44 protein-coding genes (1 of these 44 only partly in view) are annotated in these 57671 nt (G+C 37.7%); 24 read left to right on the top strand and 20 right to left on the bottom strand.

Going from position 1 to position 57671, the window contains the following annotated elements; genetic code table 11:
- Both ACFIJJ_RS01915 and ACFIJJ_RS01910 read left to right on the top strand, forming a co-directional pair.
- Window positions 1-433, top strand: partial view of a YgfZ/GcvT domain-containing protein gene (locus tag ACFIJJ_RS01915; RefSeq protein WP_375622209.1) — the final stretch only. It extends 440 nt beyond the left edge of the window; only the last 433 of its 873 coding nucleotides appear in the window; the start codon falls outside the window, past its left edge; it ends in the stop codon at window positions 431-433.
- Window positions 426-1046: a YfbR-like 5'-deoxynucleotidase gene (locus ACFIJJ_RS01910; protein WP_375645768.1), complete on the top strand. Its 621-nt coding sequence runs from the start codon at window positions 426-428 to the stop codon at window positions 1044-1046. Before ACFIJJ_RS01915 ends, ACFIJJ_RS01910 begins: the two co-directional genes overlap by 8 nt.
- A 367-nt stretch (window positions 1047-1413) precedes the next feature.
- Here the strand turns inward: ACFIJJ_RS01910 and panB are convergent, their stop codons facing one another.
- From panB to rpoZ, 11 genes are all read right to left on the bottom strand, one after another.
- Window positions 1414-2229, bottom strand: coding sequence for a 3-methyl-2-oxobutanoate hydroxymethyltransferase (gene panB, locus ACFIJJ_RS01905; RefSeq protein ID WP_375645767.1), 816 nt, complete (start codon window positions 2227-2229; stop codon window positions 1414-1416).
- Window positions 2226-3086 carry a pantoate--beta-alanine ligase gene (panC, locus tag ACFIJJ_RS01900; RefSeq protein ID WP_375645766.1) on the bottom strand — a complete coding sequence of 287 codons (861 nt, stop codon included), beginning with the start codon at window positions 3084-3086 and terminating at the stop codon, window positions 2226-2228. Before panC ends, panB begins: the two co-directional genes overlap by 4 nt.
- A 28-nt stretch (window positions 3087-3114) precedes the next feature.
- Entirely contained in the window at window positions 3115-3861 is a 747-nt protein-coding gene (gene recO, locus ACFIJJ_RS01895) for a DNA repair protein RecO (RefSeq protein ID WP_375645764.1), read from the bottom strand.
- A gap of 26 nt (window positions 3862-3887) precedes the next feature.
- Window positions 3888-4793, bottom strand: coding sequence for a GTPase Era (era, locus tag ACFIJJ_RS01890; protein ID WP_375645763.1), 906 nt, complete (start codon window positions 4791-4793; stop codon window positions 3888-3890).
- On the bottom strand, window positions 4786-5493 hold the full coding sequence (gene rnc / locus ACFIJJ_RS01885) for a ribonuclease III (protein ID WP_375622215.1): 708 nt from the start codon (window positions 5491-5493) through the stop codon (window positions 4786-4788). The genes era and rnc overlap by 8 nt, the downstream gene beginning before the upstream one ends.
- A complete protein-coding gene (gene lepB, locus ACFIJJ_RS01880) occupies window positions 5474-6277 on the bottom strand; it encodes a signal peptidase I (RefSeq protein WP_375622216.1) in 804 nt (267 codons plus the stop codon). The genes rnc and lepB overlap by 20 nt, the downstream gene beginning before the upstream one ends.
- A gap of 81 nt (window positions 6278-6358) precedes the next feature.
- Window positions 6359-6760, bottom strand: coding sequence for a holo-ACP synthase (gene acpS, locus ACFIJJ_RS01875; RefSeq protein ID WP_375622217.1), 402 nt, complete (start codon window positions 6758-6760; stop codon window positions 6359-6361).
- A 62-nt stretch (window positions 6761-6822) separates the two neighbouring features.
- The gene (locus ACFIJJ_RS01870) at window positions 6823-7395 is read right to left on the bottom strand and encodes a DUF2062 domain-containing protein (RefSeq protein ID WP_375622218.1); all 573 of its coding nucleotides are present in this window, start codon (window positions 7393-7395) and stop codon (window positions 6823-6825) included.
- Window positions 7396-7489: 94 nt separating this feature from the next.
- Complete coding sequence (pyrE, locus tag ACFIJJ_RS01865) at window positions 7490-8068, bottom strand: orotate phosphoribosyltransferase (protein WP_375645802.1); 579 nt, start codon at window positions 8066-8068, stop codon at window positions 7490-7492.
- Between the two features lie 16 nt (window positions 8069-8084).
- Window positions 8085-10310 (bottom strand): RelA/SpoT family protein, encoded by a 2226-nt coding sequence (locus ACFIJJ_RS01860; protein WP_375622219.1) that lies wholly within the window; start codon window positions 10308-10310, stop codon window positions 8085-8087.
- Window positions 10311-10438: 128 nt separating this feature from the next.
- On the bottom strand, window positions 10439-10837 hold the full coding sequence (rpoZ, locus tag ACFIJJ_RS01855; RefSeq protein ID WP_273791104.1) for a DNA-directed RNA polymerase subunit omega: 399 nt from the start codon (window positions 10835-10837) through the stop codon (window positions 10439-10441).
- 568 nt (window positions 10838-11405) lie between these two features.
- Here rpoZ and ACFIJJ_RS01850 point away from each other — a divergent pair.
- Window positions 11406-12074, top strand: a complete 669-nt coding sequence (locus ACFIJJ_RS01850) for a uracil-DNA glycosylase (RefSeq protein WP_375622333.1) — start codon at window positions 11406-11408, stop codon at window positions 12072-12074.
- A 48-nt stretch (window positions 12075-12122) separates the two neighbouring features.
- Here ACFIJJ_RS01850 and smpB read toward each other — a convergent pair whose 3' ends face one another.
- Both smpB and dapA read right to left on the bottom strand, forming a co-directional pair.
- Window positions 12123-12599: an SsrA-binding protein SmpB gene (gene smpB, locus ACFIJJ_RS01845; RefSeq protein ID WP_375622220.1), complete on the bottom strand. Its 477-nt coding sequence runs from the start codon at window positions 12597-12599 to the stop codon at window positions 12123-12125.
- Window positions 12600-12617: 18 nt separating this feature from the next.
- Window positions 12618-13502, bottom strand: coding sequence for a 4-hydroxy-tetrahydrodipicolinate synthase (gene dapA / locus ACFIJJ_RS01840; protein WP_375622221.1), 885 nt, complete (start codon window positions 13500-13502; stop codon window positions 12618-12620).
- 250 nt (window positions 13503-13752) lie between these two features.
- Between dapA and ACFIJJ_RS01835 the strand changes: the two genes are divergently transcribed.
- Entirely contained in the window at window positions 13753-15843 is a 2091-nt protein-coding gene (locus tag ACFIJJ_RS01835) for a lytic transglycosylase domain-containing protein (protein WP_375622222.1), read from the top strand.
- A 1041-nt stretch (window positions 15844-16884) separates the two neighbouring features.
- On the opposite strand, the gene ACFIJJ_RS01830 is transcribed toward ACFIJJ_RS01835, so the two are convergent.
- Complete coding sequence (locus tag ACFIJJ_RS01830; protein ID WP_375622334.1) at window positions 16885-17655, bottom strand: cell envelope integrity protein TolA; 771 nt, start codon at window positions 17653-17655, stop codon at window positions 16885-16887.
- Window positions 17656-17900: 245 nt separating this feature from the next.
- Between ACFIJJ_RS01830 and ACFIJJ_RS01825 the strand changes: the two genes are divergently transcribed.
- The 5 genes from ACFIJJ_RS01825 to ACFIJJ_RS01805 all read left to right on the top strand — a co-directional run bounded on the left by ACFIJJ_RS01825 (window position 17901) and on the right by ACFIJJ_RS01805 (window position 24216).
- Window positions 17901-20081, top strand: a complete 2181-nt coding sequence (locus ACFIJJ_RS01825; RefSeq protein WP_375622223.1) for a TonB-dependent hemoglobin/transferrin/lactoferrin family receptor — start codon at window positions 17901-17903, stop codon at window positions 20079-20081.
- Between the two features lie 270 nt (window positions 20082-20351).
- Window positions 20352-21395, top strand: coding sequence for a hemin-degrading factor (locus tag ACFIJJ_RS01820; protein ID WP_375645762.1), 1044 nt, complete (start codon window positions 20352-20354; stop codon window positions 21393-21395).
- 18 nt (window positions 21396-21413) lie between these two features.
- Window positions 21414-22316: a hemin ABC transporter substrate-binding protein gene (locus ACFIJJ_RS01815; protein WP_375645760.1), complete on the top strand. Its 903-nt coding sequence runs from the start codon at window positions 21414-21416 to the stop codon at window positions 22314-22316.
- A 5-nt stretch (window positions 22317-22321) separates the two neighbouring features.
- Window positions 22322-23419 carry a FecCD family ABC transporter permease gene (locus tag ACFIJJ_RS01810; protein WP_375622226.1) on the top strand — a complete coding sequence of 366 codons (1098 nt, stop codon included), beginning with the start codon at window positions 22322-22324 and terminating at the stop codon, window positions 23417-23419.
- Window positions 23416-24216, top strand: a complete 801-nt coding sequence (locus ACFIJJ_RS01805) for a heme ABC transporter ATP-binding protein (RefSeq protein WP_375622227.1) — start codon at window positions 23416-23418, stop codon at window positions 24214-24216. Before ACFIJJ_RS01810 ends, ACFIJJ_RS01805 begins: the two co-directional genes overlap by 4 nt.
- Before the next feature lie 1124 nt (window positions 24217-25340).
- Here the strand turns inward: ACFIJJ_RS01805 and ACFIJJ_RS01800 are convergent.
- Window positions 25341-26315 carry a tail fiber protein gene (locus ACFIJJ_RS01800; protein WP_375645759.1) on the bottom strand — a complete coding sequence of 325 codons (975 nt, stop codon included), beginning with the start codon at window positions 26313-26315 and terminating at the stop codon, window positions 25341-25343.
- Between the two features lie 1840 nt (window positions 26316-28155).
- Between ACFIJJ_RS01800 and thiC the strand changes: the two genes are divergently transcribed.
- The 9 genes from thiC (at window position 28156) to ACFIJJ_RS01755 (ending at window position 39875) form a co-directional block, all read left to right on the top strand.
- A complete protein-coding gene (gene thiC / locus ACFIJJ_RS01795) occupies window positions 28156-29991 on the top strand; it encodes a phosphomethylpyrimidine synthase ThiC (RefSeq protein ID WP_375631687.1) in 1836 nt (611 codons plus the stop codon).
- Window positions 29988-30938 (top strand): FAD-dependent oxidoreductase, encoded by a 951-nt coding sequence (locus ACFIJJ_RS01790; protein ID WP_375622230.1) that lies wholly within the window; start codon window positions 29988-29990, stop codon window positions 30936-30938. Before thiC ends, ACFIJJ_RS01790 begins: the two co-directional genes overlap by 4 nt.
- Before the next feature lie 3 nt (window positions 30939-30941).
- The gene (thiS, locus tag ACFIJJ_RS01785; RefSeq protein WP_273791115.1) at window positions 30942-31139 is read left to right on the top strand and encodes a sulfur carrier protein ThiS; all 198 of its coding nucleotides are present in this window, start codon (window positions 30942-30944) and stop codon (window positions 31137-31139) included.
- A gap of 4 nt (window positions 31140-31143) precedes the next feature.
- Complete coding sequence (locus tag ACFIJJ_RS01780) at window positions 31144-31917, top strand: thiazole synthase (RefSeq protein ID WP_375622231.1); 774 nt, start codon at window positions 31144-31146, stop codon at window positions 31915-31917.
- Window positions 31914-32519 carry a thiamine phosphate synthase gene (locus ACFIJJ_RS01775; RefSeq protein WP_375622232.1) on the top strand — a complete coding sequence of 202 codons (606 nt, stop codon included), beginning with the start codon at window positions 31914-31916 and terminating at the stop codon, window positions 32517-32519. Before ACFIJJ_RS01780 ends, ACFIJJ_RS01775 begins: the two co-directional genes overlap by 4 nt.
- Complete coding sequence (locus tag ACFIJJ_RS01770; RefSeq protein WP_375622233.1) at window positions 32510-33268, top strand: hydroxymethylpyrimidine/phosphomethylpyrimidine kinase; 759 nt, start codon at window positions 32510-32512, stop codon at window positions 33266-33268. Before ACFIJJ_RS01775 ends, ACFIJJ_RS01770 begins: the two co-directional genes overlap by 10 nt.
- Before the next feature lie 458 nt (window positions 33269-33726).
- Window positions 33727-34566 carry a uracil-DNA glycosylase family protein gene (locus tag ACFIJJ_RS01765; protein WP_375622234.1) on the top strand — a complete coding sequence of 280 codons (840 nt, stop codon included), beginning with the start codon at window positions 33727-33729 and terminating at the stop codon, window positions 34564-34566.
- A 73-nt stretch (window positions 34567-34639) separates the two neighbouring features.
- Entirely contained in the window at window positions 34640-37267 is a 2628-nt protein-coding gene (gene pepN, locus ACFIJJ_RS01760) for an aminopeptidase N (protein ID WP_375645758.1), read from the top strand.
- Window positions 37268-37553: 286 nt separating this feature from the next.
- Window positions 37554-39875, top strand: a complete 2322-nt coding sequence (locus ACFIJJ_RS01755) for an ATP-binding protein (protein ID WP_375645757.1) — start codon at window positions 37554-37556, stop codon at window positions 39873-39875.
- Here the strand turns inward: ACFIJJ_RS01755 and ACFIJJ_RS01750 are convergent.
- Window positions 39872-40396 (bottom strand): methylated-DNA--[protein]-cysteine S-methyltransferase, encoded by a 525-nt coding sequence (locus tag ACFIJJ_RS01750; RefSeq protein ID WP_375645755.1) that lies wholly within the window; start codon window positions 40394-40396, stop codon window positions 39872-39874. The two genes, ACFIJJ_RS01755 and ACFIJJ_RS01750, sit on opposite strands and share 4 nt — an antisense overlap.
- Window positions 40397-41214: 818 nt before the next feature.
- On the opposite strand from ACFIJJ_RS01750, the gene carB reads away from it, so the two are divergent.
- From carB to ACFIJJ_RS01735, 3 genes are all read left to right on the top strand, one after another.
- Window positions 41215-44700, top strand: a complete 3486-nt coding sequence (carB, locus tag ACFIJJ_RS01745; protein WP_375645754.1) for a carbamoyl-phosphate synthase large subunit — start codon at window positions 41215-41217, stop codon at window positions 44698-44700.
- A 245-nt stretch (window positions 44701-44945) separates the two neighbouring features.
- Window positions 44946-45155 (top strand): cold-shock protein, encoded by a 210-nt coding sequence (locus ACFIJJ_RS01740; RefSeq protein ID WP_012754908.1) that lies wholly within the window; start codon window positions 44946-44948, stop codon window positions 45153-45155.
- 321 nt (window positions 45156-45476) lie between these two features.
- Window positions 45477-46679, top strand: coding sequence for a pyridoxal phosphate-dependent aminotransferase (locus tag ACFIJJ_RS01735; RefSeq protein WP_375645753.1), 1203 nt, complete (start codon window positions 45477-45479; stop codon window positions 46677-46679).
- 1137 nt (window positions 46680-47816) lie between these two features.
- Here the strand turns inward: ACFIJJ_RS01735 and ACFIJJ_RS01730 are convergent.
- On the bottom strand, window positions 47817-48722 hold the full coding sequence (locus ACFIJJ_RS01730; protein ID WP_375622240.1) for a LysR family transcriptional regulator: 906 nt from the start codon (window positions 48720-48722) through the stop codon (window positions 47817-47819).
- Between the two features lie 42 nt (window positions 48723-48764).
- Window positions 48765-49721, bottom strand: coding sequence for a thioredoxin-disulfide reductase (trxB, locus tag ACFIJJ_RS01725; RefSeq protein WP_375622241.1), 957 nt, complete (start codon window positions 49719-49721; stop codon window positions 48765-48767).
- A 310-nt stretch (window positions 49722-50031) separates the two neighbouring features.
- Between trxB and ACFIJJ_RS01720 the strand changes: the two genes are divergently transcribed.
- Entirely contained in the window at window positions 50032-51426 is a 1395-nt protein-coding gene (locus ACFIJJ_RS01720) for a TrkH family potassium uptake protein (RefSeq protein ID WP_375645751.1), read from the top strand.
- A 1211-nt stretch (window positions 51427-52637) separates the two neighbouring features.
- Here ACFIJJ_RS01720 and ACFIJJ_RS01715 read toward each other — a convergent pair.
- Together ACFIJJ_RS01715 and greA are read right to left on the bottom strand one after the other, a co-directional pair.
- Complete coding sequence (locus ACFIJJ_RS01715; protein WP_375622243.1) at window positions 52638-53696, bottom strand: glycosyltransferase family 4 protein; 1059 nt, start codon at window positions 53694-53696, stop codon at window positions 52638-52640.
- Window positions 53697-53713: 17 nt separating this feature from the next.
- On the bottom strand, window positions 53714-54187 hold the full coding sequence (gene greA, locus ACFIJJ_RS01710; RefSeq protein WP_007347010.1) for a transcription elongation factor GreA: 474 nt from the start codon (window positions 54185-54187) through the stop codon (window positions 53714-53716).
- 337 nt (window positions 54188-54524) lie between these two features.
- Here greA and ACFIJJ_RS01705 point away from each other — a divergent pair, with 337 nt between their 5' ends.
- Window positions 54525-54839, top strand: coding sequence for an SH3 domain-containing protein (locus tag ACFIJJ_RS01705; RefSeq protein ID WP_375622244.1), 315 nt, complete (start codon window positions 54525-54527; stop codon window positions 54837-54839).
- Between the two features lie 258 nt (window positions 54840-55097).
- Complete coding sequence (gene uvrB / locus ACFIJJ_RS01700) at window positions 55098-57407, top strand: excinuclease ABC subunit UvrB (protein WP_375645750.1); 2310 nt, start codon at window positions 55098-55100, stop codon at window positions 57405-57407.
- The last annotated feature ends 264 nt before the right edge of the window (window positions 57408-57671 follow it).

Here is a 57671-nt window from a genome sequence, read left to right as displayed (position 1 = left end):
CATATGGAATCAATTGCGTATCCGTTATGCAATTGCAGAAAGTGGTCAAGATTATGAAGTCGGCAAAGTCTTTCCTCATGATATTAATTACGATCAAATCAATGGACTTGCATTCAACAAGGGGTGTTATATTGGACAAGAAGTTGTTTCACGTATGCACCACCGCCGGGCAGCACGTCGCCGTATTTTGATTGTAAAAGGTCAGTGTAAATTAACTCCTCAATCTAGCATTGTAGCAGGAACAAAAGTGCTTGGATACTTGGGAACATGTGTAGAAAATGAGGCTCTTGCTTTAATGCGTATTGACCACGTTAAAGATGCTATGGATCATAACATCCCCTTTACTGTAAAAAACATTCCTATCACTATAAGTATTGCTGAAAATATGAATTTTACCTTTCCTGAAAATACCATAGAAAACGCTCATGGCTAAAGCTGAATTATTAAAAAGTGGAGAAGCACGCGCTTGGCAGAGAATGCTTTCTGGACGGCGACTTGATCTTCTTAATCCTTCTCCTTTTGATGTTGAAATTGAAGATATTGCCCATGGACTTGCCCGCATGGCACGTTGGAACGGTCAAACACGTGGAGAACACACTTATTCTGTTGCACAACATTCAATTGTGGTTGAACAAATATTTCAAAAACTTTTCCCGCAATCACAGTGCAACGAATGTCTTTATGCTCTTCTTCATGATGCACCGGAATATGTCATCGGCGATATGATTTCACCCTTTAAAGCTGTCATAGGAAAACAATATGAGCACACTGAAAAACGCATCCAAGATGCTATCCACATGCGTTTTTCTCTTCCTGTTGATCTTTCTCAAAAACTTTTAAAAAAAATCAAACAAGCCGACCGTATTGCTGCCTATTATGAAGCGATTACGCTTGCTGGATTTAATACAGAAGAAGCCCTTCGCTATTTTGGCTCTCCCAATAATATTCTACCCGATGATCTTAATTTATCCCCCTATTCCACACAACACATTGAAAGCGCATTTTTAACGCGCTTTAATGACTTGGATACCCAAAGATCATATTAAGATTCCTCGCATTATCTATTTCTTGTCATTACAATTGAATATAGAGCGGCTTTTCTCCATTCATGGCTCAAATATATTTATACAAAAATAAAGCCAGCGCCTTTTTTATTATTATTCTATGAAATTTGCACTTCTACAATTACTATTCTTACAACCTGTAACTTACAAAAATATTATCGATCCCAAAGATTTACTACAACATACTCTCAGCGGCAACCTCAAAAAATATGTATTTATGCGCTCATAACGTATAAAAGTAATGAAAAAAACAGCATTCAAATTACATACAAAAATATATGAAATCATGCACGTTTATTATCAAAACAACTCATATTTTCTTTTCAAATTTTTCATCTTAAACTGAAATTTATTTTAGTTTATAAACCTCATTATCTGCTGGGAAAGCACGAGATGTAACATCCTCTGCATAATTCTTGATTGCAGTTTCCATGGCTTGTTCAAGGTCTCCATAACGGCGTACAAATTTTGGTACATGGGCACCATAACCTAACATATCTTCCATAACCAATACTTGCCCATCACATTGATTGGACGCCCCTATACCGATCGTAGGGATAGAAAGCTTATCTGTCAGTTTCACCGCTAAAGGTTCAACCATTGCTTCTAAAACAACAGCAAAAGCACCTGCCTCTTCAATCGCTGCTCCATCTGCTTCAATTCTTTGCCAATCACTCTCCTTGCGTCCTTGTGTTTTGAAACCACCAAAACGATTCATTGCTTGGGGTGTGAGACCGATATGCCCCATCACTGGAATGCCACGTTTACACAAAAAATCTATTGTTTGGGCTATATAAACGCCCCCTTCAAGCTTAACTGCACCACACCCCGTTTGTGCAAGAATGCGCGATGCATTTAAAAAAGCTTGCTCTGGACTTTCCTCATAAGACCCAAAAGGCATATCGATAACAACAAGAGCTTTTTGAGACCCTCGCACCACAGCTTTCCCGTGTGAAATCATCATATCTAAATTAACAGGAAGCGTTGTCTCAAACCCATACACAACCATCCCAACGCTATCACCAACCAAAAGGATATCGCAATATGGATCAGCAATCCGCGCAGTATAAGCTTGATAAGCTGTTAAAGAAACAATTGGCTGTTGTCCCTTTCTTGCACGTATTTCGGAAGATGTTATACGCTTTACGGTTTTATGTACACTCATTTTCCACCCTTCTCTTGCAATATATATTGATCAATCAGCCTTACTTCACCAAAGCGGACAGTAAGGAGTAAAACCGCCGGTTTATTCAATGTTCCTTTAACCACGCATAAAGTTTTCATATCCCGTAAATCTATCGCTTCAATGATTGCACGCGTTTCTTGTTGTAAAATATCACGAACAGTTTTGCATAATTTATCAACCGACCGTTCACCTTCATGATAAAGCTTTTCAGCAGCTTTTCCACTTTCAGGAATAATTTTGGCAGCTTTACGATCTTCTAATGTTAAAAGCTGATTGCGTGAAGAACAAGCTACACCATCTGACTCCCGTAGAATAGGAACTCCAACGATTTCAATAGGAAAAGCCAAATCTTCAACCATACGCCGAATAATTAAAATTTGTTGAAAATCCTTTTCCCCAAAAAAAGCCTTATCTGGTTGGACAATGTTAAAAAGTTTAGCAACAACGCTTGTTACACCACAAAAATGCCCCGGACGTAATTTTCCCATCAAAATACGTGATAATTTTTTCACTTGTACAATTGTATCATTCCCCAGTGGCCACATTTCATCTACAGAAGGAGCAAAAACACATTCAACACCTGCTTCTTTTAACAAAGCACAATCGCCCTTCAAATCTCTTGGATATTGAGAAAAATCTTCATGAGGTCCAAATTGCTTTGGATTGACAAAAATAGAAACCACTACGCGATCACACTCTGCCCTTGCACACTGTACTAATGCAAGATGACCGTCATGTAACGCCCCCATTGTTGGAACAAAACCAATCGAAAGACCTAAACGTCGCGCCTCTGAAGTATATCGGCGAACTTCAGCAATTGTCTTTAAAATTTTCATTTTTCCATTCTATTCAATTATCATCAGATCAACCAATTAATGCCTGTACACCAAATTGGCGCTCAAACAATTGTATCATATTCATGCGCACTGACGGCTGCTTTATATCTCGTGGCTCCCAGACATGACGCATAAGAAAAAAACCTGTTAGTATAAAACCATTGATTATGTCACTAAAATCAGCAGGACGAGTCATTCTTTGTACAAGAAACTGTGGTAGAATGAGAAGCTTTTTTTTCCAAGGTTCTCCTGCTTCTTCACAGACAGCCCGACCAGATTTTGGTGATACGTAATGAAGCCTTTCCTGACGACCTGTTGCAGCACAACAAGATAAATCAAGACCAAAACCAAGTTCTTCAAGAAGCCGCATTTCAAAACGTACCAGCAATTCCGCATTTACAAATGGTTCATCAAAGTTCTGCATAAAAAGGTGTAAAATATCATATAAAATGGGGTGGGGATCACGCTCGGGAAGAAGCCGTAAATGAAAAGCTATCAATTGCAAAGCATAAAGTGCTTCTGGTAGACAGATTAATCGTGCCGCATGTAAATCAAGAGCTTCAAGCCGAAAAAGTCCCAAATGTTCATCTAAACGCGCCCACCATTCAGCCTCCACAAAATTTCCAGGTTGAAGAAGAGCTGCCATGCGACGCGAGCGGCCCCCTTTTACCACTCCCATATAACGACCGCGTTCACGTGTCATGATCTCAAGAATAACACTTGTTTCACCATATTGGCGTGTACCAAGAATAACGGCTTGTTCTTTCCACTTCATTTTACTTTAATTATTTTTTAAAAATCTTATTTTAAAAAATCCAATCCCATTTCACGATAACGTTCTGGATCGGTATCCCAATTATCGCGCACTTTCACAAAGAGAAAAAGATGCACCTTTTGATCCATAATTTCCATGAGTTCTTTACGTGCTGCTTGTCCAATCGCTTTAATTGTACCGCCTTTTGCTCCTAAAACAATTTTTTTCTGACTCTCACGCTCGACATAAATAACTTGATTAATTTTAACGGAACCATCTGAACGCTCTTCCCAGTTTTCTGTTTCAACCGTTGAGGAATAAGGAAGTTCATCATGAAGACGAAGAAAAAGTTTTTCACGCGTAATTTCAGCAGCAAGATGACGCATGGGCATATCAGAAATTTGATCTTCCGGATAATACCATGGCCCCTCCTGCATCATATTACTCAACGCATGAAGTAAATCCTTGCAACCAGAACCGTTTAGAGCAGAAATCATAAATGTTTGCGCAAACTTTACACGTTCATTTATTTTAGTGGTTAACGCTAGAAGAGATGATTTAACAACTGTATCAACCTTATTAAGAACAAGAACTTTTTCTTGTTTCAGATTGTTTACAATATCTAACATCATATCAACTTCATCCGAAAGACCATTTTGAGCGTCGATTAAAACGAGTAGAACATCAGCGCTCTTAGCCCCTCCCCAAGCAGCAGAGACCATGGCTCGTTCTAAGCGCTTATGGGGACGAAAAACACCCGGTGTATCGACCAACACAATTTGCACATCATCATGAATGACAATACCGCGGATTAAAGTGCGGGTTGTTTGTACCTTATGCGTTACAATTGAAACCTTTGTTCCAACCAATTGATTAACCAGTGTCGATTTACCGGCATTAGGCATCCCAATAAGCACAACAAACCCAGAACGCGTTTTCATAACGTCACTCATGATCATTTTTTCCCACTGTTTTCCATACACCCTCTCGTCGCAAAATTTTTTCAGCTGCCATTCTTTCGGCATATCTTTTGGAGCTTCCCTGCCCAATCTCTGAAGCAAACCCAGAAATACTGACCTCTACCATAAAAACAGGATCGTGATCTGGACCTGAACGTTTGATAACCTGATAATGTGGTTGTGCATTGCCTTGGATATGTGCCCATTCCTGTAATTCTGTCTTGGCATCACGTCGACCAGCATCCATTTTCTTTGCCCGACTTTGCCAATATTTTTGAATAAAAGGGCGAACGCTTTCCAAGCCTCCATCGAGATATATTACGGCAATCAAAGCTTCCACGACATCTGCATGCATATTGATGAGTCGACGCCCCTCAAAACTTTTCATCTCAAACCCGACATGGATCATATCAGGCAGCCTCATTTCGCGCGCAATATCAGCACATGTCTGCGCATTGACCAGATGATTCAAACGGACTGATAATTCACCTTCACTTGCCTGAGGAAAAAGTTGATACAGCATCTCTGCAATCAAAAGCCCTAAAACCCGATCACCTAGAAACTCTAATCGTTCATAATTCCCCTGTTCCGAATCTTGTACACTTGAATGTGTTAATGCCCTTTTTAATCTCTCTTCATCTTTAAAACGATGCCCTGTCAGCTTGAAAAGCTGATCAATCATGAGACGTTTCATCGTTGTTTCCTTGCTTGATAAGCGGCAAATCATGAACCGTATTTATGAAAGAAAACAAACGCTTCCAACGCACATCAAATGGCCAGCGCCAAATCTGCCAAGCACTTGAACCATTACTGATAGAAAAGAAAATCACGCTCGCGCGACCAATAAGATTTTCTTCTGGAACATAGCCTACATCTAAACGACTATCATCTGAATTGTCGCGGTTATCTCCCATCATAAAGTAATGTCCTTGAGGAACTTCAAAGACTTCTGTATCATCAACTTTTGGGATGAAAGCTAAATCAAGTGTATCATAACTAACACCGTTAGGCATTGTCTCACGATAAACCTCAACAGGATAGTTAACCTCTGTTATATCAGAATTATCAATCTCCCCTATAAAGTGACGTGAAACAGCCTCATCATTAATATAAAGGACACTTTGACGGACTTGTATACGATCACCTGGTAACCCAACAACGCGTTTTATATAATCAATCTTCGGATTACTTGGTAAGCGAAAAACGACCACATCTCCACGTTGAGGTTGAGATGCCCAAATACGTCCAGAAAAAAGGGGAGGAGAAAAGGGAAGGGAAAAATGAGAATACCCATATGCATACTTAGAAACAAACAGATAATCCCCCACAAGCAAAGTCGGACGCATTGAACCGGAAGGAATACTAAACGGCTGGAAAAAAAGTGTCCGAATAAACGCTGCTAAAAGCAGAGCCTGTATTAAAACAGAAATAAATTCACGAATCCCACCTTTTTTATGCACTTTATCTTTTTCGATCATCACCAACTGCCTTCTCATCACCAGATATAACTTTTTTTCATCATAATATTCAAATAACAAAAGCACAATCTCTCACACCGTCTATCCACGTGGAAGTGCTTCAATAATAATAAATGCCTGTGCCCAAGGAAAATCATCTGTTATACTAAGATGAATAACTGCCTCATGATGAGGAGGTAATAATTTTTGAAGTTGCACTTGCGCACGATTTGTTAATTGCATTGTTGGTTTACCAGATGGCAAATTAACTACCCCCATGTCTTTCCAATTGATACCACAAGCGATTCCTGTTCCTAAGGCTTTAGCACATGCTTCTTTAGCAGCAAATCTTTTTGCATAGGAAGAGGAGCTTTTTTTGAGATTTTCAGATCTATTTTTTTCAATATCCGTAAAAATACGTTGGATAAAACGCTCACCATAACGAACCAACATTTTCTCAATACGTCGTATATCAACCAGATCATTTCCAAGACCAACAATCATAAGATATTACCCGATCTTTCTTAAATTTATTTCTGTTTTAATACAGGCGATGAATGCTTCTTTTAACGCCTTTTTTTTATAATCTTTTGATATCGCTTTTGTTTAAAACGAACCGTTGCTCTGTAAACACCTATATAAGATAAACCACCAAAAATAATACCTAAAAGAGTTCCACCTAAAATCATAGGACTCATAATTGTGTCCCATGCGCCTTTAAAGAGGAGAGAGAGATTTGACAATGTCAAACCATTAAATAGAGCACGAATTTGCGAAAGAGAAATCTCTTTGACATCGCTAAAAAGTGATAAACAAAAATACCCTACTTTATAATCAGCCATGATAATCAATAAAAATGTGAGTGGATTAGAAAAAATCGTCCCAATGATTGCGGCAGCAAAGTTTGCACGCAAAAGCCAAGAAAAAAATATTGCCAAAATAATATGCAGCCCAAAGAAAGGGGAACAAGCTAAAAAAATGCCAACAGCAACCCCTAATGCTACTTCATGCGGTGTTGCTGATATACGCAAAATACGTTTATATATGTAGCAAAATGAGCGAGAAAATGAACGACGTGGCCATAACCAAAGTCGAATACGCGTTACAAAATCTATTGGTTCTCGACGACGAAAAAGCATATGACTCTCAATATACATCTTTTGATAATGAAATAACCTATATTATCCAAATTAATCTTTTTAAGCTTTTGCACAAAAAAAAATAGAACAACAATTAAATATTTCGACTACCTGGCTTAATCGCTGGAAGAATAGAAAGCTCTGCAGGAAGAGCATCACTAGCATAAGAGGTTATCTCGTATTCAGCAAGCGCAATCAATGGAACTCCAACATTGACCTTACCACCAGAACGATCAAGAATACATGCACTGGCCAATACCTCTGCTCCTGCTGCAACAAGCGCTTCAACAGTCTCACGAATGGAAAGACCCGTTGTCACAATATCTTCAACAATAACAACCCGTGCACCCTTCTTGATTTCAAAACGACGCAATTCAAAGATGCCATTTACACGCTCTACCCAAAGAGAAGGAACACCAAGGTGACGTGAAGTTTCATAGGAAGGAATAAGACCGCCAATTGCGGGACCAACAACATAATCAATTTTTCCATCGATAGATGTTTTAATTTTTTCAGCCAATCCACGACATAACTTTTCCGTCAAGTCAGCATGCATGAATACTTTCGCTTTTTGCATATAAATCGCACTATGGCGCCCCGATGTTAAAATAAAATGCCCTTCTAGAATGGCATCTGCTTGTTTAAAAATATCAATGACATCTTGTGTATTCATTGCAAAATCTTTCTTTTTATCCATGAACCCGCCGTACTGTACTGACTGAACCTGCCTCTTTTAACTGAGAAAAAATACGATTCAAATGTTTTAAATCCCACACTTCCAAATCAATCATAATTTCTGTAAAATCTGGTGCTGTACGGATAAAAGATAAATTTTGGATATTGGCATCGTTAGCAGAAATTATTTGTGTAATTTCAGCCAGAGAACCAGGACTATTTACAACCAAAATATTCATCCGTGCAGGAAAACGTTCATTCATTTGGGCATCAATATCCCAGCGGACATCAATCCATCGTTCTGGCTGATCATCATACGCCATCAAAGCTGAAGACTGTATTGGATAAATAACGATCCCTGCTCCTGGCTGCATAATACCAACAATCCGATCTCCAGGTACTGCTCCTTCCGGTGAAAAACGTACGGGTATATCTCCACGGGTTCCTCTAATAGGCAAGGCTTTAGATTGATGATTCTCGACCATTGCATTCTTTTCATTTTCTGGAACTTTAAAAATCATACCTTGAGCATTTTCAATATTAAACCAACCTTCTTCCCCAGGCTTAAAAGAGGACTTTTGTACTACACGGTGATCTTGATAATCAGGATAAACCGCTTTAATCACATCAGCGGAAAACAGCTCTCCACGCCCAACAGCAGCCAATACATCCTCGACATCTTTACGTGCTAAACGTGGCAAAACTTTCTTCAAAAGGTCTTTTGAAAATTGCTTTCCCATATATTCAAATGAACGCTCGAGAATACGATATCCTAAGCCCGAATATTGTTTACGTACCGCTGCACGACTTGCTCGTCGAATAGCTGAACGTGCTTTACCTGTGACAACAAGAAATTCCCATGCTGCTGGCGGAATTTGAGCGTGTGAGCGAATAATATCAACCTCATCACCATTTTTTAATTTGGTCATTAAAGGCATAATACGACCATTGATTTTTACACCCACACAAGAATCACCAATGTCTGTATGGACGGCATAAGCAAAATCAATAGGCGTAGCTCCTTTAGGAAAAGCAATTAATCGACCTTTCGGCGTAAAACAAAAAACTTGGTCCTGAAAAAGCTCAAGTTTTGTATGTTCTAAAAACTCTTCTGGATTATCTCCATCAGACAAAGATTGTATCGTTTGACGCAACCATGCATAAGCATTCGTTTCACTTGATAACTTCAAAGTCGAATAATTGGAACCGTGCTCTTTATATATGGAATGAGCAGCAACCCCATATTCAGCAACTTCATCCATAGCAGCCGTTCTAATTTGCAACTCAACACGTTGTCTTGAAGGACCCACGATTGTTGTATGAATAGAACGATAATCATTTTGCTTTGGTATAGAGATATAATCTTTAAAACGACCAGGAACCATTGGCCATGTCGTATGAATGACACCAAGAGCACGATAACAATCATTCACGGACTCAACAATCACACGAAATCCAAAAATATCCGATAATTGTTCAAAAGAGAGTGCTTTACTTTCCATTTTGCGAAAGACTGAATAAGATTTTTTTTGACGACTTTTAACATCTGCTTTAATGCCATTTTCGAAAAAAAGTTTTGTCAATTCATTTTCAATTGTGGAAAGCAAATCACGGTTGTGTTTCAATAATTCAGAAAGTCGATTGGTAATCGTACGATAACCTTCTGGATTTAAATAAAAGAAAGAGAGATCCTCTAATTCCTCACGCATATCCTGCATACCCATACGGCCTGCAAGTGGCGCATAGATATCCATTGTCTCCTCAGCAATTCGCCGACGTTTATCATCACGCATAACACCAAGGGTACGCATATTATGAAGACGGTCAGCGAGTTTGACTAAAAGAACACGAACATCATCAGAAATAGCAATAAGAAGTTTACGAAGATTTTCTGCCTGTACAGCTTTCTTTGATACAAGATCAAGCTTATTAAGCTTTGTAAGCCCTTCAACCAACTTCCCAATTTCAGAACCAAAAAGCTGATCAATTTCTGCTCGTGTAGCGCTTGTATCTTCAATTGTATCATGCAAAAGAGCAACAGCAATCGTTGCCTCGTCCAACCGCATATCTGTTAAAATAGCAGCAACTTCTAAAGGATGAGAAAAATAAAGATCACCTGACGCACGCTTTTGATGTGCATGCTTTCTCATTGCATAATCATAGGCCCTGTTTAAAAGAGCCTCATCTACGTCAGACTTGTAACGTTGAACACGTCCAACAAGCTCACACTGACGCATCATACGAGCATATCCTTTATCTTTTCACACCTCTAATCTTCATTGAACATGTCCTATCAATAAAAGACAAGAAAAATAATTGCTCCTTACATGACAAGGTATTTTTACTCCTGTAACATAAATTGCTGCAATTAATAATCGTCACTTTTTTCTGGAACAACCAAACCTTCAATACCAGCTAAAAGCTCTTCTTCTGACATATGATCAAATGAAGTACCTTCTTCTTGCGATGACGTATTAAAAACACTTTCAGCTTCACCTGAATGGGTAATAAATTCACTTGCCATTTCTGGCTCATCTACTTCCACATGCTTTTGCAGCGAATGAATAAGATCTTCCTTTAAATCAGCAGGCGACAATGTTTCTTCTGCTATTTCACGCAAAGCAACAACTGGATTTTTATCATTATCACGATCAACCGTAATCTGCGCTCCTTGTGAAATCTGACGCGCCCGATGACCTGCTAAAAGTACCAATTCAAAGCGGTTGTCAACTTTATCAATACAATCTTCTACCGTTACGCGGGCCATTTATGCCTCTTTCTCAAATAAAAAAATTTAATAGCGAATAAAGGAGTATATACAATAATCAAAATAAAACACAAGAAAAACAACACAAGCTTTTATATTTTTTGATTAAAGAACTTATTTAAGAAAATTCTTGGAAAATTTATAAAATGTATAACCTATTCATGTTTGTTATCAAAACTTCTTTTAAAAGCATTCCAATAGATTGACTTCAAACAAAGGTCGGTCTTTCTTGACAAAATACTTGTCTGGAGTCCTTATCCTTTTAAAAGGAATACCAGCTGTTTAAAATCCTTTGCAATAACGGCAGCCTTATGCATACTTTTATGATAATATCTTTGTCTAAAGAGAGAACTTTTTTCTTTGAACATCATGTGTATTGCACTCTTATTCATCGAATAAATTACTGAAAGACTACCTCTCTTTACACAATAATGAGCAATAAGTTTATATTAAACTTTCTTCTAAAAAAGTTTATTTATATTCACTATAGATTGTTTATCAAAACATAGCCCATCATATACGCTATAAAAGACTCAAAAAAATAGAAAATCGATTGATGCCTAACACCATGAATAGCCAATTAACATCACTTTGCCCAGAACCACCCCAAAATTGCAATTTATGCCCTAGGCTTCATCAATTTATCGCTGACTGGCGTGTAAAAGAACCAAGTTGGTATAACGCACCGGTGCGTCCATTCTTTCCTTATAAAGGGCCAGACACAACACGCCTTCTTATTGTTGGGCTTGCTCCTGGATTACGCGGAGCAAATCGAACTGGACGTCCATTTACTGGTGATTATGCTGGGCACTTACTTTATTCAACTTTAAAAAAGTTTGGTTTTGCCAAAGGAACCTTTGAAGAAAGAGCAGACGATACTCTTGAACTTATTGATGCAGCAATTGTTAACTCTGTTCGTTGTGTTCCACCAGAAAATAAACCCACCGGTGCAGAAATTAACACATGCCGTTATTTCTTCTCACCTCTTTTAACAAATCTTCCCAAACTTAAAGCCGTTATTACCTTAGGCACCATTGCGCACCATTCTACGATACGTGCCCTTAATGCAAAAGTTTTAGCTCATCCTTTTGGACATGGTGAAATCAATAATATTGGCAGATTACGCATCTTTTCAAGTTATCACTGTTCTCGTTATAATACAAATACTGGACGTTTGACAGACGCCATGTTTCATCAAATCTTTCAAGCAGCAAAAACATACTTAGATCAATGCTAAAACTGTTTTAAACAGCGCTATGAATAAAGAATATCTAGATCGCACCCATCAGCCATACCTTTTTAAAAGTCTTGCTTTTTCACGTCCCCAATCGCGTTTTTTTTCTGTTTCGCGCTTATCATGAAGCTTTTTCCCTCGCGCTAGAGCGATCTCCAACTTAACGCGCCCTCGTTCATTAAAATAAAGTTTAAGAGGAACAAGTGTCATTCCTTCACGAGACGTTGCATTAAAAAAACGTGCCATCTCACGTTTTGAAAGTAATAATTTGCGCAAACGTCGTGGTTCATGATTAAAACGATTAGCCTGCGTATATTCAGGAATATAGCTGTTTACTAACCATAATTCCCCATTTTCAAAACTCGCATAGCTTTCAGCAATATTGGCGTGATTGGAACGTAAAGACTTTACTTCCGCTCCCTGAAGAACAAGACCCGCCTCAAGATTATCGAGAATTTCAAAATTAAAACGTGCTTTACGATTGTCAGCAATTATTTTCCGTACGGGCGCGTTCTTTTTTTTATTCATGGCTTTGTCAATATCATTTTACGCTTTTAAAAGACCAGCATGACTGAGGGCTGCATCAATAATCTTTTTTGTTCTTTCTGTTAATGGAACAATAGGAGAACGCACAGTATCACCACAAAACCCTAATTTTGCAGCAGCATATTTAATACCTGCTGGACTAGGTTCAATAAACACAGCACGATTAAGAGGCATCAAGCGATCATTTAATTCTCGTGCTGTTTTATAATCACCACGAAAACAAGCGGCTTGAAGCTCTGCACAAAGCTTTGGAGCAACATTAGAGGAAACTGAAATACACCCAACACCTCCATGTGCATTAAAACCTAACGCCGTACAATCATCACCGGAAAGCTGCACAAAATCTTTTCCACACTTTTCACCTTGTTCACTAACGCGCTCAATTCTGCTCGTTGCATCCTTAACACCAATGATATTGTTAAAATCTTGATAAAGGTCTTTCATCGTTTCTACAGCCATATCGATAATAGAACGACCAGGAATATTATAAATTATAATTGGAATAGAAACAGCTTTGGCAATGGAAGAAAAATGCTTGTATAAACCAGATTGATTTGGTCTATTATAATAGGGAGTGACAACCAAAACTGCATCTGCACCAGCTTTTTGCGCGTATTGTGCAAGCTCTACAGCCTCGCTTGTGCTATTTGATCCCGCTCCAGCAACAACAGGAACACGCTTTGCAACCTGCTCAACACACAATTCTATAATCCGCTTATGTTCTTCATGACTTAACGTTGCTGATTCACCTGTTGTCCCAACAGGGCTTACACCGTTAATCCCTTGTGTGATCTGCCATTCAACAAAATCACAAAACGCCTTCTCATCAATTGCGCCCTTGTTATCAAACGGTGTGATAAGCGCAGTTATAGCTCCCTTGAGCATGATAAACTCCCTATAATATTTGCTTTTATTTTTTTATAATCGCCTTTTATAAATTTTAAATAGAGCATAATCTTGCTCTATCATTGAAGCAAGATGAATTTCAAAAAAAGCCCTCATAAGATGAAAATGTCCCTCCTTAAATGTTGAACATTTCTTCAAAACAAGCCGTCTGTATTAACGCGTTTTTCACGCTTGTGTTCTATAAATCCTTAAGTTTTTACAAAAAGCAAGGTCTCAAGGTCTTTTCTCTATGCGTGTATTTTCCACCTCTCTTTTCGTATCAACCTTTACTGCACTTATACTGGCAGTAAGAATTTTATTTTCAAGTGCATATGCACAAACACCCCTTTTGCAAGGAAAAGCGCCAATCCCTTTGGTTCGCCCTACTCCCTTTACCGCAAAAGAAGCTCAAGAATCTCTTCAACAGATACACACGACATCACACAATACTGCTACACTTCAGCAACTAAAAGCTGGGCTAGATGCACTAGCAAACAACAATATTGCAAAAACAATAAATCTTCGAAATTCAATGGAAACACATAGCCTTGATCGTCATATTTTGACATGGGCGCTGGGGGTATCAAACCAAGCGAATATACCAAGTTCTGAAATATTTAATGCAATCAACATGCTAAAAGGATGGCCAGGTATAGAAACGATGCAACGCAATGCTGAACGTGCTTTTCTTAATGAAACCAACGTCACACGCGCAATCATCCAAAAATTTTCTCATCACCCGCCCCAAACAGCACAAGGGATGGCTCTCTTCGCTAAAGCACTTATCGCAACGGGACAAACCACTCGTGCTCAACACGTTATTGCGCCATGGTGGCATAAAACACAGCTTAATGCAAAAGAAGAAGTATTTGTTCTTAAAAATGCAAGCGCTGCATTAAAACCTATTGATCATTTGAAACGCATGCAGTTTATGCTGTATGCACATCGTTTTGATTCAGCAGCACGCGTTGCAAAATTAGCCCATGCTCAATCTCTTTTTAATGCTTTTGTGGCCGTTGAAAAAAATGATCCTAGAGCTACACAAAAATTAAAAGCTGTAGAGAGATCATGGCAAAAAGATCCTCTTTTTCAGTTTGCTCGAATACGCCATCTTCGACGAACAGAGCAATATGATGCAGCAGCAGCACTCATGATGAAAATATCAAAAGATGCATTCCGCCTTATGAACCCTCATTCATTGTGGAAAGAACAACGCGCCCTTTCTCGTGAAATGCTCGATTTAAACAAACCAAAAATTGCTTATCAACTTGTTGCAATGCACACTGGTATAACATCTGCATTAGCCGTCGATGCTGAGTTTCATGCAGGGTGGTATGCACTACGGTTTCTTCATAACCCTAAATTGGCAATGCAGCATTTTTCACGTATTCCTCAACTCTCTTCTTTACCTTTTTATGCATCACGTGGATATTACTGGATGGGACGAACAGCAGAAACGCTAGAAGAACATAAAAATGCCCAGCAATACTTTCATCGCGCAGCTCATTTTGGTGCAACTTACTATGGTCAATTAGCCGCTGCACGACTTAACCAAAAAAAGCTTAAAATTTTCTTTCCCAAACCAACAACCGCTGAGCGACAACATTTTAGTGCACGAAAAGCGATCAAAGCAATTCAACGTCTTGAAGCAGCCGGCTATGCTGATTTTGCTAAAATTTTTTATAGAGAGCTCGGAAAAAAAATAGAAAGCCCAGGTGAATTAGCTCTTCTGGCTGTTATGGCAGAAAAAAATGGAGACTATTATACCAGCCTCAAAATTGGAAAAATGGCTGCTTTTCAAGGGAAAAACGTCGGGGCACTTTCTCATCCTCTGGGAGCTATACCAGCTTCTGCTCATATTTCTGTAGAAGAAAAATCGCTTATCTATGCCATTGCACGCCAAGAAAGCGAATTTAATCCAACAGCCATATCAAAAGCAGGTGCACAAGGTATACTCCAATTGCTGCCTACAACAGCAAAAGCACTGGCAAAAAAATACTCAATCGCATGGTCTCCTCAAAAATTTAGCAGTGATGCTCATTATAATGCAACATTAGGTGCCCATTTTCTCAATGAACAATTAGAACGTTTTAATGGATCCTATATACTAACCCTTATTGGCTATAATGCGGGTCCCCGTCGAGTCAATGAATGGATAAAACGTTATGGCGATCCTCGAGGACAACCTCTCGATAACGTCATTGATTGGATTGAGCGTATTCCTTATACAGAAACACGTAATTACGTGATGCGTGTCATGGAAAATTATGGTGTCTACAAAGCAAGACTCACTGGGAAAATAGATATAAAAACCGACCTGCTTTCTGGTCACCCCAAATAATATGCCTTAACTTCCCAAATAGCATTTGAAATGCGTTCACAAGAAGTGTTTTTATTCCTTTTTAAATAGTACCCACATACCAACCTTCTTAGGATATATAAAAAAGTAATTTTAATTAATTCAGTATTAATAAATTCGAAATGAGAAAACCCTCCGCTATTTTGGTCTTTTATTCCAAATACAAAATGATGAATTATCATTATAAATCAACATGTCGTACAAATAGTTCATTTCTTCTCAACATAAACGACAATATCATAGAGATTACAAATATAAGAAAAGAGTGAAACAAATAGCTCATCCTTTTACTGCTGCTTATTAGACAATATTCAAATCTTGTGAAACAGCATTTTTTAAAAACTATTTTTTCTGCTTATAACACTTCTACACCAAATAAGAGGTTGTTATATATATCGTTTGGATTATCTCTGATAACAGAATGACAGACTCATTGAGTTAGAAAGCCTTTAAAGACAAACAATTTTCTTCTGCATCTTCCCTTTTCATTCGGTTTTACGACTTTTAAATATGTCAATATCTTTTAATAATGAAGATGAAATTTTGCTTTTTGTTTTTCTCATTTTTACATATAAGCTTTACATATAAGCTCACATCTTTCACACAAAACAAAGCACCCCAAAATAGTATGTTTTTCTTGTTTATATTCTTGTTTTATTTTAATGTTTCTAAGTCCATTTTACAACAGTGTATCTGAAAAGTACTTACGAAAATCCTCTTACGAACGGTATAAAAATCGATTAGACACGATTAACCTTTACTTAATAAAAGCTATAGCTCTATCATCCCATAACTCCCAATGTTGCAACAACCCTTTCATTTAGAGCATTCATAAGAAGTATATTCGCTGCTTTTTAGAAGTTTTTATCCATGCTCCCCCTCAACTTATATCATAAGTAAGCGAATGGCTTTGATTAATTCAACGTCAAAAAAATTAGAACAAACTATATTTTAACTTTCATTAAAATTATAAACAATCATTATAAATCAATATATTATAAGAAAAGCGCCCCGCATAAAAAATCAGCTAAATATTAGGGATACTCTGATTGTTTTATTCACTTTTGATGGTGGCGGTGGTGGAAAAGAACCAATGCGTTGAAGTGCCGCCATCGCTAATCGATCAAGTTCTGGATCACCAGCAGAGACTGCTACACGACTAGAAAAAATACTCCCCTGCTCATGTACCATAAATTCTAACTTCACCGTTCCTTTTGTACGACTGGTACGCTGTCCCACAATATAATTTTTTTGCCTTTCTAATTGTGACTGTACCTTTGCTAACCACTCCATTAACAATATATCTTCAGCCCCTGCTGTACCGCTACCCTTATTGGTGGAAGAAGAACGTACTGCCTTTGCATTGAAGCGCTTTACTACAGCCTTTGGCATCGGTATTGTTTTTTTGATAAACGCTTTATGTTCCACTTTTTGAGGAAAGGCTTCTTCCAAAGGCTTTAAGTCATCTTGTTCTACCATATGCTGTGGTTCTTCCGGTTGAACTTCAGCCACGGATTCCAATTCCTCTGACTCCTTCTCTAGGAGATCAGACTGTAATACTTCTGGCTCTGTATTAATATCCGACTCTGTATGAATATCTGGCAAGTCTGTATCAACATCCGAATGTACAGTTTCTTGCACAAAAGTTAGCATAATCTCCGACGAAAGTAAGTCATTACTTACACCAGTACTTTGAAAATAAAACTGCGCTCCCAATAATATATGCAAAAAGAAAGCTCCAACAAATGCACCAATCCAAAGAGTTAATAATTGCTTCGTATTTGCAAAATTCATCGTTTCTTCTGCCACTATTTTAAGCTTAATATTGGTGTTCAATCTCATTAAAACAGGCTATTTTGAAATTGCAACTTTTTTCTTGACTGATTTTGTCATGTTTAATATGGTTTCCTAGTGATTTTGTGTTATTGGCAAAATCATTTTTGCTTGGCTGGCAAGTTTTAATCAGCGGGTCCAGCCTTTTTGTTATAAAATAAAATTTCAAAACAGAGAGGGGATGTTTAAAAAGGTTGTGATGTGTTATGCAAATAAGACGAAAAAATATCTATAAAAGCTGTGTGATTTTAAGTGCATTATCGGTCTGTATACCTTCATTTGTTTTTGCACGAAATAAAGATGGAGGTGCTATCACTGAACTTAAACCAATAGTTATTGAAGAGAAAAAAATAGGGACGGCCTTGGATTCGGTCAGTGTTCTGACAGATCGGAAAACCGCGAAGGATATTCGTGAAAAACAAATAACTGATGCCTATGATATTAGTCGTCTTTATCCAACTGTGGGCTATAACCCAGGAAATAACAGTTTTGTCATTCGTGGTTTAGAAGCAAACCGTGTTCTCACAACAATGGATGGTATTGTTCTTCCATGGTTCAATGATATATTGCGTGAGAACAGTGGTAACACAATGTTTGACTTTAGTGCACTTTCCACACTCGATGTTATTCAGGGATCAGATTCTAGTTTTTATGGATCTGGTGCACTAGGAGGAGTTGTTGCGTTGCGTACCCTTGATCCTGAAGATCTTATCACAGAAGGAAAAAATTGGGGTGGTCTGATAAGAGGTGGTTATCATTCTGTCGATAATAGTTGGCACGTAGATCAAGCTGTTGCAATGCGTGCTCAACAAACGTTTTTGCTTTTCCAAGGGTCTTATGCTGACGGTCATGAGCGCAAAAATATGGGAACCCTAGAAGGCTATGAAGAACGCACACGTAAAAACCCTGCTCATTTTGATCAAAATAATTTGCTCTTTAAAATTCACCAATACCTTGATGACAATCACCGCCTTGGTTTTACAGCAGAGCGTTTTGGTCACAATATTGATACACATTCATTGAATGCTTCTAAAAGATATTATGCCCCTAGTTCTGTTTATAATAAGGACGAAAAACTCCGTGAACGCCTTTCTCTTTCTTATGACTATAACGGCAATGAAGATGCATTTTTTGATGCATTTCGTGGGCAGATTTATTGGCAAAGACAGTCAAGTCATGATATTATGACTGCAGTTCGTGTTAAGGCCCCCACAGGGGATTTTTTGAGAGATAATTTTTTGCGTAATACCAATTATGGTGTCAACGCTGACGCTCTCAAAAAAGTTCATATTGGTACTGTAGATCATACGTTAAAGCTTGCGGCCAATGTCTTGTCATCTAAATTGCATCATTATTTGTTAGGGAAAGATAATTGTCACTTGGCGGAAAATGCACGGGGGTGCCTCTTTGTACCCGCTAATCGGTCAGATTCACCAGATACAAATGGCTATAATTTGGGTTTTGTTTTCGAAGATGAAATTGGCTTTGCTGATAACCATTTCCGTATAACACCTGGAATTCGTTATGATTGGTATGCGTATGTCCCTCAAAAAACGTCCTCTTATAAGAAAGCTCTGATTTCTGACAAATTTCCTCCAGAACGAAATGGGTCACGTTTTTCCCCCAAATTACGTGTAGAGTGGGATGTTCATGATCAAATAACACTTTATGCTCAATGGGCACAAGCTTTTCGGGCACCACGTGTTGCAGAACTTTACGTCTCTTATATAAAACCCCCTGCTTATTACTCGAAGGGCAACCCTGATCTTAAAGCAGAAACAAGCAATGGGTATGATGTTGGTATAAAGTATGGAAATGTAAATTTTGGTGGTTCCTTCAATGCCTTTTTCAATCAATATAAGAACTTCATAGATACTGAGGATAGAGGGCCATCAGAAGAATTTAAATTTGCGCGTCGGCATTACATGAATCGTTTTCACGTGCAAATTTTTGGTGTTGAGACAAAAGCCCATTTAGTTCTTAAAAATGGTTTTCATAGCAATGTTGCTCTTGCTTATTCACAAGGAAAAGATCTTGATAAAAAGGAGTATCTTAACTCAATTCCTCCTTTGAAAGCAGTTATCGGATTAGGATATGCAAAAGAGGTTTGGGGAAGCGATATTATCCTTACTTTGGCAGCCAAACGTGACAAAGTAGCCGGAGAATCTGATTACCAAAAAATTCCAGGATATCATGTCGTTGATATGACAGGGTGGTGGAAACCACTCGGTGAAACGGGACCTATTTTAAGAGCTGGTGTTTATAATCTTTTCAATACAAAATATTGGAATGTATCTGAACTTCCTTCAGGTAAAAGTTCAACACCAAAAGATTATTATAGCCAACCTGGTCGTAACTTTAAGGTGTCGTTTGTACAAAAATTTTAGTTACTTTTGTTAACCATTAGATCAATTAAAAAGGTTATGTCGATAAAAAATAAATTATTGCGTTTCTGTTCTTCTTGTTTTTTAAACAACATATTTTGCGGTTTACGCTTTAACTTTTGTAATTTATCGGTTTTTATTGTTCTATTGTTGATAAAACAAGGGCTTATTTGGTAGTAGGTTGAACCATTAGTTGATAGTGGTTCAACTTACTGTCTTTGAGTTGAAAAATTAAACACTTAACCCTCAAATAGGTAGCATAAGGATAAGCCCATGTCATACACAGCCAAAACGATTATTCGCTTGCGTGAAGAAAAAAAAGAGATGCGTAACCGCGATTTCGCGGATTCTATTGGTATATCCGAAGCAGAACTCATCGCGGCTTATTGTACAATCGGAAAAGCAAAAAAATTATACGCTGATGTCGCTACTTTCTTGGAAAATGCTCCTAAACTTGGCACAATTATGGCATTGACACGGAATAATAATGCTGTCCATGAAATAACAGGATGTTTTGAGAAGATTGTTCAAAGCCAGCACATCCCGATAACACTCGGTGAAATTGACTTGCGTATTTTTTCAAAACAATGGAAGTTTGGTTTCGAACATGATGTGATTATTCTTGGAACACCTATGAAAAGTTTGCAATTCTTTGATCAATATGGCATTGCCATTTTCAAACTCTATTCTAAAGACGCAACTAATATGGAAGAATGGGCTGCACTTGTTGAAAAGTTGCTTCATGACGATCAATCACCTGTACTTGATATTTCTCCCGTTCCTACTCCAGTACAATGTGATACGACAAAGCTGGATGTTGAAAAGTTCCAAAATCGTTGGCGACAGATGACTGATGTGCATCAACTTCATGAGATTATTTCTGAACTGAAAATTAATCGACATGATGCTGTAAAACATGCCGGAAATGAGTTTGCCGATGAGTTAAAAATAGAAGCTGTTGAAATGATGCTCAAACAAGTTGCACAAGAAGAGTTACCAATTATGTGTTTTGTTGGTAATAAAGGATGTATCCAAATTTTCACTGGGCAAGTGAAGAACATTAAGCAAATGGGACCTTGGCTTAATGTTCTCGATCAGAAATTTCACCTCCATTTACTCGTTTCTGGGATCAATAAAGTATGGCGTGTTCGCAAGCCTACGACTGATGGGTATGTCAGCTCACTTGAAGTTTTCGATAAAGATGATGAGATGGTTATTCAATTCTTTGGCGTGCGCAAGGAAGGTCAAAAAGAACGTGAAGATTGGCGCTCTTTATTGAATCGTTTGCCATCGTGCCAAGAAAACAGCAGTAACTAAGATAGGGTAAGGTTGAACATGTTCAGATCTCTTTTACATAGGTTATCAAACCTTTTTCTTATGTGTTTATTTCTCTCTCTTACTTGTTTTTCTAAACAAGTAATTGCTGAACCTGCAACGCGTTTTCCTGAAAATGCTCGAATTGTTTCTATCGGCGGAGCACTTACAGAAATTATCTATGCATTGGGAGCCCAAGATCAACTTGTCGCCCGTGATAGTACGAGCGTCTACCCACAAGAAGCACTCAAACTTCCTGTGCTTGGATATATGCGTGCTCTTTCACCTGAGGGGGTTTTATCACTTGCTCCAGAGGGCATATTACTTGTTGAAGGAAGCGGTCCTGCTTCAACAATTGATATTCTCAAAAAAACATCAATACCTCTGGTGATCATACCAGAAAACTACTCTCGTGAAAATGTGATAGAAAAGATTCGCCTCGTTGGCCAAGCTATTCAGCGGGAAGTGCAAGCCGCTGCGTTGATTGAGAAATTGAAGCGTGATTTTTTAGACAACGATGCGCTTTTGGCGAAAGTAACAAGACCAAAGCGTGTTCTTTTTGTTTTCTCTGTGCAAAATGGACGTGTCATGGCATCTGGAACAGGTACTGCAGCTGATAGTATGATCAAACTTTCAGGCGCTATCAATGCTATCACCGATTATAAAGGATATAAACTTCTCAACGGCGAAGCGTTATTGAAATCAGATCCCGATGTTATCTTACTTGTAAAACATGGTGCAAAATCAACCAGCATTGATAAGATTTTAGCCATACCGGCAGTTCAAGCAACAACTGCAGCGAAAAATCATGCCATAAAACAGATGGATGCTATGTATTTTTTGGGATTTGGTCCACGCACTGCAGACGCATCAAGAGAGCTTATTGAGATACTTTATGGTGCACATCAAAACGGTAAGAGCTGATAAAAATGGTAAACGGTACATCTAGGATGCATTTACCTAAAGAAAAAGAAGGTAAAAAAATAAACCGTTCAAAGCAGGGGAAGATTTTATTATTAGGCTTAATAATATTCCTTATTTTCAGTATTTTTGGTGGGCTCTTGAATGGTGCAGCAAAGGTTTCTTTCGTTGATCTCCTCCATATGATGCTTACACAAGACTTTTCGGTAAGTAGTAAAACGCGTGATTACCTCGTGCTCATCGACATAAGGCTTCCCCGTGTTATCTTGGGATTATTGATTGGAGCAGCTTTAGCTGTCTCCGGTGTTCTTATGCAAGGGCTTTTTCGTAATCCTCTTGCTGATCCCGGAATTGTAGGTGTGTCAGCAGGTGCTGGACTTGGAGCAGTCTTAGCAATTGTTGTCGGTATTGCTTTTCCTGTTTCATTTGCACCTTTTCTAGAGCCTTATAAAGTTATCATAGGTGCTTTTTTTGGTGGACTTTTATCAACGATTATTCTCTATATAATAGCAACCCATAATAGCTTTACCTCTATTGCAACCATGTTGCTTGCGGGTATTGCTCTTGGTGCATTAAGCAGTGCAGTTGTCGGAACATTGATTTTTGTCGCAAATGACCAACAACTGCGTGATATCACTTTTTGGAGTCTGGGCTCTCTTGCAGGCGCTACGTGGTTGAAAGTATGGCTCGTTCTCCCTTTTATCGTTATTGGTCTTCTTTTCTCTCCCTTTTTATCACGAGCACTTAATGCCCTTGCTCTTGGAGAAGCTGTTGCTGGCCATATTGGTTTCCATATTCAACGCGTCAAAAATATTGCTATTCCCCTTGTTGCTCTTATGTGTGGTAGTGCTGTTGCTGTTAGTGGTGGTATTGGTTTTATTGGTATCATTGTTCCTCATATTTTACGTCAGCTCATTGGTCCTGATCATCGCTATCTCATTCCTTGCTCTGCTCTCTTGGGAGCAGCATTACTTATTTTTGCTGATATGTTTGCGCGCTTAATTGTTGCCCCCGCAGAATTGCCGATTGGGATTGTAACAGCACTTTTTGGTGCACCTTTCTTTCTATGGATCCTTATATGCAAACGAGGAACAGACTTTTCATGATTGAAGCAACAAATATTTGTGTTCAGCGCGGAAAAAAGCAGATTCTTAAACACATTAATCTTCAAGCTAAAAGTGGTGCTTTTACCATTATTATTGGTCCTAATGGATCAGGAAAAAGTACTTTTATCAAAGCTTTGAGTGGTGAAATTCCTTACAGTGGAAAAATAACCTTAAATGGTTATAATGTATGCCAAACAAAAACTCATGAAATGGCAAAAATGCGCGCTGTACTACCACAATCAACAACGCTCGTATTTCCATTCTTAGTCCATGAAGTTGTAGAGCTTGGCCTTTCTGTAAACCAATTTAGCATTGCCAAAGCCGAATTGCAAAATCTTATCCAGAAAGCTTTAGAGTGCGTTGACCTTTCTGATTATGGCAACATGTATTATCACCAATTATCAGGCGGAGAACAAGCTAGAGTGCAACTTGCCCGTGTACTTTGCCAAGTCTGGAAACCTGTTCATAATGGGATTCCTCGCTGGATGATATTAGATGAACCTATTGCTAGCCTCGATATTCAACATCAAATCATCGTTATGGATATTGCTAAACAATTTGCCCATTCTGGTGGCGGCGTTCTTGCTGTTCTTCATGACCTCAATCTCGCGGCACATTATGCAGATAACATGATCTTGCTCAAGGAAGGTGAGATTTATTGCGAAGGAAATGCAACTAATGTTTTGACAACACAAAATCTCCGCGATGTTTATCATTGTTCTTTAAACGTTTCTGAATTACCTAAAGAAGATATCCCTTTTATACTCCCTCAAACGGCATCCTCCTATGAGAATTAGATCTCTAAGCTATCGGCTTCAATCTAAAAACTAAAGTCCATAGCAAAATAAAACATGCAAATATTCAAGAATCTTTTTTATTTTTATATGAACTCCTTTTTGTCATCTATCATTAAAAAAGAAGACCAAGCACCCTAAAGATATTTTGGGAAAAAATACCAGTTTAAAATCTTTTAAGATTTTACGTAACTAAAAACATGTGAAATTTTATTTGCTATCAAACTGTTAGATCATACAAATTTATACAACATAAACATGCGTTTTCCCACTCTTTCTATCACTTTTATCTTTATAAAAATGATTCAAGAAATGCGTATAAATGCCTTTGTTATAATAACGGAGTGTATTATTTATATCTTCTAAGGACCATATAGAAATCAAGTACCTTTCTCCCCTCCATAAAAGATTTATTTGTAGCTTTAAAGGTAATGTTTTCTTTATAATACATATACTTTAGCTTTTTTTTATAAATAAATATTGATTTATACTGATATTTTTTACTTTTCTCTCTCTATTAAAAAATTGTTTATTGGCATATCACAATGCAAAAACAATGCGGAATATAGGGAGGAAGAGAGAATATAGAAATAGCGTTTGTCTTCTGCTTCACAGGCATAATGATGATTCCACTCAAAGGAGTACTATCATTTATAGATAAAGCCTCCACCATGGCAATGCAAAGAAATGAAATCGACAACAAGGTGAAAGATATCTTTATAAAGTGAATTAACTCATACGGGGGATGCTGTTTTTGTACAAAAAACGCTAAAAATATTGTACTTTTTTATGCCTCAGGTTGAATAATTTTATCACCTTACCCCTTATCAAAACACCTTATGAAAAAATATATCTCCAGATCTCTTCACGGCACAGTTTAAATGATTTTTACACATTTTCCCTATGTTATCATACAATTATAAAAAAGTTATGATTTTATTTTTCTTATAATAAATTATATCCTTAACTCTTTTTTTAATCATTTTTAAATTGTTTTTTTACTCTCTCAAGTATCCTATTAACAATATAGATTTCCTCTTCAATATATATATATGAAAATAACGCGGAATTGCTCCGCGTTAACAAAATTATCAAGGTGTATGGATTATTCTATGACCCGACCATACTCATGATTTTATAGCATAGACAACGGTTGTATTAACAGGGCGCGTTTCTGCCTCACCCGTATGGGAAAGAGTTACCTTGTGTGTATGTGCACCAGCAGAAGCTGTTCTCCCTTTCAGGGTCGTATTATAAGTATAATGATTCGGGAGTCTTCCAATATCACCAACGGGCCAGCCTACCCCTTGATACTCAAAATTGTGTGCATGCTCGCCTGCGTTTTCAATGCTTCCAATATGCGTATGCGATTTTATGCTATCTTGTTGTTCATCTGCAAACTTTCTACCACCATCTAAACCCCGACCATTATCAAAGCCGCGTAAAAACATGCCTCTAAAATCAGGAACTTTAAAAGTTTTATTGCTGTCTTTTCCCCATTTATCACCTATTGCATTGAATAACAGCGGATAATCTTCACGCTTATAGGCCTTACCATCACATAAAAGCCAACCATTTGGCACATTTTGCATAGCAAATGTTGCAATGAATCCAGCGGGAAAACTTTCTATCTTTGGTGGTGTAGGATTTAATAAATACCAACCCTCATGCTCTTTTATTAAAACACCATTATTGTATACCATTTCATAAATGCCATCTGTTTGAAATTCTCCACCTTCTAATGGTATAACCCCCACATCAGTGGCTTTATAGATAAGCTTTTCTCCTATATTATTAACAGTTATGGTTGTCGCGCCAATATTTACACCACAAGCTTTAAAACGTATGACGATATCATTGTTGTATTTCTTTATAGGCGAAACTGTCTTTAAGGTAATTAATGTTGTTTTATCATCCACATTTACTATAAAACTTGAATTAATAGATCCACCATTATCTGCAAGATACTCGCGCACGCGCTGCATCATCGCCCGTGCACTATCATTAACAGAACTAGGCGGCTGACCTTCTGCCCAATTAATGATACTATCTGAATAAGCATTTTCATCAGCCTTTAGAGACCAATCGTAAATATTAGACATTTTAAATCCCCCAATTATTTTCATAGTTTTTCTAACAATTTCTCGTTCTGTGCACTAAAATGTGCTGCCGCTGTTGATGGGTACATCATAACCACTGCACCATCCGTATTTACGCATTTTATCTCTCTTCACTCCTTCCAATTTTATAACCTAAATTCACCAGACGCTTTTCATAACATTAGTATTAATGCTTTCTCTTCTAATGTATAATGTAACCACCTCATCTGATGTTACTTAATATCTTGTTTTGTTGCTTTGTTCTTATTATATAATTATTTTTAAAATCTTGCATCTTGTTGCAAAATTTATAAATACTATTCAAAATTTTTCTTATTATGGATTTCATATAACCATTATTGAATATAATAACTTATCATCCACATAAAAATTTCTGACTTAAACTTTATCTTTTTTTATTTTTTTCAATAGTTTAAATCTATCTCGTCGATATTTTATACCATATATTTTAAACAAAGAAATTCTATCTTTTGACTATCATTTGTATTAAAACTTTAAAAATTAGCTTCAGATTTTTTGCATGCTTCATTATGTTTTTATTCACACGCAGATACTTTGTTCTATTTTATTCAATTTCTTCCTGAAATTGTGTCACAAGATTAGCACCAATGTTTTTTGAATAAGCTTTTGTTCAATCTAAATGTATCATAGAGAATATATTCACTATGGACATTTGCTCCACACTTTCATTGAACTGGAAATGAAATACTTTGAAATATCAAATATCACATACCTTCACAAAACTTGAAGGTTGTATCCGACCCAGAAAAAATTAAAAAGCCCAACCTCGGCCCTCCCCCAATTTTTATGAACAATATCCCTGTTTTTTAAACGCCCCATAACCAACTTTCCCCCTCCCACACTTAGCACATCTCCCTCTATATATTATTATATGTATATTTTTTTTGCAAGAACAATAAATCATTCTAAACAACATCTTGCAATTATTGGTGTTCTTCTTAATTCATGGCAACATTATTAAAGATTAGGTATTGTTTCACGCTTTTGTTTATCGCATTCTTAATGGGAACATCCCCCTCATGAAGAATAGAATGCTCCAAACAAAATATAATGATATTGCATATTACGCACTTTTTTAAGAAATATTGCTCAAAATATACTCCTTTTATTTTACGACAGCGCACGTCAATAATAAAATAGTAAGCCATTATAGATCATCAGCGTTAAGCTTTTGAAGATACAAGCAGGAACCCATCATACATTTTGTTGGCCCTTACGTTTTGACAGCCTCACATCTTAGAATGTTCATTCTATGACATTTGGCTTCCTTTCTTCAAGTGTTTTGCCCCATACGCTCCCACTTATGACATGCAAGGAAGTGTTTTTATATGAAAAGATATATGATGAGAGAATCTTATGGTATTCTGAGTTATTATTTTAATATGAAAAAAATCTCAATCTGAGCCATAAACTATCTAATTTTTCCCTAATAATCCGTTTTTAACTTTATTCTGGTTTATAAAAGCCTCAATATCATAGTTTATCACTTCATAATATCTATTTTCACTCTTAAAAACACACCAAAATCGTTTAAAATATATTTTTATGATTGACAATATAGATATTTAAGCCAACCATATTCGTATTAACAAAAATACTTCAAGTGGGAGGAGGTATAAAAATATTAGAATAGATATTGTATTAGTTTTTCAAAATAACTTTTCTTGAGCTATATTGGATTTTCTTTGCTACAAAGCAATATTATTCCTATTCACCCGAATGCTCGTGATTGATAATTTGAATACATCCCCACTAACATCGCAACCTATTTTTGAACTCTGTGTCTATAAGGAAAAAGTTTGTGCAGAAAAATACTCCATCAATCAGTTGTAGCCCCTTTCCCGCTTCACGCAAAATTTATCAACAGAGCCTTCTCTTTTCTGATGTGCGCGTACCATTGCGTGAAATTTCACTGACTGATGGCAGTGGTGAAAAACCTTTAAACGTCTACGATACTTCTGGCCCCTACACAGATAAAGATATGATCATTGATATTACAAAAGGCTTGCCAGCAATTAGCTTGCCTTGGCTCTCTAAGCGGGATGATACTGAAACTTATCCTGCACGATTAGTTAAACCTGAAGATAATGGATTGACTTCTGATAAAAACCTTACACCAGCCTTTAAACAAAAACGTCCTATTTTACGAGCAAAAAATGGCAAAGCAATTACACAAATGGCTTACGCACGCGCAGGCATTATTACCGAAGAAATGGAATATGTGGCTATACGAGAAAATGAAGGATTAGCAGTAAAAGAACGGCAGAATGTACCATCAAATGAAACATTTTCTGGATCAATACCAGAAATTTATACTGCCGAATTTGTTCGCAATGAAATTGCTTGTGGACGCGCCATTATTCCACAAAACATTAATCATCCAGAGTGCGAACCCATGATTATTGGGCGTAATTTCCGTGTTAAAATTAATGCCAATATTGGCAATTCAGCAGTAACGTCATCTATGGAAGAAGAAGTTGATAAAATGGTTTGGGCCATTCGCTGGGGAGCAGATACAGTTATGGATCTCTCAACAGGTCGAAATATTCACAATATTCGTGAATGGATTATCCGAAATTCTCCTGTGCCCATCGGAACAGTCCCTCTTTATCAAGCACTCGAAAAAGTACAGGGTATTGCCGAAAACTTAACATGGGATATTTTCCGTGATACCCTTATTGAGCAAGCAGAGCAAGGTGTTGATTATTTTACCATTCATGCAGGATTAAGATTACCATTTATTCCTATGACCATTGATCGTGTAACAGGTATTGTTTCACGAGGCGGTTCTATTATGGCAAAATGGTGTCTCCATCATCACAAAGAAAGCTTTCTCTATGAACATTTTGATGAAATTTGTGATATTGCAAAAACATATGATATCTCTCTTTCATTAGGAGATGGGTTACGCCCTGGCTCTATTGCCGATGCCAATGATGAGGCCCAATTTGCAGAGCTTAAAACCTTGGGAGAATTGACAAAAATTGCTTGGAAAAAGGATGTACAGGTTATGATTGAAGGACCAGGACATGTCCCAATGCACAAAATTAAAGAAAATATGGAGCAACAATTAGATCTTTGTCATGAGGCGCCTTTTTATACTTTGGGACCTCTTACAACGGACATTGCTCCTGGTTATGACCATATTACATCAGCAATTGGTGCCGCTATGATTGGATGGTTTGGAACTGCTATGTTGTGTTATGTAACACCTAAAGAACACCTAGGACTCCCCGATAGGAATGATGTAAAAACTGGTGTGATCACTTATAAAATTGCTGCTCATGCCGCTGACCTTGCTAAAGGTTTGCCTAGAGCACAATTGCGCGATAATGCTCTTTCGCGTGCACGATTTGATTTTAGATGGCACGATCAATTTAACCTTTCTCTTGATCCAGAAACAGCCTGTGCCTTTCATGATGAGACAATGCCTAAAGAAGCCCATAAATTGGTGCATTTTTGTTCCATGTGTGGACCAAAATTCTGTTCTATGCGTATTTCCCATGATATTCGTGAGGCAGCTGCAATAAGAAAAACAAAAGGGGAAGGTATGATCGCCATGGCCGAAAAATATCAGAAAAATGGCGACCTTTATATGGAAATTGTTCCTCCTCAAAAAAAGAAAGTAAATAGTTGAAGAACATTCTTATCAAAGGTGCAGGTGTAGGCGGCTTAACAGCTGCCTTTATGTTACAGCAAAAAGGTGCTTCTGTTACTGTATCGGCCCCCCCTCATTCACCTATAGGAAGTGCTAGTTGGTATGCAGGAGGAATGCTTGCACCTTACTGTGAAAGGGAAAGTGCAGAACAAATTGTTGAAGATCTTGGTGTACAAGCTATACAATGGTGGCGTAAAACGCTCCCCAACCTTGTCATACAAAAAGGCACTTTAGTGGTTGCACCTACACGAGATAGAGGAGAGCTTGAACGATTTTCTGTGCGTACGCATAATCACAAAACCGTAGATAATACAGAAATAGCTCATCTTGAACCAGATCTTGCTGAACGTTTTAACTGTGCGCTCTTTTATGAAAATGAAGCCCATATTGACCCTCGCAAAGCACTTATGGCTTTAAAAGAAAAGCTTCTCAACAATGGAGCCTGTTTTGTTGATGTAGAGAAGGCTGAAAAAAATTTTGATATTATTATTGATGCGACAGGAATAGCACGTTTAGGAAAAGATAAAAATATACGGGGCGTACGCGGTGAAATGCTTCTCGTGCGCTGCACCGATATTAAAATTTCGCGTCCAATTCGTCTTCTTCACCCACGGTTTCCTCTCTACATTGTACCTCGACAAGATAATATTTTTATGATTGGTGCAACGATGATTGAAAGTGACTTTGATGGTGCAATCTCTGTAAGATCAATGATGGAACTGCTCAACGCGGCTTATACTTTACATCCTGCTTTTGCTGAAGCAGAAATTATTGAATCTGGCGTTGGTGTTCGTCCATGTTATCCTAATAACTTCCCTTCTGTGCATAAAGATGGTAACTTTATTTCTATTAATGGATTTTATAGACATGGTTTTCTGTTGTCTCCAGAAATGGCAAAACGAGCAATGAAATTGGCATTGGAATAAAGCATGCAAATATTTGTTAATGGTGAAACAGTCCAAACAGAAGTTATGACTCTCGGTCTCTTGCTTGAAGAATTGGGGTATGAAGGAAATTGGCTTGCAACTGCTGTTAACGCTGAAGTTGTTCCCATAGATGCGCGAAGCCAATTTGTCTTGCATGAAGGAGATAAAATTGAAATTCTAAGCCCAATGCAAGGAGGCTAAAATTATGCTGAATCTTTATGGACGACAATTCTCTTCCCGTCTTCTATTAGGTACAGCGCAATATCCTTCACCAGCAATCCTTCGTGATGCTATTCATAAATCGAATACGGAAATTGTAACTGTTTCCTTGCGCCGTGAAACTGCAGGAGGAAAACAAAGTGGACAATTTTGGCAATTTCTTCAAGAACTTGGGGTAACAGTGCTTCCTAATACTGCTGGTTGTTATACTGTTAAAGAGGCCGTAACCACAGCCCAATTAGCAAGAGATCTTTTTAAAACGGCTTGGATTAAACTCGAAATTATCGGTAATTCAGATACCTTACAGCCAAATATTTTTTCCTTAATCGAAGCTGCTCAAATTTTAAACAATGAAGGTTTCAAAATTTTTGCCTATACAACGGATGATCTCATTGTTGCTGAAAAACTTTTCGACATTGGTTGCCGTGTTATTATGCCTTGGTGTGCTCCTATTGGTTCTGCCAAAGGACCTCATAATACTGATGGATTGCGTTCTATCCGTGCTTACCTTCCTGATGCTACTCTTGTTATTGATGCCGGCATTGGGCGCCCATCACATGCCGCCATTGCGATGGAACTGGGTTATGATGCGGTCCTTCTTAATACCGCAGTTGCTAAAGCAGCTGATCCTGTTTTGATGGCTGAAGCATTTTCTAAAGCTGTTCAAGCAGGACGTATGGGATATAAAGCTGGCATGATCGAAGCACGCAATGTAGCAGTCCCTTCAACACCAATCATTGGAAAAGCAGTATTTTCATGAAACTGGATCCTTTTTACCTCATCGTTGATAACGCTGATTGGATTGAACGTTTGCTTCCTCTTGGCATCAAGCTCGTACAATTGCGTATGAAACATGAAAATCAACAAATAATCCGTCAACATATTAAGCGTGCAAAAAACATATGCAATAAATTGGGAGCACAATTAATTATTAATGATCATTGGGAAATAGCAATTGATGAAAAGTGTAATTTTATTCATCTGGGACAAGAAGACCTAAGCAATGCTGATCTTCACGCAATTCGTAAAAGTGGTATAAAAATTGGTCTTAGTACACATGATGAACATGAATTGGATATCGCACTCTCTGCTAATCCTGAGTATATTGCACTTGGTCCTATTTATCCGACAATCTTAAAAAAAATGAAATGGATGCCGCAAGGACTAGAAAAAATCAAACAATGGAGAAAGCGGATTGGTGCTTTACCTTTGGTGGGTATTGGTGGTTTAACACCAGAACGCGCAGTTGGTGTTTTAAAAGCAGGAGCAAATAGTGCTGCTGTTGTGACTGATATTATCCTCCATAAAAAACCTGAAGAGCGTGTACAACAGTGGATAAAAGTGACACAAACATGGCGTTGATACCTTCTATTCTTATTGTTGCGGGCACTGATCCAACAGGAGGTGCTGGTATTGTTCGTGATATAGAAACCTCTGCACATTTTCAAATAAAAGCAAATTTAGCAATTACTTGTGTTAACGTACAAGATGATAATCGCGTTGTCGAAATCACTCCAATGTGTGGAGACCTCGTCGCTGCACAAATGCGTGCTGCCCTAGAAGCAAATCCAATAAGCGCAATAAAAATCGGTATGACGGGGACAAAAGAAATTATAGCAGCAATCTGTAACGTACTCAAAGACTATCCCCATGTTCCTGTTATTTTGGACCCTGTACTTGTCGCTTCATCAGGAGGAAAACTAACAACGGAAACAATCATCGACACTATGATCGATAAACTGCTTCCTCATGTTGATCTTTTAACACCGAATAGAGAAGAACTCGCTCTTCTTAGCCACAGTCCATTGGCATCTCATGATACGCAAGCAATACAACAAGCAAAAAAACTTTTGTCATTGGGAGCTCGCTCTATTTTAGTAAAAGGGGGACATGCAGAGGGGCCTCTTGCAATTGATAGCTTCATTGACAAAACTGAAGTCATAAATATCTCTACTCCACGTTTAAAAGGAACAATGCGAGGAACAGGTTGCATTCTCTCAAGCACTATTGCAGCGCATTTAGCATTAAATGAACCTCTCATTTCAGCTGTAAAAAAAGCAAAAGAATATATCCACACATTGCTTTTAACCCATTGTGAAAACTGTTTGTAACGTCTTATTATTTTTTCACATAAAAGTAATATTTATATATTTCAATTAATATATTTAATATTTTTAATAAAAGTTATTAAAAAAATATAATAATTATAATAATAAAAAATTTATACTTGATTATTATAAATAAAATACTACAAAATTCACTTTTATTAAGTATTAAATATATAATATAATGATAACAAATATTATAACACCACTTGCATTTAGTAAAAAAATCTTTTATTATGAATGAGTTTATTCTGTTTAAAAAGTTGAAATAGCGCAATTTAAACAAATTGTACATTTAAAGATGTATATAATCGCGAACACTCGCATTTTACGATTTGCCTTTTTTGTGAAAAGAGAGAATCCTATCAGCGTTCTTATACATTAATGGCTAGCGAATACATTTAATAAAACTTGAAGGATAATTTTGTTTGATCTATAATCGCTAGATCATTAGAAAAAGTAAAATGTTAAATCAAACGCCGTGCTCAATTTCCTATGAAGAACTCTTAAACTTTTATAAAGAAAGTGGTGCGGATGCCGTTCTGACGGATTTCCCTATTGATCGTTTTAAGCAGTCTGCTTGTTCAGAGAAAAAATTAATATCTGTCGTGAACATTTCTCATAATCAACAAGCATCTGCCAAAACATCTCCAACCGTAAAATTAGATCATCATCAGCTGCATAACTCTAGGACTATACAAAATGAATCCACAGCTATAGAGAGTGCAAAAAGTGCCAAGACACTTGATGAATTAAAATCTGCTCTCCTTGCATTTAATGGCTGTTCATTAAAATTGACAGCAAAAAATACCTGTTTTTCAGATGGAACAGCAGGAAGCCCCCTGATGCTTATAGGCGAAGCACCAGGACGAGACGAGGATATACAAGGAATTCCTTTTGTGGGAAAAGCTGGGATGTTGCTTAATAAAATCCTCGCATCAATTGGCTTAACAAGAAATAATGTTTACATTGCCAACACTATTCCTTGGCGTCCGCCAGGAAATCGTACACCAACACCAAGAGAAGTTGCCTTGTGCCGCCCTTTTATTGAACGGCACATTTATTTAGCGCGTCCTCGTGTTCTTATAGCACTGGGAGGTGTTGCTGCACAGTTTCTTACTGGATCTCAAAATGGGATTATCCGAACAAGAGGGAAATGGCATATCTATGAAAGCGAGGATAATATAAAAATACCTGTTATGCCAACTTTCCACCCAGCCTACCTTCTTAGAACCCCTAGTCAAAAGAAGCTTACATGGATAGACTTCTTAGAAGTAAAAAATCGCCTCGACAGCCTTTTGTAATTCTTTAATCCTATCTTGCTTCTAAAATTAACACACCCTTCTTTAACTCTTAAAATACAAATGGGAAAAAACTATGAAACAGCCAATAACATCTATTTATCGTTTGGAAGACTACCAACCAACCCCTTACGTTATCCCTAAAACACAACTTTCTTTCCAATTGGCACCGACAAAAACCTATGTTACAGCCATATTGTCTATTGAATCCCGTCACGATACAAAAGAATTAACACCTCTTATTCTTTCTGGTGATGATCTTACTTTAATTTCCGTTTCTATTAATGATGAGATATTAGCTCCAAACACTTATAAAGTGACGCCTTCACGTTTAGAAATTACAACGCCACCAACGGCTCCTTTTACATTGAAATTGGTTACAGAACTGAATCCTGAAAGCAACCGCCAACTTATGGGGCTTTACCTTTCAAATGGTGTTTATTGCTCACAATGCGAATCGGAAGGTTTTCGTCGTATTACTTATTTTTACGACCGCCCAGATGTTCTTTCTACCTATAGAGTGAAAATTGAAGCAGATACCCAAACAATCCCAATCTTGCTTTCAAATGGTAATCTGGTGGAAACAGGAACTTTAGAAAATAATCGCCATTTTGCCATTTGGGAAGATCCTTATCCCAAACCATCTTATCTCTTTGCTTTAGTAGGTGGAGATCTTGATAAGTTAGAAGACCATTTTACAACTGTATCTGGACGACGTATCGAGCTTGGTATCTATGTAGAAAAAGGAAAAACCGAACGCGCAACCTATGCAATGGATGCTCTTAAACGTTCCATGCGTTGGGATGAACAATGTTTTGGGCGCGAATATGATCTTGATGTTTTCAATATTGTTGCTGTTTCCGACTTTAATATGGGAGCAATGGAAAACAAAGGCCTTAACGTTTTTAATGATAAATATGTTCTTGTCGATCCTGAAACAGCAACCGATCAGGATTATAGAAATGTTGAACGTGTCATTGCACATGAATATTTCCATAATTGGAGCGGTAATCGTGTTACCTGTCGCGATTGGTTTCAACTCTGTTTAAAAGAAGGATTCACTGTTTATCGTGATCAGGAATTTTCATCAGATCAAAATGTACGCAGCCTACAGCGAATTGAAAATGTAAAAGCATTAAAAGCAACGCAATTTGCAGAAGATGCAGGACCTCTTGCGCATCCTGTGCGTCCTCGTCAATATAGCCAAATTAATAATTTTTACACAACAACTGTTTATGAAAAAGGTGCTGAAGTTGTTCGCATGATACGGACTATTTTAGGTCCTACTCTTTTTCGTAAAGGCACTGATCTTTATTTTCAACGTCATGATGGACAAGCTTGTACAATTGAAGATTTTATTACCTGTTTTGCTGAAGTGTCTGGTCAAGACTTCTCCCAATTCATGCTATGGTATGAACAGGCAGGAACACCCAATGTAGAAATCGATAGTCATTATAGCGATGGTGTTTTAACAATTCATGCAAAGCAACATATTCCCGTTACCCCACAACAAAAAACAAAAAAGCCCATGTTTATCCCTATCGCTTTTGGACTCCTAGGACCTAATGGAGAAAACCTCACCTATGAAGCAGATACAGATATTCAATCAGATGTTATGCTTTTATCCAAGGAAAGCCAAACCTTTACATTAAAGGGACTGCGTGAAAAACCCGTTTTATCACTGCTGCGAGACTTTTCAGCACCAATCATTCTACACACTCCATTCAATGAAAGAGAACTTATTTTTCTTGCACAACATGATGACAATCACATCAATCGCTGGCAATCTCTTAATCATTTAATGACGCAAGCTTTGATTCAAAGCATTCAAGATAAAACACAAGAAAAAGCAACATTCCCTTCTGCTTTGCTAAAGCTGATTGAAACGATCATAATAGATGAAACCTTAGAGCCTGAATTTCGTGCCTTCTGTTTAAATTTACCTAGTGAAGTTGAGCTTGCTCATACAATCGGTAAAAATATTGACCCAGATCGTATTCATTGTGTCCGCAATCAGTTTTTAGTTTCACTTGCACAAACCCATCAAGAGCTCTTAACAAAATTCTATGAACAAATGCAAACCCAAGAGCCCTATTCACCAAACACTGCACAAGCTGGAAAGCGAGCATTAAAGAATATCATACTGGATTATCTTTCCATTGCTGAAGCCAATCCAAATCGTGCTGCTATACAATATGCAACAGCTGATAATATGACTGACCGTATGGCGAGTATCGCTGTTCTCGTGAAGCGTTTTAATGAAAGTGCGCAGGCACAAAATGCCTTAAATGATTTTGAAAACCGTTATCAGCATGACCCTTTGGTCATGGATAAATGGTTTTCTATTCAAGCAATGGTTGCTGGCACATCAACACTTGAGAATGTTCAAAAGCTCATGCAACATCCGCTTTTTTCACAAGATAATCCTAATCGTGTACGTTCCCTAATCGGTGTTTTTGCCTCTAACAATCTCACTGGCTTTAATAGGATGGATGGAGCGTCTTATCATTTTCTTTGCCAAGTCATTTTGGAAATTGACAAAAAAAATCCACAGCTTGCTTCACGATTATTAACAATGATGCGCTCTTGGCGACAATTAGAACCTATTCGACAACAAAAACTTGAAACTGAATTAAAAATGATTGCTGTTGCGCCAAAATTATCAAGCGATGTTGCTGATATCATTAATCGTCTGCTCACTTAAAACAAAAAATTATTTTAAATCAATATGCTATAATATTTTTTAAAATAAATTCTATAAACTATTCGATCATCATTAAACCTATAAACAGGTAATCTAAGCCTGTTTATAGGTCACGTTTAAAGTGCTTTTTTCTTTTCATATTCCAAAATCATAAAAGTAAAATTATTTTTTTAAAAAAAAAGACTGGACAGAAGACTCCTGTTTTGATTCATTGCACTCGATGGGGTTACTATGAATATCGAAGCAGTTTTTAAATCACATTATTCCAAAATTAAAGGAACGCGAGATGGCTAAATTGGACGCATATAATGCGCCAAGGGAGGTGTATGCTGATTCAAAATCAAGCGCTCAAAGTCGCAAGGAGCGGACAGAGCGTACCAATCTGTTTTCTGGTCCTGCCTATCAAAAACTTCTTTTTATTGAACCTTGGCTGCGACGTTCACTCCCATTTGTAATTCTTGCATTTCTTGTTACGCTAGCAGCAATCCGTTTCCTATCAATCTATGATTGGCGCAACACAATTGATAAAAACACGCATTCTACCATCACTCTCTTAGCTTCTCATATTACCAATACGATTGACCGTGACTTACTTGCCGCCGCTCGACAAGGAAAAACTGCTGCTCTTTCTCATAATCATTTACAAAATATCCTAACTAATTTTCGTAACAAAGGTCTTATAAAAACCAGCGCTGTTATTGCTATTGTCGATCAAAAAGGCAATGTCCTAGCTTCATCAAGTTCCGAGATTGTCTTAGGAAAACCCTTACAGGATTTTACCTCTGAAAGCATTGCTTTACAAGCTCTAGGAAAACATGCTGGAATCATGAAAATTACAATAGGAAAAGATATTCCTGCTCTCGCTTCCTTTCAGCAAACAGAAAATGGACAATATGGGGTATTCATCAGTGAAAAAATGCAACATATTTACATGGAATGGCGGAAAGCTCTCTCGTTAAATATAACCATGTTCATTGGAACTAGTGGCGTTATCCTTGCTCTTCTTTATGCTTATTACAACCAAATTGTACGAGCACGCAAAACAGATCTTGTTTCAGAAAAAATTCAAAACCGTATTGATATGGCAATGATGCGTGGACGCTGTGGACTATGGGATTGGAATATGGCAAGTGGACGCGTCTACTGGTCACGAGCAATGTACGAAATGCTCGGCTATGTCCCTCAAGATGCATTGCTCTCAATTTCCCAAATTAGCGCCATTATCAATCCAAATGATGCGAATTTTTTTGACCTTGCTCAGGAATTAATGAGCGGTAAAAAAAAGCATATCGATATTAACGTTCCTATGCGTCATGCTGATGGTCATTATGTATGGATGCGTATTCGTGCCGAAGTGACTGAAGAAGAAGAACCCCATTTGGTTGGTATTTCCTTCGATATTAGTGAACAGCAACAATTGGCTGAACAAACGGCGCAAGCCGACCTTCGTATCCGTGATGCGATTGAAAACATTTCAGAATCTTTCGTCTTGTGGGATGCTGAAGGACGTTTAGTCATGTCCAACAGCAAATTTTGCGAATATGCCGCTATTCCTAAACAAATTCTCCAATCAGGTATCCAACGTGCAACCGTCGAAGCCATGGCACGCCCTGCTCTCAGTGAATATCCCCTTAAAGATGATGGTACTGGTAACTTAACCAGTATTCGCCAAACGGCAGATGGTTGTTGGCTCAAAATTAACGAACGTCGAACCCAAGATGGAGGTTTAGTTTGTATTGGGACTGACATTTCTGAGCTTAAACAACAACAAGAAAAATTTGAAGACAGTGAAAGACGTCTTTTTTCTTTCATTCAAGAACTCAAACGCACACGAGGGAGTGCTCAACAACGTGCAACAGAAGTTGAAAAACTTAATAAAAGTCTGAAAGCAGAAAAAGAGCGCGCCGAAAGTGCTAACAAGGCTAAATCAGAATTTTTAGCCAATATGTCTCATGAATTGCGCACACCTCTGAATGCTATTCTCGGTTTTTCAGATATCATGTTACAATCGACTTTTGGCCCTCTTGGTTCACAACGCTATAAGGAATATATGCATGATATTTACAATTCAGGAACCCATCTTCTAACCCTTATCAATGACATCCTTGATATGTCAAAAATCGAAGCAGGAAGATTTACGCTTGATTGTAAAAATACCGATCTTGAGCCCATCATTAGTGAAGCAGTACGAACACTAACGCCTCAAGCTCAAGAAAAAAATATTGTTGTTACAACAAACATTACCCCAGAACTTCATGCTGAAGTTGATGGTCGTGCAATGAAACAGATTTTCCTAAATCTCATCTCTAATGCCGTTAAATTTACGCCTTCTGGTGGAAATATTGATGTCTGCGCTTTCAAGAAAAAAAATAATCTTATTTTTAAAATTACAGATACAGGTGTTGGTATTCCCCAATCAGCAATTAAAAAACTTGGGCAACCTTTTGAACAAGTTGAAAATCAGCTTACTAAATCTCATACGGGCTCAGGTCTTGGCTTAGCCATTTCACGCTCCTTGCTAGAACTCCACAAAGGAAAACTTGAAATTACTTCAAAAGAAATGAAAGGAACAACTGTAACGATTATAATGCCCATCACACAAAGTTAAATTTCTCCATTTTGTTCTCGTTGTAGTAAAATCTGTTTCCGTTTGTCCCCCCAACGATACCCTGAAATAAAACCATTTTTACGCACAACACGATGACAGGGAATGATAACAGCCAATTCGTTACGTGCACAGGCATGAGCAACGGCACGAAAAGCATTCGGCATACCAATACGGCATGCTAAGATCTCATATGAAATTGTTTCACCACATGGTATATCACATAATACTGCCCATACTTGTCGTTGAAAAACTGTACCATTTATATCTAAGGGAAAATTATATTTTTTTACCAGCTTAGGTGTTTCTATCATGGCTATAATATGGGCAACTTCTCTCTTAAATGTATTGTCACCTACAACTTGTTGTGCATCACCAAAGCGTATCGTAAACTCCTGTAATAATTGCTCTACAGTGTCTCCTAACGCTATATGACAAATCCCTTTTTGAGACCTAGCCACCAAAAGCTTTCCTATTGATACATCTTTCAGACAGAATACTCTCGTTTGGGAAATATTCAGCATTTTAGTCTTCTTTATATTTTAAAAAGTTTTGAACATCATCCATAAAGTAAAGGGAGAGTATTCACTATCTTTTAAAAACAAACAAAATCATTCTGAAATTATATCCTTAGCCATTGTATTAAAATATACTCTCACCCTTTTATGAAATGGAAAGATACATAGATTGACTTTCTTCCTACCCTAAAACGGAAACTTCGACCAGAGCTGATCTATCAACAATCTTGCTTTTTATATAACAGATTCCAACTGAACCCATTTGATATGGTTTATTTCATAAGCTCTCTACAGACAAATCCTACCCTGAATTCTATCATATACTCTAACAAAAAACACCTTAATGTGGTAAATTTTCATACTTTATATCACAGCTCTAAACGGCAGTATTTTACGGAACAACACGATAAGCTTCCCATTTTATTTTACGAAATCCCATCGAACCATAAATAATGGCTTATGTTTTACAAGCAACAGAAAAAGCGCGTGCTCTCTTAAGCAAAAAACGTCATAAAACACAAAGAAAGTATGCCGGCAATGAATTGGAAAGATGTTCTGGCTTTTTATGCTCCACAGTATGCTTGAATATTCTAATTTGTTGGAGCACTGTTATTATTTTTTATCAAAGGTCATACTTTTGATAGACTGACGAGATGACTCAACTCAAAAAAGAAATTTATCTTCAATTTTATGAAAAAAAGCATGGAAAAGGTATTTTAATGCTTACTTTCTTTGTCACTTAACTTATAAAATGACGGTAGCCTCAGAACTAAAATATTTTGCCCGCAACAATCGCACATAGATATTTGTCATAGGAAAAAGTCATGCCCAAACGCACAGATATAAAATCTATTCTTATCATCGGAGCAGGACCTATTATCATTGGTCAGGCATGTGAATTTGATTATTCAGGCACTCAAGCCTGTAAAGCATTAAAAGAAGAAGGTTACCGAATTATTTTGGTAAATTCTAATCCTGCCACGATTATGACAGATCCAGATCTAGCTGATGCAACTTATATAGAACCCATTACTCCTGAAATCGTTGCCAAAATTATTGCCCACGAGCGTCCCGATGCCCTTTTGCCCACTATGGGAGGACAAACAGCCCTCAATACTGCTTTATCATTAAAGCGTATGGGTATTTTAGACCGCTATCATGTTGAAATGATAGGAGCTAATGCTGATGCTATTGATAAAGCTGAAGATCGTGCTTTATTCCGCCAAGCGATGGCAAAAATCGGTTTGGAAACGCCACGCTCTATGTTAGCCAATGCAACAGAACTGAAAGAAGAAAATCGCCAACAACACGCAAAAACGTGTGCTGAACTTAAAGCAAAGCTTTCTGGTGCTGCGCTTGACAAAGCACTCGAAGAACTTGAGCGCAACTGGCGACATACCGAAGCTGATCGCAAACAACATTATATCGCCCATGCAACAGCAAAAGCAGTTCAAGCTCTTGATGTTGTTGGGCTTCCAGCTATTATTCGTCCTTCATTTACCCTTGGTGGAACTGGTGGTGGAATTGCTTATAACCGCTCTGAATTCTATGAAATTATTGAACGTGGGCTTGAAGCTTCACCAACAACAGAAGTATTAATTGAAGAAAGTGTTTTAGGGTGGAAAGAATATGAGATGGAAGTTGTTCGTGATAAAAACGACAATTGTATCATCGTTTGTTCTATTGAAAACATTGATCCAATGGGGATTCATACCGGTGATTCGATCACTGTAGCACCTGCTCTCACCTTAACCGATAAAGAATATCAATGTATGCGTAATGCTTCGATTGCTGTTTTGCGTGAAATTGGTGTTGAAACGGGCGGATCCAATGTACAGTTTGCTGTCAATCCTGAAAATGGGCGCCTCATTGTTATTGAAATGAATCCGCGTGTTTCTCGCTCTTCAGCGCTTGCCTCAAAAGCAACGGGGTTTCCCATTGCCAAAGTAGCGGCTAAACTGGCTGTTGGTTATACACTTGATGAATTAAAAAATGATATCACGGGTGGTGCAACACCAGCATCATTTGAACCTTCTATTGACTATATTGTGACAAAAATTCCTCGTTTTGCGTTCGAAAAATTTCCCGGTTCATCACCTGTCCTCACAACTGCGATGAAATCTGTAGGAGAAGTCATGGCAATTGGACGCACTTTTCAAGAATCGTTACAAAAAGCACTCCGTGGACTTGAAACAGGGCTTACGGGTCTTGATGAAATTGTGATTCCAGAGCATGCTGAAGGTGATGAAAAAAGTTCTATACGCTCAGCCATTGCCATACCAAGCCCTGATCGTCTACGCTATATTGCTCAAGCCATGCGCACAGGCTTACCCTTAAATGAGATTCACCAAATTAGCAAAATTGATCCGTGGTTTTTAGAACAAATAGCCTCCATCATTGAAATGGAGCAGCGTATCCGCATTCATGGATTACCCCAAGATGCAGATAATTTACGTATGTTAAAAGCTATGGGCTTTTCAGATGCGCGATTAGCCTCCCTTACAGGGAAAGAACCCGATTATATCGCAGCTTTACGTAAATCACTGAATGTTAAACACGTCTTCAAACGGATTGATACTTGTGCCGCTGAATTTTCTTCTCCTACAGCCTATATGTATTCAACATATGAAGTTCCCTTTGCAGGTGTAGAGCACTCGGAAGCACACGTTTCTGAACGCAAAAAAATTGCTATTTTAGGCGGTGGACCAAACCGCATTGGGCAAGGTATTGAATTTGATTACTGTTGCTGCCACGCTGCTTTTGCACTGCGTGATGCAGGATTTGAAGCGATTATGATTAACTGTAATCCTGAAACAGTTTCAACCGACTATGATACCTCTGATCGCCTTTACTTTGAATCTTTAACAACAGAAGACGTTATCGCTATTTTAGAAGCAGAACAGGAAAAAGGAGATTTGGTTGGAGTCATCGTCCAATTTGGCGGACAAACACCCTTGAAATTGGCAAGCGCTCTAGAAAAACACAACATCCCCATCCTAGGTACTTCACCTGACGCTATCGACTTAGCAGAAGATAGAGATCGCTTTCAAAAACTGTTATTTAAACTTAATTTAACACAACCTCAAAATGGTATTGCCCACTCCATTGAACAAGCACGCCTCATTGCCCACGAACTAGGCTTCCCCTTGGTTGTACGTCCCTCTTATGTTTTAGGAGGACGTGCTATGCAAATTATTCGTGATGAACGTAGCTTACAAAATTATTTACTTGAGAGTGTCCCTGAATTAATTTCAGAAGATATCAAAGTCCGTTATCCTAACGACACAACAGGACAAATCAATATATTGCTTGGTAAAAATCCGCTTCTCTTTGATACCTATTTAACAGAAGCAATTGAAGTAGACGTCGATTGTCTATGTGATGGCAAAGAAACACTAATCGTTGGTATTATGGAACACATTGAAGAAGCTGGTATCCACTCTGGTGATTCAGCATGTTCTCTACCAGTCCATACGCTCTCAAATAAAATAGTTACTGAATTAGAGCGCCAAACCAAAGCATTAGCACAAGCACTTCATGTTCGCGGCTTAATGAATGTACAATATGCTATAAAAGATGACACCATTTATGTCTTAGAAGTCAATCCCCGTGCTTCACGTACGGTCCCATTTGTTGCAAAAACGATTGGTCGCCCTATTGCTAAAATGGCTGCACGTATTATGGCAGGAGAAACGCTTCATGATGCTCTTGAAGCTTATGGTGGATTACCTTCTTTGCAAAAAAAACAACATATTGCCGTCAAGGAAGCCGTATTTCCTTTTGCTCGTTTTTCAGGTGTTGATACACTTCTTGGTCCAGAAATGCGCTCAACCGGTGAAGTTATGGGTCTTGACTATGAGTTTTCGCTTGCTTTTGCTAAAGCCCAGCTTGGAGCTGGTGTAAAACTCCCTAAAGAGGGAACTTTGTTCGTTTCTGTAAGGGATGAAGATAAAAAACGCATCTTAAATCCTGTAAAACGTTTAACTGAGCTTGGCTTTTCTGTTGTCGCCACAAGTGGAACACAAAAATTTCTTACCGAACACCACGTTGAAGCAAAAAAAATTAACAAAGTTCTAGAGGGACACCCCCATATTGAAGACGCTATTCGTAATCGCCAAATTCAATTAATTTTTAATACAACTAGCACGGCCAGTGCCATCTCAGACTCAAAATCATTACGTTATGCAGCACTCATGCAAAATGTTCCCTATTATACAACAATAGCTGGAGCCGAAGCCGTCGTAGAAGCGATCAAAGCACTCAAAAAAAGGCCCCTTGAGGTACGTTCACTACAAAGTTATTTTAGTTGAATTTTTTCTACTTAGCAAAATGTACACTGTTTTCTTATTTTTCTTTATATAAAAATTGATTAAGACTTGCTTTTTCTTCTAAAAACTTTTATAGAGGTTTCATCGAATTTTCGGTTACGTGACTTTCTTTCCTGTGCAATCTGCACTTTCGACGAAACTTCTCCCACCTAATTTCGATCTACAACCGTATTGAAGAAATGAAAGCTTCAATGCTCAATATAATTATATATTCTAAGGAGTTTCCTATGTCTACAGGAACAGTTAAGTGGTTTAATACAACAAAAGGTTTCGGATTCATTCAGCCTAGTGATGGTAGTGCAGATGTATTTGTACACATTTCTGCCGTCGAGCGTTCAGGTCTAAACAGTCTTAATGAAGGGCAAAAAATCTCTTATGATGTTCTTCAAGATCGTCGTTCAGGAAAATTTGCCGCTGGTAACCTTGCAGCTCTTTAAAGTTTAAATTCTGCAATATTTTATTTAGAAATCTTCGTCTGTAACGACGAAGATTTTTTTATTTTGTATAAAGCATTATTTTACCTTGTGAAAATAAAAGACTGCTTATCTCCTTTGCACAATTTATCAAACCTCTCTTATACTTCCTCAAAAACTTTCATAAAACCTACGAAGAAATTACCTTGTAAAAATCTCAAAAAAGAAGAATATAAAGCCCGTGTAAGAGTATTTTGGAAGTTTTTTATTGCATACAATATAATCTCTTATAGAATATCCTGAAAGCAATAACCATTTGTTGATATAATATAAGGATTTAAAATTATGGCTTTTATTGCCGACAAACTGTCTCGTATCAAACCTTCTGCAACAATTGCTGCTTCTCAAAAAGCTCGCCATTTAAAAGCATTAGGGCGCAATGTTATTGCTTTAAGTGCTGGAGAGCCAGACTTTGATACCCCAGACAACATCAAAAACGCGGCTATTGAAGCTATTCGGAGGGGAGAAACAAAATACCCTCCCATATCTGGAATTCCAGAATTGCGCCAAGCAATTTCTGCAAAGTTTAAAAGAGAAAATAACCTTCTTTACCAACCAGAACAAATTATTGTTGGTACTGGTGGAAAACAAATTCTCTTTAATGCATTCATGGCAACTTTGAATAAAGGAGATGAGGTCATCATTCCATCCCCTTATTGGGTTAGTTATCCAGAAATGGTCGCACTCAACGATGGTACGCCTGTCTTTTTAGAAACAAAAGCCGAATTTTCTTATAAACTCCAACCACAAGAGCTAGAAGCTGCCATTACCCCCAAAACCAAATGGTTCATCTTTAACTCTCCTTCAAATCCATCAGGTGCCGCTTATACATATAATGAATTGAAAAAACTCACAGATGTTTTAGTAAAATATCCTCATGTTTATATCCTTTCCGATGATATATATGAACATCTCACATATGAGGGTTTTACCTTTGTTACTCCAGCTCAAGTAGAACCAGCGCTTTATGAGCGTACACTCACAATGAATGGTGTTTCTAAAGCCTATGCGATGACGGGATGGAGAATCGGTTATGCAGGCGGACCACAAGAACTCATTAAAGCCATGGATACCATTCAAGGTCAGCAAACATCTGGCACAAGTGTTATTTCACAATGGGCTGCGGTTGAAGCACTCAACGGACCACAAGACTTTATCACTAAAAATAAAAATATTTTTCAAGCACGCCGTGATCTCGTTGTTTCCATGCTAAACCAAACTCCTGGCATTCACTGTCCAACGCCCGAAGGTGCTTTCTATGTTTATCCTTCTTGCGCAGAACTTATTGGCAAGAAAACACCTAACGGCCAATCTATTACGAATGATGAAGACTTTGCCATAGCGCTTCTAGAAACAGAGGCTGTTGCTGTCGTCCAAGGATCTGCTTTTGGACTTGGACCAACTTTTCGTATTTCCTATGCAACATCAGAAAAATTACTTGAAGAAGCTTGTTTACGTATCCAGCGCTTTTGCAACAGTTTAATTTAAGATTTGTAATATCATCTCTTATGATTGTTTTTTTGCTAAATGTCAGTATATCTGAAAAAATATCAGAAACTGTATCATGGTCTAAATCTATCGATTCAACAAAATAGAGGCTATAGATAAAGATCAAAAAAATCTAGCTATCAAATAAATGAATCGGTCTATTATCATAAGATGATGAAAATCCTATTCTACTTTCTCCATTCAATTTATAACTCTAAAAAGACTGAGCACTTTTAAACACGATTGCCCTTATAATCAACGGCCCTTACAATAAAATCTTTTCTATTTCTTGGCTTATTCTTCGTCCTAAAATAAAGAAGAAGCCACCTCCCGTCGTTGTGTAAACAATCCAGTTTCCTTTAAGTTATCTCTAATAACTACTTGATTTATTTCATAGGCTTTATGAACAAGACCTGCCTTAAATATTCACCTCACACTCTAATAAAAAGCACTTCATGTATAAGGTTTTAAATATTTTATATCACACCCCTAAAAGACAGACTTTTATGGTACAACAGAATAAATCTCTCTCAAATTCCTCATTGAACTTTAGTATTCTTAAAAAATTGTTGGAGATCCACAAGTTTTGAAATTTTTTCCTTATCAACTTCCCATATATTGCAATTTCTAGGGACTCTTTCAAAAATTTAAAAAAAAGCCGGACATACGTCCGGCAAATTTGGAAAATCCTCAGAGATAAAATCAATCTGATAGATCTTCGTAAGGGAACACTCAAGAAAACGCACTGGGAGGCAACATTATCAAGAGATAGTGTTCTATGTCATTTTATAAGAAAAAGCACAATAAAGACTTAAGCGTATCTGCTATGCAATAAACACATAGCTTTAAATTTGTCTCCATCATGTAGCACTCTTCTTAATTAAATATAAAAATGTAAGCTACACCATCACAAGATTATCCATTTTTCAATATACAATAACCCTCACGGTTGCTAGCATTCATAAAAAACATTTATCCATTTTTTTTAAATATTTACCCGCACGGACTCCCTCCACTTTTAATGTGCAACAAACAGTTTTACTTGATTCAATATAGGAAAATTTGAAACAAAAGAATATTACGGGAGCCTCAAGTTGTAAAACAGCTAACTGTTCCTTATAAATTAAGGCATTAATATTAAAAAGACCACTGGCGGGCTTTTAAAAAAATATAATCTCGGAAAGCATTTAACCTTGCCAAATTCTTTAAATTATAAGGATAACAAAAAAAAGTATCAAAAGAAGGAATATCAACCATATCAGGAAAAAGACGCACCAAATGCTCATCATTATTGACGATATAATCAGGAAGCACAGCAATCCCAAGATCACGCATAAGCGCATTCTTTATTGAGATGATATTGTTGATTTGTAGAACTGAAACGCGCAATGATCCATCACTTCTACCAGCCTTTTCCAACCAATTTAAACCAGACAAATAAGGTGGGACAGGTTCACCGAACGAAATAATACGATGCTTATCGAGATCAGATAATTTTTCCGGCTTTCCATAATTTGCAATATACTTTTCCGAAGCATAAACATGCATATGAATTGTAAAGAGTTTTCTTTGTATAAGATCAGGTTGTTTGGGTTGATGTAAGCGAACTGCACAATCCGCATGACACATTGTCAAATCAAGCTCTTCATCGGAAAGCAAAAGCTGAACCTGCATATCAGGATAAAGACTAAGAAATTCTGGCATCCGCTCAGCAATCCACCCTGCCCCCATTCCAAAGGTCGAGGTCACACGCAAGTGCCCCGTTGGTTTTGCATAGCTTTCACTTAATTGCAAACGCACACTTTCAAGCTTCATCAAAACATCATGAGCTGTACGATAAAGAGTTTCTCCCTGTTCTGTAAGAATCAAACCACGCGCATGACGTTGAAATAAGGATACCCCAACCTCTTGTTCTAAAGCCGAAACCTGTCGTGAAACGGCTGATTGAGATAAATGAAGTTTTTGAGCAGCATGCGTAAAAGACCCCGCTTCTGCTGCAGCGTGAAAAACCCTTAACTTATCCCAATCCAACGGTGGCGCCACAATTAATTCTACCTCTATATTCTCTATGTTCTCAATGAGTGACTAACGCTTGGGTATATCCAAAAACCGTTCTGCTTCCAACGCTGCCATACATCCTCTTCCCGCAGCTGTTACAGCTTGACGGAATGTTTCATCTGTCACATCCCCAGCAGCAAAAACACCAGCAATGCTTGTTGCTGTTGAGTCCGGTGCTGTCCATAAATAGCCGCCTCGTTTTTGTTTCAGCTGTCCTTCAAACAGAGAAACAGCAGGATCATGCCCAATGGCAATAAATATGCCCTCTGCATTCACTTTCATCTCGTGACCTGTCTTAACATTTTTCAGACGCGCCCCTGTTACAACAGCGCCCATTTCCCCCTGTGCTGGCAGCCCCACAATTTCTTCAACCACATGATCCCAAAGAACACGCACATTATGACAAGCCAGCAACCTATCTTGCAAAATTTTTTCTGCCCGAAACTGCCCCCGCCTGTGAACCACGCTTACACTTTTAGCCAAATGCGATAAATAAAGTGCTTCTTCAACAGCCGTATTTCCTCCTCCCACGACAATAACGTCCTTATCACGATAAAAAAAGCCATCACATGTAGCACAAGCGGAAACACCTCCGCCCATAAAGGTCTGTTCACTTTCTAAACCAAGCCAGCGTGCTTGAGCTCCTGTTGCAATAATCAGTGCATCACAAGAATATTGTGTTCCTGAATCCCCATATAAGACAAAAGGATACTTCAATAAATCAGCCTTTATAATTGTATCATAGATAATTTTTGTCCCCATATTCTCAGCTTGTTTTGCCATTTGTTCCATCAACCATGGCCCTTGAATGGGATCTGCAAAACCTGGATAATTCTCAACATCAGTTGTAATTGTTAATTGTCCACCCTGCTGCAAGCCCGTCACCAAAACCGGCTTAAGCATTGCCCTTGCTGCATAGATCGCCGCTGTATAACCAGCCGGACCTGAGCCAATAATCAGCAGACGAATATGCGATTGTACCATTAAATCCCCTTCACTTTATTATAACTTAATTATTCTATAAATGATAACGGAATGCAGCCTTTTAAAAAAATATTTTTCAAGAGCCCTAATTATGTTATGTATACTTCTTTTCAAGTTTTATGAAAAGGTCTGATTACTAATTCATCAAGGCACGCTAATGTTAAGAATTAATTCTTATCCTATAAAGAGAAAAATGTAACTTCTTATGAGCACAAAACCATAATAAAAAGAGATACAAAGATAGGGAACGATCATTTTTCAATTTATTATCAATGTCTGTGCACGTTTTGCCTTAATCATGGGAGGAGCAATGCTTTTGCCAATTTTTGTGGATTTGCACGACAACAATCGTAATTGGATAAGCTTTCTCTATTCTTGTGCCATAACCACCATGTTAGCAACGCTGATTCTTTTAGCAACTAAGGGAGCTACTTGTCGTTTTTCAGCACGGCTTGGCTTTATGCTCACTGTTTGTCTTTGGCTTACAGGAAGCATCGTAGGTGCCTTACCTCTTTATCTTTCTCCTCTTCCCATTTCTCTCGCAGGAGCCATTTTTGAATCTGTTTCTGGAATTACAACAACAGGCTCTACTGTCCTTTCTAATCTTGATAATTTATCGCGAAGTATTTTATTATGGCGTTCTCTTATATGCTGGATTGGGGGCATTGGTTTTATCGGTTTAGCCCTCTTACTTTTGCCTTCACTGCGTGTGGGTGGCGTGCGACTTTTTCATATGGAATCATCTGATAAATCTGAAAAAATATTGCCTCGCATCAACCAAATTGCTAACGGAATTATCATCGCTTATGTTGGATTAACATTGGCTTGTATGCTTTCTTATTTTGCTGCAGGCATGAATTTATTTGATGCTATTAACCATGCAATGAGTACAGTAGCAACAGCTGGTTTTTCAACGCATGATGCTTCTTTTGGCTATTTTTCTGATAAACCAGCCATCTTAATTATTTCAACAATCTTCATGTTGTTTTCTGCTTTACCCTTCGTACTTTATGTTAAATTAGTCCTTCCTGGACACTCCAAACGCTTCCTTGACCCACAAGTGATTGTTTTTCTCCATATCGTTCTCCTTTTCAGCTTTGCTTTAGCGGCATGGCTACGGTTTTATGATCATCGCGCGTTCCACTTGATTTTCCTTGATGTCATTTTTCACCTTTCATCCATTATTAGCACCACAGGTTATAGCGCTGAAGATTATCAACTTTGGGGACCGTTTGCGCTTGGAATTTTCTTCATTGTTTCTTTTACAGGCGGATGTGCTGGTTCTACTTCTGGTGGCATGAAAATCAATCGCCTCATTATTCTTTGGCGTATTACACAAACAAATATAGAAAAACTTCTTTCTCCTAATGTCGTTGTAAAAGCGCGCTATGATCACTCAAATATATCAAATGACGTTGCCCAAGCCGTTTTGTTTTTTGTCTGTCTTTATATGTTTTGCCTTGTTATCGGCACTGCACTTTTGCTTACAACCGGTCTTGACTTTACCTCTGCCTTTACAGGGGTCCTAACCGCACTTTCAAATGTTGGTCCAGGCTTTGGAGATATTATTGGCCCCACTGGTAATTTCTCTACAATCAACGATCATGCTTTATGGATTTTAAGTTTTCTAATGTTAGCTGGACGCCTTGAAATCATAACAATATTCGTCCTTTTTATTCCCGCTTTCTGGCGTGAACAATTTTAATGCAGAGAGTATTTTATTCTACCATGATAAAAAGTTGACAAGATAAAAAGGCGAGAACAGTATGCGTCATAATATTCACTCCTTACCTAATCTACTGAAGATTTCCTAAAATTTCATACAAAACATCATATCAATGATATAAAAATAATTCAACAAAAACAATCAAATACCGATATTCTCAAAGCCATAACATATAAAACTCCACCTTATTGATCTTCTTTATCAAATAAAGTGGACGCATAGAACATTCTTTTTTACGAATAATATCTCATGCAAAAAATATGAATATTTTCTGATAAAAATGTTTTTTTCTTTAACAGAATTATGTTCTTATGGAAAATAGAATGCCGTTATATTACGAATTCCCAAGCCTGTAAAAAAACATCTCACAATACTCACACGTTCATTTCACGACATCCCTCATAAAATATATAAGATCTGATGGGGGACCATCATTTTTACTTAAATAATAAGGTGCAGGTCGGTACCACAAAATAAGATATAAGTTAACACTATCATATTATTTTCTTGCTTTTAATGTTGCAAAAGCCCGCATTTCAGACAATTTATAAGAAATCTCTTTACAGCTTGTTTTCTATAGTTTTTATCCACCACATACTTTCTTCCGATTGTGATGTGCAAGAGGATAGCTCTTATTGATTTAATATCAACAGATTTGACATGAGAAAATCTTACGGTACTCTAAGCTCTTATTCAAATTGAAAAGGTAAATTATCTATAAAAATCATATATATTGATCTTAAATCCATCTTATTATGAATTTATTGAAATATGTAGAGCTATTTTTAGCCATGAAACACCATCATTATCTTTTCAAGATAAGAAAACGTTTTATTGCTATCTATTTAAGTCTTACAAAACGAGCAATATCAGCATGATAGCGTTAAGATAGTGTATAAATCTCTAGACTTTAAAAGTTAAAGTATTATTTTCTCATTCTAAAATGTTTCTGGAATTAAAAATAACTCCTCTCTTTTAGTATGCTTTATCATAAACTACATATCGCTCTCAAACGTATACATTTTTAATATTTTATCCAAAATTTTGAGAACTTTTTATAGCGTGCTACTAAAGACAATATAAATTTTGTAAAATAACATTTATATCATTGAGCTGTTTTCTTGATGACTATGAAAAACCTTTAAGGAAAATACTTTTATCATTCTTCAAAAAGATTTTTGATATAATAATCAAAGTGTTTTTTCTGCAAACAGTTCTTTGTAAACACTTTCAATCTTGCTTGCCTCTTTTTCCAAAGGAAAGTGAGTACGAACATGGGTTAAAGCTTTCTTTCCGGCTGCCAATGTCTTTTCTACATCAGCAAAATAAGGTTCAATTGCTGCTGTTAAAGCCGCTCCATCTCCTGCTTGAACAACCGTTCCTGTCGCTTCTGCAACCAATTCTTTATAAGCTCCTGCATCACTCGTTACAACCGCAACCTGTGATGCCATTGCTTCTAATGGTGTTAAACCGAAACCTTCTGTACGAGAAGGTGCAATATAAAGTGTTAAACGACGATACCACAAAGGGATGTCCAGAATCTCACCAAGAAAAATAATGCGATCATCCAGACCAGCCTTAGCAATCTTTTGGCGTAATTCTTTTTCAAAATGATAATATTGCTCTGTCGTACGACCAGCGATAAGTGCCGTCCATTCGGGATAGTCAGGCAATAATGCTATCATGGCATTAACAAATAAATCTGTTCCCTTTGAGTAGCGCAGACGCCCAAAACATCCTACCGCATATTTTCCTGGAAATCCTGTCGAAGAAAAGCAATCATCAAGAGTGTGTGGTGGAGTAAAACGCCTCACATCCACCCCATGCATAATAACCTTATGAGGTACTTCTAGATAGGCGCTCGTACGTGTACTGGTAGCGATAACCCTATCCATACCGCGAATCAACCATTTGGTAAAAGGCTTATGATGACGTTGTGAAGCCGATGTGAAGATAAGTTTAAGCTTCATTCGCAAAACATCGCGCAAAAAAATCCCACAAAGCATCTCAATATTGCGTCGCGCATGCCAAATACGAAATGGTTTCCCTTTCGGACTTTTCCAAAGTCCGAAAAGGTCCCTAAAGGCAAGAGCCGGTAAACTTTGTGGTAATCCAAACCCAAAAGTGGATATACGTACACCCTGTTCGCGTTGCAGTGGAATAAGCTGAATAATCGTAGATGTTACTCCCGACAAACGCCTTTTAAAGTGAGGCGCAATAATTTCAGTTTCGTCCAAAGATACACGCATAATAATCCATATGTTATTTAGATGTACTGAACCTTAATGATCTCGTAATTATGCGCACCACCTGGTGCATTCACCTCAATCACATCACCTTCTTGCTTGCCAATAAGTGCACGTGCGATAGGCGAAGAAATAGAGATTTTACCAACCTTTACATCAGCTTCTTGATCCCCTACAATCTGATACACTTTTTTTTCCTCAGTATCTTCATCCAAGAGTTTAATGGTTGCACCAAATTTTATTTTGTCACCTGAAAGACGCGAGACATCTATAACTTCTGCCCGAGCGATATAATCTTCAAGCTCATTTATACGCCCCTCATTATGACTTTGCGCTTCTTTAGCAGCATGATACTCGGCATTTTCTGATAAATCACCATGTGCACGCGCCTCAGAAATTGCTTCAATAATTCGCGGACGCTCCTGTTGTTGACGCCAACGCAACTCTTCCTTAAGACTCTCAAAACCAGCTGTAGTCATCGGAACTTTTTCCATAATCCGTCCCTTTCTATTACACGGAAGGTTTAATAAAAATACAAAAAACGGCTTCCAAAATTACTTTTGGAATCCGAAAACTACGATATTTTTATTATATAGTACAGTATCGCTGTTTTCCATACAAAAATAAATAAATGAAACAAAACATGCACAAATAGTGATTAAAACATCTCATTTTGGTGTTTAAAACGTTAAACTTCACTCTTCTCTTTAAAGTGTCTTAAAGAAGAAAGAATTGTGTTTTTTTCTGTTTTATTATAATCTAGTAAAAGAAATCATATGGGATATGAAGAGAAAAGGATAGAAAATCTCTAAAGAAATTCTTTACAGAAAAATGAAAAAAATCGTCATTTTTTTTATGTTTGGCTCTTTCTTTTTAGCCACAACAATATCAGAGGCAGCAAATGCTTTTGTTACGAAAAATCTTAATTTTAGAACAGGTCCCAGCACTCAGTATGCACTTTGCGGCTTAATCTCTGCTGGAGAATTAGTTTTTGTTAAAAACTGTGAAGGAAATTGGTGCCATATCCGATATAACACTCAAATAGGTTGGGTGTCATCTCGTTATCTTTCATTTAAAGATGGAAATGATCTTTATCACACGTATACAATGTCTTTAATGCCCAAACGTACCGATTATTCTCCATAACAGCCATAATAACTTATGCCCTCTTGAATATCATCATGGCAAAATGCAATAGTATTCACGAACAACCACAAATATGCCCCTCTAAAGAAATACTTCGAAGAATTTGTCTCATAGAAAAAACTTGATCAATATCCTAATCAAGGCTCCAATAAACCAAAACAAATCTGTTCAATAACGTTTTGCTGTTGTCGTAATGAAATTGTAAAAATTAGTATTTTCTTTAAAATCACCAGCACTTTTCTATCAAAGGATACAACAATGAAAAATGGTGTTACTGCAACAGTAGAAGCTCTTTCTGCTCTTATTGCTTCAGGTAATCCTCTTTTTAAGAATGGTGCATTATGGACACCTCACCGCCCTATTCGTCCTGAAAAATCTGAAGGTGGTATTCCATTTCAACTCGAAACATCTTTTAAACCAGCGGGAGATCAACCTCAAGCCATAAAAACTCTGGTTGAGGGAATTCAAAAAGATGAACGTACACAAGTGCTTTTGGGTGTTACCGGCTCAGGAAAAACCTATACAATGGCCAATATCATTGAAAAAACACAGCGTCCAGCTCTGATTTTAGCTCCCAATAAAACTCTAGCAGCGCAGCTTTATGGGGAATTTAAAAGTTTTTTTCCCCATAATGCTGTCGAATATTTTGTTTCTTATTATGACTATTATCAACCAGAAGCCTATGTTGCACGCTCTGATACCTATATTGAAAAAGAATCCTCAATTAATGAACAAATCGACCGGATGCGTCATGCTGCAACACGCGCCGTCTTAGAGCGTGATGACGTTATTATCGTCGCCTCTGTCTCCTGCATCTACGGAATTGGTTCCGTAGAAACCTATACGGCCATGACCTTCCAAATAGCAAAAGGGGACAAACTCAATCAACGAACACTCTTGGCTGATTTAGTCTCTCAACAGTATTATCGACAAGATATCAATTTCATTCGTGGTTCCTTTCGTGTACGAGGGGATACAATCGAAATTTTCCCTGCCCATCTTGAAGACCGTGCTTGGCGTATTTCGCTCTTTGGCGATGAAGTGGAAACAATTACGGAATTCGATCCTCTCACCGGACAAAAAACAGGCGATCTTCAATCGATTAAAATTTATGCCAATTCACACTATGTAATACCGCGACCAACACTCAATCAAGCAATGAAAGCCATCAAAATGGAACTGCTTCAACGCCTCGATGAGTTGAACGCAGCAGGACGTCTTTTAGAAGCACAACGTTTAGAACAACGTACAATTTTTGATTTAGAAATGTTAGAAACCACCGGTTCATGCGCCGGAATAGAAAATTATTCACGTTATTTAACAGGACGAAAACCTGGTGAACCACCACCAACCTTGTTCGAATACATTCCAAATAATGCTCTTGTTTTTATCGATGAAAGCCACGTAACCATTCCCCAAATTGGGGGCATGTACCGAGGTGACTTTCGTAGAAAAGCAACCTTAGCAGAATATGGTTTTCGCCTCCCTTCTTGTATGGATAACCGTCCTTTGCGCTTTGAAGAATGGGATGCTATGCGCCCACAAACGATTGCTGTCTCCGCAACACCTGGACGCTGGGAAATAGAACAATCTCACGGCACTTTTGTGGAACAAGTTATTCGCCCAACAGGGCTTGTTGACCCACCAACAGAGGTTCGTCCAGCCAAAAATCAAGTCGATGATGTTGTGAATGAAATTCGTAAAACAATTCAAAAAGGCTACCGCACACTAGTGACCGTCCTAACCAAGCGTATGGCCGAAGATTTAACGGAATATCTCCACGAACAAGGTATTCGTGTACGCTATATGCATTCTGACATTGATACATTAGAACGCATTGAGATTCTACGCGATCTTCGGCTTGGCACCTTTGATGTCCTCATCGGTATTAACTTGCTCCGAGAAGGCTTAGATATTCCAGAATGTGGTTTTGTTGCCATTCTAGATGCCGATAAAGAGGGCTTTTTGCGCTCTGAAACTTCACTCATACAAACAATCGGACGTGCTGCACGTAACGTAGATGGCCGTGTTGTCCTCTATGCAGATACGATCACTGGTTCCATAGAACGAGCCTTACAGGAAACACAAAGACGTCGACAAAAACAAATAGCCTATAATGAAGAACACCATATCACACCGAAAAGTATTAAAAAAAATATCGGAGATATTCTCAATTCAGGCTATGAAAACAACCATATTCATACAAATATCCCTGATGTCATCGAGAAAAAAAATATGGTTGGCAACAATTTAGCATCTCATATTAAACACCTCGAAAAATTAATGCATGAAGCAGCTGCTGATCTTAATTTTGAAGAAGCAGCACGCCTTCGCGATGAAATCAAACAATTACAAAAGATAGAACTAGAACTCGCGGAAAATCCCTTAACACAACATAGCGAACAATCCACCCATGAGCGCGTATTACAACCAAGTCTTTTCTCCAAACCAGACCTTGCACACATGGGACCAACCATGGACACTGGTATTTTGGAAAATCAAAAAGGAAAATCTCGTAAAAACACCCCTAATCAAGCAACAATAAAACGAAAAAAACGCAATCAATGAAGGAGCAAAAAATTTCAAACCGCATAAAATAATCTTCAGCTCTTCTAAAAAAAGACGAAAGCTCAAAAGCAAACAGCGTTATCCGAAAAATAGACAACCTCCAACATCAAGGGTGCTTCAATTTGTCTAAAACAACATGAGAGAGAATATTTTACAAAAATTTCTAAAATATATTATCTTTATACAGTTATACTCTGATATCTAACTCAATATTATTTACCCTTACAAGAAAATATTCAAATAGAACACTGTCCTATAACACAA

Source organism: Bartonella sp. TT29SHDZB (assembly GCF_042193395.1).
In the GTDB taxonomy this organism is placed as follows: domain Bacteria; phylum Pseudomonadota; class Alphaproteobacteria; order Rhizobiales; family Rhizobiaceae; genus Bartonella.
The sequence above is the reverse complement of the archived record's forward strand: the minus strand, read 5'-3'. Positions and strand labels throughout refer to the sequence as shown.

Bases quoted from the DNA above. Each gene is read 5' to 3' on its own strand.
- ACFIJJ_RS01715 (WP_375622243.1), bottom strand. From the start codon at position 53,696: ATGCGTGTATCTTTGGACGAAACTGAAATTATTGCGCCTCACTTTAAA.
- pyrE (WP_375645802.1), bottom strand. From the start codon at position 8,068: ATGAATACACAAGATGTCATTGATATTTTTAAACAAGCAGATGCCATT.
- ACFIJJ_RS01870 (WP_375622218.1), bottom strand. From the start codon at position 7,395: ATGCTTTTTCGTCGTCGAGAACCAATAGATTTTGTAACGCGTATTCGA.
- carB (WP_375645754.1), top strand. From the start codon at position 41,215: ATGCCCAAACGCACAGATATAAAATCTATTCTTATCATCGGAGCAGGA.
- ACFIJJ_RS01810 (WP_375622226.1), top strand. From the start codon at position 22,322: ATGGTAAACGGTACATCTAGGATGCATTTACCTAAAGAAAAAGAAGGT.
- panC (WP_375645766.1), bottom strand. From the start codon at position 3,086: ATGAAAATTTTAAAGACAATTGCTGAAGTTCGCCGATATACTTCAGAG.
- ACFIJJ_RS01910 (WP_375645768.1), top strand. From the start codon at position 426: ATGGCTAAAGCTGAATTATTAAAAAGTGGAGAAGCACGCGCTTGGCAG.
- acpS (WP_375622217.1), bottom strand. From the start codon at position 6,760: ATGATTGTTGGTCTTGGAAATGATCTGGTTGATATACGACGTATTGAG.
- ACFIJJ_RS01775 (WP_375622232.1), top strand. From the start codon at position 31,914: ATGAAACTGGATCCTTTTTACCTCATCGTTGATAACGCTGATTGGATT.
- ACFIJJ_RS01735 (WP_375645753.1), top strand. From the start codon at position 45,477: ATGGCTTTTATTGCCGACAAACTGTCTCGTATCAAACCTTCTGCAACA.
- panB (WP_375645767.1), bottom strand. From the start codon at position 2,229: ATGAGTGTACATAAAACCGTAAAGCGTATAACATCTTCCGAAATACGT.
- ACFIJJ_RS01770 (WP_375622233.1), top strand. From the start codon at position 32,510: ATGGCGTTGATACCTTCTATTCTTATTGTTGCGGGCACTGATCCAACA.
- recO (WP_375645764.1), bottom strand. From the start codon at position 3,861: ATGAAGTGGAAAGAACAAGCCGTTATTCTTGGTACACGCCAATATGGT.
- uvrB (WP_375645750.1), top strand. From the start codon at position 55,098: ATGAAAAATGGTGTTACTGCAACAGTAGAAGCTCTTTCTGCTCTTATT.
- lepB (WP_375622216.1), bottom strand. From the start codon at position 6,277: ATGATCGAAAAAGATAAAGTGCATAAAAAAGGTGGGATTCGTGAATTT.
- rpoZ (WP_273791104.1), bottom strand. From the start codon at position 10,837: ATGGCCCGCGTAACGGTAGAAGATTGTATTGATAAAGTTGACAACCGC.
- ACFIJJ_RS01755 (WP_375645757.1), top strand. From the start codon at position 37,554: ATGGCTAAATTGGACGCATATAATGCGCCAAGGGAGGTGTATGCTGAT.
- ACFIJJ_RS01780 (WP_375622231.1), top strand. From the start codon at position 31,144: ATGCTGAATCTTTATGGACGACAATTCTCTTCCCGTCTTCTATTAGGT.
- ACFIJJ_RS01830 (WP_375622334.1), bottom strand. From the start codon at position 17,655: ATGAATTTTGCAAATACGAAGCAATTATTAACTCTTTGGATTGGTGCA.
- smpB (WP_375622220.1), bottom strand. From the start codon at position 12,599: ATGAATAAAAAAAAGAACGCGCCCGTACGGAAAATAATTGCTGACAAT.
- ACFIJJ_RS01860 (WP_375622219.1), bottom strand. From the start codon at position 10,310: ATGATGCGTCAGTGTGAGCTTGTTGGACGTGTTCAACGTTACAAGTCT.
- dapA (WP_375622221.1), bottom strand. From the start codon at position 13,502: ATGCTCAAGGGAGCTATAACTGCGCTTATCACACCGTTTGATAACAAG.
- trxB (WP_375622241.1), bottom strand. From the start codon at position 49,721: ATGGTACAATCGCATATTCGTCTGCTGATTATTGGCTCAGGTCCGGCT.
- thiS (WP_273791115.1), top strand. From the start codon at position 30,942: ATGCAAATATTTGTTAATGGTGAAACAGTCCAAACAGAAGTTATGACT.
- ACFIJJ_RS01805 (WP_375622227.1), top strand. From the start codon at position 23,416: ATGATTGAAGCAACAAATATTTGTGTTCAGCGCGGAAAAAAGCAGATT.
- ACFIJJ_RS01765 (WP_375622234.1), top strand. From the start codon at position 33,727: ATGTTAAATCAAACGCCGTGCTCAATTTCCTATGAAGAACTCTTAAAC.
- ACFIJJ_RS01825 (WP_375622223.1), top strand. From the start codon at position 17,901: ATGCAAATAAGACGAAAAAATATCTATAAAAGCTGTGTGATTTTAAGT.
- ACFIJJ_RS01820 (WP_375645762.1), top strand. From the start codon at position 20,352: ATGTCATACACAGCCAAAACGATTATTCGCTTGCGTGAAGAAAAAAAA.
- ACFIJJ_RS01850 (WP_375622333.1), top strand. From the start codon at position 11,406: ATGAATAGCCAATTAACATCACTTTGCCCAGAACCACCCCAAAATTGC.
- era (WP_375645763.1), bottom strand. From the start codon at position 4,793: ATGAGTGACGTTATGAAAACGCGTTCTGGGTTTGTTGTGCTTATTGGG.
- ACFIJJ_RS01720 (WP_375645751.1), top strand. From the start codon at position 50,032: ATGCTTTTGCCAATTTTTGTGGATTTGCACGACAACAATCGTAATTGG.
- ACFIJJ_RS01815 (WP_375645760.1), top strand. From the start codon at position 21,414: ATGTTCAGATCTCTTTTACATAGGTTATCAAACCTTTTTCTTATGTGT.
- ACFIJJ_RS01800 (WP_375645759.1), bottom strand. From the start codon at position 26,315: ATGTCTAATATTTACGATTGGTCTCTAAAGGCTGATGAAAATGCTTAT.
- greA (WP_007347010.1), bottom strand. From the start codon at position 54,187: ATGGAAAAAGTTCCGATGACTACAGCTGGTTTTGAGAGTCTTAAGGAA.
- pepN (WP_375645758.1), top strand. From the start codon at position 34,640: ATGAAACAGCCAATAACATCTATTTATCGTTTGGAAGACTACCAACCA.
- rnc (WP_375622215.1), bottom strand. From the start codon at position 5,493: ATGAAACGTCTCATGATTGATCAGCTTTTCAAGCTGACAGGGCATCGT.
- ACFIJJ_RS01740 (WP_012754908.1), top strand. From the start codon at position 44,946: ATGTCTACAGGAACAGTTAAGTGGTTTAATACAACAAAAGGTTTCGGA.
- ACFIJJ_RS01835 (WP_375622222.1), top strand. From the start codon at position 13,753: ATGCGTGTATTTTCCACCTCTCTTTTCGTATCAACCTTTACTGCACTT.
- ACFIJJ_RS01750 (WP_375645755.1), bottom strand. From the start codon at position 40,396: ATGCTGAATATTTCCCAAACGAGAGTATTCTGTCTGAAAGATGTATCA.
- ACFIJJ_RS01705 (WP_375622244.1), top strand. From the start codon at position 54,525: ATGAAAAAAATCGTCATTTTTTTTATGTTTGGCTCTTTCTTTTTAGCC.